This is a genomic window from Niallia sp. XMNu-256, from assembly GCF_036670015.1.
Lineage (GTDB): Bacteria > Bacillota > Bacilli > Bacillales > Cytobacillaceae > Bacillus_BD.
Genome location: NZ_CP137636.1, coordinates 905,859 through 963,529 on the forward strand (window position 1 = coordinate 905,859; position 57,671 = coordinate 963,529).

Annotated in this window: 46 protein-coding genes, 3 riboswitches and 1 other annotated feature (2 of these 50 cut by a window edge); of the genes, 32 read left to right on the forward strand and 14 right to left on the reverse strand. The window is 36.3% G+C overall.

Annotation, left to right across the window (positions count from 1 at the left end):
* Both R4Z10_RS04645 and R4Z10_RS04650 read left to right on the forward strand, forming a co-directional pair.
* Positions 1-450, forward strand: partial view of a nuclease-related domain-containing protein gene (locus tag R4Z10_RS04645; RefSeq protein ID WP_338472039.1) — the 3' portion only. Its footprint begins 249 nt before the window's first position; the window shows 450 of its 699 coding nt (coding positions 250-699); its start codon lies off the left edge, out of view; its stop codon occupies positions 448-450.
* Positions 451-992: 542 nt separating this feature from the next.
* A complete protein-coding gene (locus R4Z10_RS04650) occupies positions 993-1,772 on the forward strand; it encodes a phosphotransferase family protein (RefSeq protein ID WP_338472040.1) in 780 nt (259 codons plus the stop codon).
* 90 nt (positions 1,773-1,862) lie between these two features.
* Here the strand turns inward: R4Z10_RS04650 and R4Z10_RS04655 are convergent, their stop codons facing one another.
* Positions 1,863-2,141: a YtzH-like family protein gene (locus R4Z10_RS04655; RefSeq protein ID WP_338472041.1), complete on the reverse strand. Its 279-nt coding sequence runs from the start codon at positions 2,139-2,141 to the stop codon at positions 1,863-1,865.
* 157 nt (positions 2,142-2,298) lie between these two features.
* On the opposite strand from R4Z10_RS04655, the gene trmB reads away from it, so the two are divergent.
* Together trmB and R4Z10_RS04665 are read left to right on the forward strand one after the other, a co-directional pair.
* Complete coding sequence (gene trmB / locus R4Z10_RS04660) at positions 2,299-2,937, forward strand: tRNA (guanosine(46)-N7)-methyltransferase TrmB (RefSeq protein WP_338472042.1); 639 nt, start codon at positions 2,299-2,301, stop codon at positions 2,935-2,937.
* A 148-nt stretch (positions 2,938-3,085) separates the two neighbouring features.
* Positions 3,086-3,925, forward strand: coding sequence for an MBL fold metallo-hydrolase (locus tag R4Z10_RS04665; protein WP_338472043.1), 840 nt, complete (start codon positions 3,086-3,088; stop codon positions 3,923-3,925).
* A 62-nt stretch (positions 3,926-3,987) separates the two neighbouring features.
* Here the strand turns inward: R4Z10_RS04665 and R4Z10_RS04670 are convergent, their stop codons facing one another.
* Positions 3,988-4,299, reverse strand: coding sequence for a PepSY domain-containing protein (locus tag R4Z10_RS04670; protein WP_338472044.1), 312 nt, complete (start codon positions 4,297-4,299; stop codon positions 3,988-3,990).
* Positions 4,300-4,422: 123 nt separating this feature from the next.
* Here R4Z10_RS04670 and R4Z10_RS04675 point away from each other — a divergent pair, with 123 nt between their 5' ends.
* The 7 genes from R4Z10_RS04675 (at position 4,423) to R4Z10_RS04705 (ending at position 13,102) form a co-directional block, all read left to right on the forward strand.
* Positions 4,423-5,496, forward strand: a complete 1,074-nt coding sequence (locus tag R4Z10_RS04675) for a M42 family metallopeptidase (RefSeq protein WP_338472045.1) — start codon at positions 4,423-4,425, stop codon at positions 5,494-5,496.
* 65 nt (positions 5,497-5,561) lie between these two features.
* Positions 5,562-5,876, forward strand: a complete 315-nt coding sequence (locus R4Z10_RS04680; RefSeq protein WP_338472046.1) for a thioredoxin family protein — start codon at positions 5,562-5,564, stop codon at positions 5,874-5,876.
* 9 nt (positions 5,877-5,885) lie between these two features.
* On the forward strand, positions 5,886-6,680 hold the full coding sequence (locus R4Z10_RS04685) for a DUF1444 domain-containing protein (protein WP_338473162.1): 795 nt from the start codon (positions 5,886-5,888) through the stop codon (positions 6,678-6,680).
* A 351-nt stretch (positions 6,681-7,031) separates the two neighbouring features.
* Positions 7,032-10,220, forward strand: a complete 3,189-nt coding sequence (locus tag R4Z10_RS04690) for a DNA translocase FtsK (protein WP_338472047.1) — start codon at positions 7,032-7,034, stop codon at positions 10,218-10,220.
* 471 nt (positions 10,221-10,691) lie between these two features.
* A complete protein-coding gene (gene murC / locus R4Z10_RS04695) occupies positions 10,692-11,996 on the forward strand; it encodes a UDP-N-acetylmuramate--L-alanine ligase (RefSeq protein WP_338472048.1) in 1,305 nt (434 codons plus the stop codon).
* Between the two features lie 210 nt (positions 11,997-12,206).
* The gene (locus R4Z10_RS04700) at positions 12,207-12,650 is read left to right on the forward strand and encodes a DUF948 domain-containing protein (protein ID WP_338472049.1); all 444 of its coding nucleotides are present in this window, start codon (positions 12,207-12,209) and stop codon (positions 12,648-12,650) included.
* Positions 12,650-13,102: a YtxH domain-containing protein gene (locus R4Z10_RS04705; protein ID WP_338472050.1), complete on the forward strand. Its 453-nt coding sequence runs from the start codon at positions 12,650-12,652 to the stop codon at positions 13,100-13,102. The genes R4Z10_RS04700 and R4Z10_RS04705 overlap by 1 nt, the downstream gene beginning before the upstream one ends.
* A gap of 159 nt (positions 13,103-13,261) precedes the next feature.
* On the opposite strand, the gene R4Z10_RS04710 is transcribed toward R4Z10_RS04705, so the two are convergent.
* Positions 13,262-15,409, reverse strand: a complete 2,148-nt coding sequence (locus tag R4Z10_RS04710; RefSeq protein WP_338472051.1) for a cell division protein FtsA — start codon at positions 15,407-15,409, stop codon at positions 13,262-13,264.
* A gap of 189 nt (positions 15,410-15,598) precedes the next feature.
* On the opposite strand from R4Z10_RS04710, the gene R4Z10_RS04715 reads away from it, so the two are divergent.
* Together R4Z10_RS04715 and ccpA are read left to right on the forward strand one after the other, a co-directional pair.
* The gene (locus R4Z10_RS04715) at positions 15,599-16,675 is read left to right on the forward strand and encodes a bifunctional 3-deoxy-7-phosphoheptulonate synthase/chorismate mutase (protein ID WP_338473163.1); all 1,077 of its coding nucleotides are present in this window, start codon (positions 15,599-15,601) and stop codon (positions 16,673-16,675) included.
* A 256-nt stretch (positions 16,676-16,931) separates the two neighbouring features.
* Positions 16,932-17,936 carry a catabolite control protein A gene (gene ccpA / locus R4Z10_RS04720; protein ID WP_338472052.1) on the forward strand — a complete coding sequence of 335 codons (1,005 nt, stop codon included), beginning with the start codon at positions 16,932-16,934 and terminating at the stop codon, positions 17,934-17,936.
* Between the two features lie 127 nt (positions 17,937-18,063).
* Here ccpA and R4Z10_RS04725 read toward each other — a convergent pair whose 3' ends face one another.
* The 3 genes from R4Z10_RS04725 to R4Z10_RS04735 are packed head-to-tail and all read right to left on the reverse strand — an operon-like array spanning position 18,064 to position 20,559.
* The gene (locus R4Z10_RS04725; RefSeq protein ID WP_338472053.1) at positions 18,064-19,230 is read right to left on the reverse strand and encodes an acetoin utilization protein AcuC; all 1,167 of its coding nucleotides are present in this window, start codon (positions 19,228-19,230) and stop codon (positions 18,064-18,066) included.
* A complete protein-coding gene (locus R4Z10_RS04730; protein WP_338472054.1) occupies positions 19,227-19,877 on the reverse strand; it encodes an acetoin utilization AcuB family protein in 651 nt (216 codons plus the stop codon). The genes R4Z10_RS04725 and R4Z10_RS04730 overlap by 4 nt, the downstream gene beginning before the upstream one ends.
* A gap of 49 nt (positions 19,878-19,926) precedes the next feature.
* Positions 19,927-20,559 carry a GNAT family N-acetyltransferase gene (locus R4Z10_RS04735; RefSeq protein ID WP_338472055.1) on the reverse strand — a complete coding sequence of 211 codons (633 nt, stop codon included), beginning with the start codon at positions 20,557-20,559 and terminating at the stop codon, positions 19,927-19,929.
* 233 nt (positions 20,560-20,792) lie between these two features.
* On the opposite strand from R4Z10_RS04735, the gene acsA reads away from it, so the two are divergent.
* A complete protein-coding gene (acsA, locus tag R4Z10_RS04740; protein ID WP_338472056.1) occupies positions 20,793-22,508 on the forward strand; it encodes an acetate--CoA ligase in 1,716 nt (571 codons plus the stop codon).
* Positions 22,509-22,567: 59 nt separating this feature from the next.
* Here the strand turns inward: acsA and R4Z10_RS04745 are convergent, their stop codons facing one another.
* Positions 22,568-25,498, reverse strand: a complete 2,931-nt coding sequence (locus tag R4Z10_RS04745) for a transglycosylase domain-containing protein (protein ID WP_338472057.1) — start codon at positions 25,496-25,498, stop codon at positions 22,568-22,570.
* A gap of 144 nt (positions 25,499-25,642) precedes the next feature.
* Positions 25,643-25,871: a binding site (T-box leader), on the forward strand.
* Positions 25,872-25,940: 69 nt separating this feature from the next.
* Here R4Z10_RS04745 and tyrS point away from each other — a divergent pair.
* From tyrS to R4Z10_RS04800, 11 genes are all read left to right on the forward strand, one after another.
* Positions 25,941-27,203 (forward strand): tyrosine--tRNA ligase, encoded by a 1,263-nt coding sequence (gene tyrS, locus R4Z10_RS04750; RefSeq protein ID WP_338472058.1) that lies wholly within the window; start codon positions 25,941-25,943, stop codon positions 27,201-27,203.
* Between the two features lie 442 nt (positions 27,204-27,645).
* Positions 27,646-27,745, forward strand: a riboswitch (glycine riboswitch).
* 160 nt (positions 27,746-27,905) lie between these two features.
* On the forward strand, positions 27,906-29,294 hold the full coding sequence (locus tag R4Z10_RS04755; protein WP_338472059.1) for an amino acid permease: 1,389 nt from the start codon (positions 27,906-27,908) through the stop codon (positions 29,292-29,294).
* Positions 29,295-29,387: 93 nt separating this feature from the next.
* Positions 29,388-29,485, forward strand: a riboswitch (glycine riboswitch).
* Positions 29,486-29,593, forward strand: a riboswitch (glycine riboswitch).
* Between the two features lie 175 nt (positions 29,594-29,768).
* Positions 29,769-31,019, forward strand: a complete 1,251-nt coding sequence (gene glyA, locus R4Z10_RS04760) for a serine hydroxymethyltransferase (RefSeq protein ID WP_338472060.1) — start codon at positions 29,769-29,771, stop codon at positions 31,017-31,019.
* Between the two features lie 121 nt (positions 31,020-31,140).
* Positions 31,141-32,256, forward strand: a complete 1,116-nt coding sequence (gcvT, locus tag R4Z10_RS04765) for a glycine cleavage system aminomethyltransferase GcvT (protein ID WP_338472061.1) — start codon at positions 31,141-31,143, stop codon at positions 32,254-32,256.
* 94 nt (positions 32,257-32,350) lie between these two features.
* Positions 32,351-32,734, forward strand: coding sequence for a glycine cleavage system protein GcvH (gene gcvH, locus R4Z10_RS04770; protein WP_338469628.1), 384 nt, complete (start codon positions 32,351-32,353; stop codon positions 32,732-32,734).
* Between the two features lies 1 nt (position 32,735).
* Positions 32,736-34,088 (forward strand): aminomethyl-transferring glycine dehydrogenase subunit GcvPA, encoded by a 1,353-nt coding sequence (gene gcvPA, locus R4Z10_RS04775; RefSeq protein ID WP_338472062.1) that lies wholly within the window; start codon positions 32,736-32,738, stop codon positions 34,086-34,088.
* On the forward strand, positions 34,081-35,574 hold the full coding sequence (gcvPB, locus tag R4Z10_RS04780) for an aminomethyl-transferring glycine dehydrogenase subunit GcvPB (RefSeq protein ID WP_338472063.1): 1,494 nt from the start codon (positions 34,081-34,083) through the stop codon (positions 35,572-35,574). Before gcvPA ends, gcvPB begins: the two co-directional genes overlap by 8 nt.
* Before the next feature lie 107 nt (positions 35,575-35,681).
* Complete coding sequence (lipA, locus tag R4Z10_RS04785; protein WP_338472064.1) at positions 35,682-36,560, forward strand: lipoyl synthase; 879 nt, start codon at positions 35,682-35,684, stop codon at positions 36,558-36,560.
* A gap of 23 nt (positions 36,561-36,583) precedes the next feature.
* Entirely contained in the window at positions 36,584-36,889 is a 306-nt protein-coding gene (locus tag R4Z10_RS04790; protein ID WP_338472065.1) for an iron-sulfur cluster biosynthesis family protein, read from the forward strand.
* 139 nt (positions 36,890-37,028) lie between these two features.
* The gene (gene lpdA / locus R4Z10_RS04795; protein WP_338472066.1) at positions 37,029-38,423 is read left to right on the forward strand and encodes a dihydrolipoyl dehydrogenase; all 1,395 of its coding nucleotides are present in this window, start codon (positions 37,029-37,031) and stop codon (positions 38,421-38,423) included.
* Between the two features lie 237 nt (positions 38,424-38,660).
* Positions 38,661-39,218 carry a 5-formyltetrahydrofolate cyclo-ligase gene (locus tag R4Z10_RS04800; RefSeq protein ID WP_338472067.1) on the forward strand — a complete coding sequence of 186 codons (558 nt, stop codon included), beginning with the start codon at positions 38,661-38,663 and terminating at the stop codon, positions 39,216-39,218.
* A gap of 73 nt (positions 39,219-39,291) precedes the next feature.
* On the opposite strand, the gene R4Z10_RS04805 is transcribed toward R4Z10_RS04800, so the two are convergent.
* The 6 genes from R4Z10_RS04805 to rpsD form a co-directional block, all read right to left on the reverse strand.
* Positions 39,292-40,533 carry an MFS transporter gene (locus tag R4Z10_RS04805; protein ID WP_338472068.1) on the reverse strand — a complete coding sequence of 414 codons (1,242 nt, stop codon included), beginning with the start codon at positions 40,531-40,533 and terminating at the stop codon, positions 39,292-39,294.
* Between the two features lie 108 nt (positions 40,534-40,641).
* Entirely contained in the window at positions 40,642-41,823 is a 1,182-nt protein-coding gene (locus R4Z10_RS04810; RefSeq protein WP_338472069.1) for a M20 family metallopeptidase, read from the reverse strand.
* Between the two features lie 312 nt (positions 41,824-42,135).
* Positions 42,136-43,317, reverse strand: coding sequence for a M20 family metallopeptidase (locus R4Z10_RS04815; protein WP_338472070.1), 1,182 nt, complete (start codon positions 43,315-43,317; stop codon positions 42,136-42,138).
* A gap of 15 nt (positions 43,318-43,332) precedes the next feature.
* Positions 43,333-44,619: an MFS transporter gene (locus R4Z10_RS04820; RefSeq protein WP_338472071.1), complete on the reverse strand. Its 1,287-nt coding sequence runs from the start codon at positions 44,617-44,619 to the stop codon at positions 43,333-43,335.
* A gap of 232 nt (positions 44,620-44,851) precedes the next feature.
* Entirely contained in the window at positions 44,852-46,477 is a 1,626-nt protein-coding gene (locus R4Z10_RS04825; RefSeq protein WP_338472072.1) for a PucR family transcriptional regulator ligand-binding domain-containing protein, read from the reverse strand.
* 286 nt (positions 46,478-46,763) lie between these two features.
* Positions 46,764-47,366, reverse strand: coding sequence for a 30S ribosomal protein S4 (rpsD, locus tag R4Z10_RS04830; RefSeq protein ID WP_338472073.1), 603 nt, complete (start codon positions 47,364-47,366; stop codon positions 46,764-46,766).
* A gap of 390 nt (positions 47,367-47,756) precedes the next feature.
* Here rpsD and R4Z10_RS04835 point away from each other — a divergent pair, with 390 nt between their 5' ends.
* Positions 47,757-49,613 (forward strand): sensor domain-containing diguanylate cyclase, encoded by a 1,857-nt coding sequence (locus tag R4Z10_RS04835; RefSeq protein ID WP_338472074.1) that lies wholly within the window; start codon positions 47,757-47,759, stop codon positions 49,611-49,613.
* A 257-nt stretch (positions 49,614-49,870) separates the two neighbouring features.
* Positions 49,871-50,500, forward strand: a complete 630-nt coding sequence (refZ, locus tag R4Z10_RS04840; RefSeq protein ID WP_338472075.1) for a forespore capture DNA-binding protein RefZ — start codon at positions 49,871-49,873, stop codon at positions 50,498-50,500.
* Here refZ and hisJ read toward each other — a convergent pair.
* Positions 50,497-51,303 (reverse strand): histidinol-phosphatase HisJ, encoded by an 807-nt coding sequence (gene hisJ, locus R4Z10_RS04845; protein ID WP_338472076.1) that lies wholly within the window; start codon positions 51,301-51,303, stop codon positions 50,497-50,499. The two genes, refZ and hisJ, sit on opposite strands and share 4 nt — an antisense overlap.
* Positions 51,304-51,695: 392 nt before the next feature.
* On the opposite strand from hisJ, the gene ezrA reads away from it, so the two are divergent.
* From ezrA to R4Z10_RS04870, 5 genes are all read left to right on the forward strand, one after another.
* On the forward strand, positions 51,696-53,396 hold the full coding sequence (gene ezrA / locus R4Z10_RS04850) for a septation ring formation regulator EzrA (RefSeq protein ID WP_338472077.1): 1,701 nt from the start codon (positions 51,696-51,698) through the stop codon (positions 53,394-53,396).
* Between the two features lie 216 nt (positions 53,397-53,612).
* Positions 53,613-54,752 carry a cysteine desulfurase family protein gene (locus R4Z10_RS04855; protein WP_338472078.1) on the forward strand — a complete coding sequence of 380 codons (1,140 nt, stop codon included), beginning with the start codon at positions 53,613-53,615 and terminating at the stop codon, positions 54,750-54,752.
* A 1-nt stretch (position 54,753) separates the two neighbouring features.
* Positions 54,754-55,959: a tRNA uracil 4-sulfurtransferase ThiI gene (gene thiI / locus R4Z10_RS04860; RefSeq protein ID WP_338472079.1), complete on the forward strand. Its 1,206-nt coding sequence runs from the start codon at positions 54,754-54,756 to the stop codon at positions 55,957-55,959.
* Between the two features lie 122 nt (positions 55,960-56,081).
* Entirely contained in the window at positions 56,082-56,285 is a 204-nt protein-coding gene (locus R4Z10_RS04865; RefSeq protein WP_338472080.1) for an alpha/beta-type small acid-soluble spore protein, read from the forward strand.
* Positions 56,286-56,463: 178 nt separating this feature from the next.
* Positions 56,464-57,671: the 5' portion of an acyl--CoA ligase gene (locus R4Z10_RS04870; RefSeq protein ID WP_338472081.1), read on the forward strand. It continues 376 nt past the right edge of the window; the window shows 1,208 of its 1,584 coding nt (coding positions 1-1,208); the start codon lies at positions 56,464-56,466; the stop codon falls past the right edge of the window.

Below are 57,671 nucleotides of genomic sequence, written 5' to 3' on the forward strand. Positions count from 1 at the left end.
AAAGCAACGATTGAAATGGAGACCATTTTAGTTAGTCCAACCGATATTTGGTGTATCCATTTTGTCGAGAGTGGAGATGGAGCAGTATATATAGGGAATCACGATAAATTCTGGACCATAAGAAACAAACATCAAGAGAAAAAAATAGTTAATCCGATGATTGCCTTAAACCGTATGGGGAAAATCGTAGTAAACATACTTGAAACTTTCGATATTCAAATGCCGATTCACAAAGTTCTCTTATCAAGAAATGGATTTATTGATTATCCAACAGTTCCTTTCGATGTGAAATTAATTGATAAACGCAATCATACAGAGTGGTTACAAAACCTAAGAGGATTGCGTTCCCCTTTAAAGGGTATACAGTTAAAAGGAGCAGAAGCCCTATTACGATATTGCCTAACATCTTCTGTGAAAAGAACTGAATGGGGGATATGGGATAGGAAATAACCTCGTTCAATTTCCACTATAGGTGAGGATTACTGGGTGATAAAAGGGTTGCAAAGAAAATCAGATTTGTATGTTAATTTTTATTAACCCCTTAACAGGAAAAGAAATTCATTGAAATGATCAGATGGAAAATGGAAAGGTGTTGCAAATCAAGATGTATGTTGTGTTGAATCCAACAAAATTTTGATTTAGGAGCCATTTGTACCTGCGTGTTATTTAAAGTTAACGAGCAGAGAAAATTATTTAATAAAAGGATTATCTTGACGGTTCTTCAATGTGAGGATAAAATTTAGAGTAGTATGTGGTTATTTTAGAATAACTTCCTTCAACTAATTCACATTAGTTAAGCGGAGAATGTTTGAAAGTATGAAATAAATTCAGTGGACTTAATTGATTTCAGCTGAATAAAGTTAAAGACCCACGACGGAGAATTTTGTCGAATAAGCTCGACAAAACTCTGGGCGTCAATTCTCCTAGGGGAATTGACTGTAATAGCCAAATTTTTATTTTTGAGTAGGATGAATGATTGCAGGTGAACAGCATTGGAAGACTATTTTGGACATGATTGGGAGATTGTTCCTGCAGGTGGAGCAACGGGTGAAGCCTTTTATGCACAACATAAGGAGAATCGATATTTCCTAAAACGAAATACATCTCCGTTTTTGGCGAGCCTTTCAGCTGAAGGAATTGTTCCGAAGCTTGTTTGGACAAAAAGATTAGAGACCGGTGATGTATTTACTGCTCAACAGTGGTTAAATGGGCGGGAACTTAAACCTGCCGAAATGAATCACGAAAATGTAGCAAAACTACTCAAAAAAATTCATCAATCAAACCATTTACTTAGTATGTTAAAGCGATTGGGTAAAACCCCTTTACAGCCGTTACATATATTGCAAAATCTTATGCAAGAAATAGATGAGGATATTCTATCTATCTTGAATGTACAAGAATCATTGAAGTTCTTAAAAGAAAATATGTATAAGATTCATAATGAAAGAAAAGTTGTCTGTCATTGTGATGTGAATCATAACAATTGGCTGCTTGATGAGACCAATCAATTATATTTAATTGACTGGGATGGGGCCGTTGTTGCCGATCCAGCCATTGATATAGGTTCATTGTTGTATTGGTATATTCCACGGGATGAGTGGGAAAATTGGTTAAATTTATATGGTTTAACATTAGACGATCATTTATTGCTTCGAATGAAATGGTATGTGCTTTCACAAACATTACATTCGATTCAATGGCATAAAGATAAATCAAGATTTTCTGAAATGAACAAGTGGATTGAATTACTAAAGCATTATCTTTCTTTGTAAACGATATGGTTATATTTTATTGCCTTAGTGTACATGTTTATGATCCTATTCGGAGGTCATCATGTACACTAAAGTTTGTAAAGTAAATGATTATGATAATTGATCCATATTGTCAACCCATTGGGATAATTGTTGTTGATGGGACTCAATATGTTGTTCTAAATTAGCAGCATTCACTCCACCTTGGCTATAATAATAAATTTGATCAAGTGTATTTGTATCTTGTTGGTTTATTTGATTGTTTGCCATTAATGACTTCACAAGTCGTTCTAACTGCTCGCATTCAGAAACAGAACCGCAGCAATCGGATTGGTGGTTCGTTAATATATCTTTAATTAAATTAATTTGATCTTGATATTGGAGAGGCATTCTACTAGCATCCTTTCTATTCAAACTAAGACACAAAAGATTAGGGAATTCACATTTAGTTTGTGAGTTCTTTTTTTAATTATTCGTGGCTTATGGAAAAATGTTGTACAATCCAGTATGCTAGGTAAATAAAATAATAAAATATAGAGGTGGCACCATGCGCTTAAGACATAAACCTTGGGCAAAAGAAAAGCTCGAGCAGTATCCACAATATGTAATATCAAATCCAGAGGAGTTAAAAGGAAAATGGGATAACGTTTTTGAACTTAGTCAACCATTACATGTTGAAATTGGCACAGGAAAAGGCCGGTTTATTTCGGAAATGGCAAAGGCTAATCCACAAATTAACTATTTAGGAATTGAGTTGCAGGAAAGTGTCATTGTTTCAGCACTCGATCGTCTGATAGAGGCAGAAGTACCCAATGTTAAATTATTAAATGCCAATGCATTTGACTTACCAAAGTTTTTTGAAAAAGGGGAGATTTCCAGAGTCTACCTGAACTTTTCCGACCCGTGGCCAAAAGTACGACATGAAAAGCGACGTTTAACTTATAAAAGCTTTCTAGAAATATATGAACAGCTTCTTCCTAATCAAGGCGAAATTCATTTCAAAACTGATAATCAAGGATTATTTGAATACTCATTAATGAGTTTTTCGAAATATGGAATGTTGCTGAATTATGTTAGCCTAGATTTGCATAACAGTGACTATGAAGGCAATATTATGACTGAATATGAGGAGAAATTCTCCAAAAAGGGAAATCGAATTTATCGCTGTGAAGTTCAGTTTCAATAATTTTTTTTAACAATAGCTTTTTGTCCCAAAAACTTGCGACAGGCACAATCCTCCACATCTAAGTTAAGGGATAAAAGCGGAAAGCTCTCCGGTTTAGCGGAGTTCATACTCCGCAGGAAAATTTGATTATGAAAAATGGGGGATTGTTTTGGACACTTTAAAGTTAACATCACTAAAGTTAACATGGTTAAATGGCGGGATCAATCATCTTGACGGTGGAGCTATGTTTGGGGTTGTTCCAAAAGCATTATGGGAGAGAAAATATCCTTGTAATGACAAAAATCAAATCCCATTAAGAACGGATCCAATCTTAATTAGGATGGACGGAATCAATTTTTTAGTAGATGCCGGAATCGGAAATGGAAAGTTAACAGAGAAACAAAAGCGAATCTTTGGCGCAATTGAAGAGTCTAAAATAGAAGAGTCCCTTAAAGCACATGGTTTATCAACAAATGATATTGATTATATTTTAATGACACATATGCATTTTGATCATGCCTGTGGATTAACTAAACTAGAGAATGGGAAGCATTTTTCTGTGTTCCCAGAAGCAAAAATAATTGTTAATAAAATTGAATGGAATGAAATGCGCCAGCCTAATATTCGCTCAAAAAGTACCTATTGGAGAGAAAATTGGGAAGCAATTCAAGACCAAGTGGAAGTTTTTAATAAGGAATGGACGTTTGGAAAAATAAAACTTGTTCATACAGGCGGACATAGTGATGGTCATTCAATAATCGTTATAGAAGATGGGAAGGATACCGTTATTCATATGGCGGACATTATGGCAACACATGCCCATCAAAACGTCTTATGGGTCATGGCTTATGATGACTACCCAATGAACTCCATTGAAGCCAAGCAAAAATGGCTTAAATACGGGCTAGATAAGCAGGCATGGTTTACCTTTTATCACGATTGTTTTCATCGTGCGATAAAGTGGGATCATGAAGGTAGAGTAATTGACACCATCGAGAGAAAAGAATAACTTTTGAAGGTGTCAGTCTTCTGCTTTATGAAAATGAAGACTTTGACACCTTTGGAGGAATATCAAAGGACATATGCATCAAGAATCGCACCTGTTCTACTGTCAACAATAAATTCATATTGTACTAAAGTACCATCCACCGTTTTTGAGATTCCACCAATATAGACATCATATTCAATGAATGATCTTTTATATGGTTGTTTTTCCATCTGAATCCATGAACCTTGGATGGGGCCATGCTTTTTAAAGGCTGTTTTTGCAATGTTCAATGCTTTTTCTGGAGAAATTGTTTGGTACTTACTGACGTTCCGACTAACTAAAATTCCGGCAGCCGCCCCTGTACCTGCCCCAATAAGAAAGGTTTTCCAATTCACTAATAATTCCCCCTAATAGATTACTTTCTACATTCTTTGTTATTATAGTATCAAATCACACAAAGATTCTAAAATATTTATTGAGAAACTTGCTGATTTTTTTTATTAAAAGGAGTGAAATTCATGAATGAAAAAACGCTGGAACTTTTCAAAACGTTAACAGAGCTTCCGGGCCCATCTGGGAATGAACATGCAGTTAGAAAATTTATGAAAGAACAACTAAGTCTATATACGGATGAAATTATACAGGATCGATTAGGAAGTATTTTTGGTGTAAAAAGAGGAAATGAACAGGGGCCTACAGTTATGGTTGCGGGACATATGGATGAGGTAGGTTTTATGGTGACCTCTATCACGGATAATGGGATGATTCGCTTTCAAACATTAGGAGGTTGGTGGAGTCAAGTATTGCTTGCTCAAAGAGTTGAAATTATCACGAAAAACGGTTCAATACCAGGGGTAATTGGATCAGTACCGCCACACTTGCTTGATGAAGAAAAACGAAAAAAACCGATGGATATCAAAAATATGATGATTGATATTGGAGCAGATGATAAAGAAGATGCAAAGAGCATGGGAATACAGCCAGGACAACCGATTGTTCCGATTTGCCCTTTCACACCAATGGCAAACAAGAAAAAAATAATGGCCAAAGCATGGGATAACCGCTATGGCTGTGGATTGGCGATCCAATTGCTTGAAGAAGTCCAAAATGAAACATTACCCAATGTTTTATACTCGGGTGCAACCGTACAAGAAGAGGTTGGCTTAAGAGGGGCACAAACAGCAGCCAATCTAATTAAACCCGATATCTTCTACGCTCTAGATGCTAGCCCAGCAAATGATGCAGCTGGAAACAAAGATGAGTTTGGACAGCTTGGCAAAGGTGCCTTATTAAGAATTTTTGACCGGACAATGGTCACTCATAAGGGAATGAGAGAGTTTATTCTTGATACAGCTGAAACTCATGGGATTCCATACCAATACTTCACCTCGCAAGGAGGGACAGATGCGGGTCGTGTTCATTTATCGAATGAAGGTGTACCAAGTGCAGTGATCGGAATTTGTTCTCGTTACATCCATACACCAGCTAGTATTGTGCATGTTGATGATTATACTGCCGCTAAAGAATTGCTCGTTCGCTTAGTAAGAACAACGGATCAGACAACAGTCGACTCGATTTTGCAAAATGGTTGATGAATTAAAACTCGTGACGCATAATAAGAGCAAAGTGATAGAGAAAAGTAGGAGTGAATAGAATAATGAAAAATCTTGAGAGTATGGAACAATTTAAGGAACTCCGTGACAATGGAAAACATATTTTCTTATTTTCCGCTGTTTGGTGTGGGGATTGCCGGGTTATCGAACCCTTCCTGCCTGAGGTTGAAAAGCAATTCAATGAATATACTTTTGTACATATAGATCGGGATGAATTTATAGATTTGTGTGCTGAACTTGATGTATATGGAATTCCGAGTTTTATTGCTTTTGATAATGGACGTGAACTAGGTCGCTTTGTCAGCAGAGACCGTAAAACAAAAGAAGAAATACAACAATTTATTGAAGGTCTGAAATAAATGGAAAAAATGAATAGCATAAAAATGAGTAAAGAGCTGCAGAAGCGGTTGGCCCATCCTGATCGCCAGTTCCAATTTGACCGCAAACAAGACCAGCTTAGAATTGAAAATAAACAAACAGGTAAAGGAATAACTATTTCGTTGCCTGGCATCGTTGCGAAATGGCAAGAGCAAAAGAACAAAGCGATTGATGAGGTTGTCTATTATGTTGAAGAGGGGTTAGGGGCATTAGATTCTGATCCTGAGATTTCTGGAAAAGAGAAAAATATCTACCCTGTAATTAGGTCCACTTCTTTTCCACTAGAATCGAGGGAGAAAATCCCGTTTATTTATGATGATCATACAGCCGAAACACGAATTTATTATGCCATTGATCTTGGCAATACGTATCGTTTGATTGATCAAAAGCTTTTAGAAAAAGAACAATGGGATGAAAAAAGAATCAAAGAAATGGCTTTATTTAATGCCCGTTCTCTTTCAACTGATTTAAAAGAAGATCTTGTAGCAGGCAATACCTTTTATTTTTTAAATAAAAACGACGGGTATGATGCAAGTCGTATTTTGAATGATTCCTTTTTAAAAGAAATGAGTGGTAAAGTAAAAGGAACAATGGCTGTTGCCGTGCCGCATCAAGATGTGTTAATTATTGCGGATATTAAAAATGAAACCGGCTACGATATTTTAGCACAAATGACAATGAGCTTTTTTGCGAGTGGCCGTGTACCTATTACTGCGCTATCCTTTTTATATGAAGATGGGAAATTAGAACCGATTTTTATATTGGGGAAAAACAAAAAGGTTTGATAAAGTAGGAAGTAAAAACTGAAACCGTACCGAAATGGGATACGGTTTCTTTCTGTTTTAACTTCATATCAGCAGATGTCTTCCACTTATATAGTTAAGGAGAGAATGGAATAAGCCCTCCGATTCAGTGGGGCAAAACCCGGCTGAATAAAGTTAAGCTTCCGGCGGATGTCACGGATTTTTTAAGGGTAATTTCTCGGGCGAGCTCGAGAAAAATCCAGACGCAAATTCGGCGGACGAATTTGATAAAGTCAAAATCCGACAATTGTATCATTCTGTTAATTTATCTCGTATTTTTGTGAAATACTGCTAAAATAAAGAATGATAGAAAGATAGAAAGAGTGATCTAGTTTGAATTGGATGAAAAAACTGTTTAGTTTCTTCAAAGAGGAAGATTCTAAATCGATAACAGATAGTATAGAGCCAAATGAACAGCTGCATCCCTTGATTCAAAAACAACGTTTAGAAAATGGCAAAAAGGTTAACGCAAAAGTTGCTTATCAATATCCAAAAGGTCAATTCCGTTTTCCATTAGTACCTGACCGTGACGAAAATAAGAGCAAACCGAAAGCTGTTCCTACTAATAACCATTTAAATAGACGTCAAGAGAGGAAAACAGCAACGCTACCTAGGCAAAGAGAATTAAAAAACAGACGAATAGCAGAAAAGGAAGATCGATATACAAACCAAAGAGAAGAACAAACAACAGAGACTCGGATGTTTTCAAGTGAAATTAAACAAGAACCAACAAGAAAGCATCAAGAACCTGCTAATGATCCAAGACGAAATCGCCCATTTCAACCAACCATAATTCCATCTCCTGTCTATGGGTTTAAGGAGAGACCGATTAAAGCTGAAAATCATTATGAAGAGGTGGAGTTAGAGCTACAGGCTAATCCTGCACAGAACGTGGTTCAGAAAGAAAACAGTCCTGCTTATCAAGGACAGAAACCAGATGAAGAAATTGAGATGATTGAAACTTTACCATTAGCAAAAGATGGTACAAAATTTGAAAAAGAGGGTCGACATTCAACCAGTGAAAGTTCAGGTGCTGTGGATCCAATAATGAATGAATCGGTTGAAGTGGCTATACCTGTAAAGAACGTGATTCAACAAGAAAACAGTCCTGCTTATCAAGGACAGAAACCAGATGAAGAAATTGAGATAATTGAAACTTTACCATTAGCAGAAGATGGTACAAAATTTGAAAAAGAGAGTCGACATTCAACCAGTGAAAGTTCAGATGATGTGGACCCAATAATGAATGAATCGGTTGAAGTGGCTATACCTGTAAAGAACGTGATTCAACAAGAAAACAGTCCTGCTTATCAAGGACAGAAACCAGATGAAGAAATTGAGATAATTGAAACTTTACCATTAGCAGAAGATGGTACAAAATTAAAAAAAGAGAGTCGACATTCAACCAGTGAAAGTTCAGATGATGTGGATCTAATAATGAATGAATCGGTTGAAGTGGCTCTTCCTGTAGAGAAGATGATTCAAAAAGAAAGCAGTCATGCTTATCAAGGACAGGAATCGGGTGAAGGAATTGAATTAATTGGAACTTTACCATTAGCAGAAGAGGGTACAAAATTTGAAAAAGAGAGTCGTCAGTCAACCAGTGAAAGTTCAGATGCTGTGGATCTAATAATGAATGAATCGATTGAAGTGGCTGTAACGGCAGAAGAGGAAAGAGTAGAAGAGAGCCAAGCTAATTGTGAAACAGATCAAACAAAAAATAGTGAGCATCAAAACGAGAGTTCAGACATACATTTGGAATCGGAGCCAGTTGAAGCGACCGAACGTCCGAAAGAAAGGTCGTCGATTCCTTTCAATGTCATCATGTTGAAACAAGATAAACAAAAGCTATCGCAGAAACATCATGCGAAAAACTCAAAAAAAAATAGCGTACAAATCCCTTCATTTACGCAAAAACAAGAAAGTCAAGGTGGAGAAGCGTTACAACCAGAAGGTGAGTTTGTTCTAATATCTGATGAACAAAATACAGTACAACGAGAATTGGAAGTGCCACAGGAACAACAATTGGATTTCAAAGATCCTGAGGAAACAGAACAAGAAGAGACCAGCTATAGAGTAAACATAGAGCGTCTGGACAGCCTTCAAATAGAAGAACCCCAATATTCCTTTCCTTCTATGATGCTATTAAATCCGCCAATTCTAGTTGAAGGGAATAATGATTGGATCGATGAACAATCAGAACTGTTAAATCGTACATTGAAAAACTTTAATGTAGGGGCTAAAGTGGTTAATGTTACACAAGGCCCAGCAGTCACTAGATTTGAAGTGCAGCCGGAACCAGGCGTAAAGGTAAATAAAATTACGAATCTTTCAGATGATATTAAGTTAAGTCTAGCTGCAAGGGATATTCGGATTGAAGCACCGATCCCAGGTAAGCACACTATCGGGATTGAGGTCCCTAATGAGAATAGCAGAGCAGTGAATATTAGTGAAATTATCTCTGAACCTGAATTTTATGAGCAGGAATCGCCATTAACAGCTGTTTTGGGACTTGATATTTCTGGAAAACCGATTGTGACTGATTTAAGAAAGATGCCCCATGGCCTAATTGCCGGGGCTACAGGATCTGGGAAAAGTGTTTGTATTAATACCATTTTGGTTAGCCTTTTATACAAAGCGACACCAGATCAATTAAAGTTGTTATTAATTGACCCAAAAATGGTGGAACTGGCACCGTATAACCATATTCCACACCTAGTCAGTCCGGTAATAACTGATGTGAAGGCGGCAACAGCAGCTTTAAAATGGGCTGTGGAAGAGATGGAGCGACGTTATGAGTTATTTGCTCATACAGGTGTACGGGATATTACTCGTTTTAATGAACTGGCACAGATGCATAAGCAATATTCTGATAAATTGCCGTATATTGTTATTGTCATTGATGAGTTGGCTGATTTGATGATGATGTCTCCAGCAGACGTAGAGGAAGCGATCAGTAGAATTGCTCAAAAAGCTAGGGCTTGTGGAATTCATTTAATCATTGCGACCCAAAGGCCATCCGTAGATGTCATTACAGGACTGATTAAGTCAAATATTCCAACTAGAATTGCTTTTTCTGTTTCCTCTCAAATTGATTCACGTACCATTATTGATATTAGCGGGGCAGAAAAGCTACTTGGAAAAGGGGATATGCTATTTTTGGAAAATGGGGCACCCAAGCCGGTTCGCATTCAGGGTACGTTTGTTTCTGACAGTGAAATCGATCAAGTTGTGTCCCATGTTAGGGACCAAGGAGAGCCAAACTATTTATTCCAACAAGAGGAGTTATTAAAAAAAACACAAGTTGAAGAAGAAGATGAATTGTTTTATGAGGCCTGTGAATTTGTTGTTGAGCACGGTGGAGCATCGACTTCTTTACTGCAAAGAAGATTCAAAATTGGCTATAACCGTGCAGCAAGATTAATTGACATGATGGAGTTTCATGGATATATATCAGAATCAAAAGGCAGTAAACCAAGAGAAGTGTATCTTACGGATACTGATTTAGAAACATTACACTAATCTTTAGGAAAAGGGGGAGTGCCTTGTGAAAAAACAAAGTTCCCTATATTTCCTAATGATGCTATAATATATAAATATGATTTTAGTTAGAGAGAGATACTACATATAATAAGATATGAACGAGTCATTCATGGTAAATGGTAAATGAGCAAATAAAATATCAGTAGAGCTTTTTGTACCGCCAGAAATCCTCCTCGTCTAAAGGTAGGAAATGAAATCTAAAAAGGTTTTCTGATCCAGTGGGAGAAATTCGGCTGAATGAAGCATTAAACCTCCGACGGGATGCCACGGAATTCTTAAGGTATTATATCGGTGTGAGTTCGACAACGGATAGAACGTCCTAGTCAGGCATAAGCCACTAGATTTGGCGTTCTATCGCGTGATAAAATAATCCTGGCGCAAATCACGGAGCGAATTTGATTTAATGATCATATACTGTTTACAGATTGACAACGGTTGGAGGTTCTTTGTATGACAAATTACCATTTCGTAGGGATTAAGGGATCAGGAATGAGTGCCCTTGCGCAAATACTACATGACATGAACGAGAAAGTTCAAGGCTCTGATGTAGAAAAGCGATTTTTTACTCAAATCGCACTAGAGCAATCGGGAATAAAGATCCTTCCTTTTCAAAAAGAAAATATACAGCCTGGAATGACCATTATTGCTGGAAATGCATTTCCAGATACACATGAGGAAATCCAAGAGGCAATGAAGCTCGGTCTTCCGATTGTGCGCTATCACCAGTTTCTAGGTGACTTTTTGAAACAATTCTCGAGTGTAGCAGTTACAGGTGCACATGGAAAAACATCCACGACTGGTTTGCTCGCTCATGTTCTGGGCGGTGCTAAGCCAACTAATTATTTAATTGGCGATGGTACAGGTAAAGGTGTGAAGAGTGCGGAATACTTTGTATTTGAAGCATGCGAATATCGTAGACATTTTCTATCCTATTTTCCAGATTATGCAATCATGACCAATATTGATTTTGATCATCCTGATTACTTTGCCAATATTGATGATGTATGTGCGGCTTTTCAGGAGATGGCGATGCAAGTAAATAAAGGGATATTTGCTTGTGGAGACGACGAATACTTACAAAAAATTCAAGCAAAAGTTCCGGTTCTTTTTTATGGTCTTGGTGATGATAATGATTTCCAAGCCCGTAATATTGTGAAAACGACGGAAGGTACAACTTTTGATGTATTTATTAGAAATACATTTTATGATACTTTTTCAATTGCAAGCTATGGCGATCATAATATATTGAACTCGCTGGCTGTCATTGCTTTGTGTCAATACGAGGGAATTGACACTGACATTGTAAAACAAAGGCTTTTAAATTTCGAAGGTGTTAAAAGACGTTTTTCAGAAAAGAATGTGGGTTCGCAAATTCTTATAGATGACTATGCCCATCACCCAACAGAAATTAAGGCAACGATCGAAGCTGCACGACAAAAGTATCCGGATCGTGAAATTGTCGCTGTGTTTCAGCCACATACTTATTCAAGAACACAAGCGTTTTTGGATCTTTTTGCAGAAAGTCTTAATTTGGCAGATAAAACGTATTTATGTGAAATCTTTGGATCTGCTAGAGAAAATCATGGGAAATTATCCATTAATGATTTACAGGAAAAAATTCCTGATTCTGAAATGATCAATGAAGAAGATATGACACCACTACAAGTACATGAGCAAGGTGTAATTATTTTTATGGGAGCAGGGGACATACAAAAGTTTCAAGTAGCCTATGAAAACTTGTTAACACATTCGTAAGATAAAAGGAGTATTGATGACTTTGATCACCAATACTTCTTTTTTTATACGAAAAAAATTTTAAAAATTTAGCAAGGTTATGAATTGAAAGTGGACTGGAGTATGGTAAGATTTGTTATATAAATAAAGGCCAAATCTATCTAAACAAAATGTTTACTTGTAAGGATTGACGGGTATAGATAGAAAAAGGGGAGTAGAGGGGGTGTTATCTTGGAAATCATTCTATATTTAAGTGTAGCCTTAATTGCGATCGCTTTTTTTATTTTAGTCATTTATTTATCAAAGACTTTAAAGTCATTACGAGGAACTCTTGATAATCTAGCTAGTACTTTGTCTGGTCTTGAAAAACAACTAGATGGGGTAACAAAGGAAACAACAATACTATTACATAAAACGAATGAACTAACTAGCGATATTCAGAATAAGGCAGAAAGTTTGAACAGTGTTGTAGATGCTGTAAAAGATGTTGGGGAATCAGTAAGGAAATTCAATGGTTCTATCCAAAATATGTCTGTTTCAATCAATGAACAGTTTGATGAAAATAAAGACAAACTTGTAAATGTAGTACAATGGGGACAAGTTATACTTGATTTAAAGGAAAAATGGCAGGAAAGAAAGCAGAGAAAGTATATTCCGCAAAGGGAGGAATTGTAATGGCTAATTTTGAACGTAACAGCTTTGAATCCGATAAGAGAGACGATGGAATTCATGCCAAGGATTTTGTCATTGGCGCAGTTACAGGAGCTATTATAGGCTCTCTTGCCGCGCTATTATTTACTCCAAAATCTGGAAGAGAATTTCGTCAGGATCTCAATGATCAAGCTTTTACGTTAAGAGATAAAACGGATCACATACGTAGCCAGGCAGTCCTAAAGGGCAACGAATTATCTTCAACGGTAAAAGACAAAACCTCAACTATTTCAAGAAAGGTCTCTGAACAGTCCGTTGACTTAGTCAAAAAGGTTAAAAATTTAAAGCCAGCAGACGGAGATGTAGAAAATCCAATCGACGAACTATTCCAACAGGATTCACAATCAGAAATTCAGAGAAAACTTGATGAAACGAAAAAAGCATTCGATGAAACAGAGAGTAAATTAGGTCATTGATAAAAAGAGACTAAACTTTAGTCTCTTTTGGTCTTTTTATTGGTGAAATAAGATTTATCTTTTGGCTTTAGTCTTTAGTCCTTTGATAAATCAATTAGGCTCTGCGGACTAGCCATTAGTGGGGATGGAAGAACTCCCCACTGATAGAAGTTTTTTTAATCAGGTAGGCCACTCAATCTTAAGTTCATCACCAGGTTCAATTTTCCCGTAAAACGTTGTTTGTTGATTATTTCGCAGCAGAGTAAAGAGACCTGAAGTCTTTGGCATTTTAATTTGAATATGCTTAAATAAATCCTGAAAAATAAAGGGCTCTAGCTTCTTTTGCTCATAGGTAATAATATCCCCATCGTTAATATAATCAACTTCCGATAAAACTTCATTGTTTCGTTTCAATTCAGTGATATGCTTTGTCAACAGAAGGGGTTTTCCGTTATACGTAACAGGTATACTTTGAGAAAGCATAATCTGCTTAATTTCAGCTAATTTTCTAACTGTTGGCTTTACCTTTTCTTCAATGACGAACTCGTCTAAATGATCATAGCCGCTTGATAATTTAACTTCTATTCCATTTCTAAATAACTTTCCAGAAAATGGTGGAATGAATGTTTCTTTCCCGTTTAAATTAATTCTAAAAGGTCGTAAGATATCAATTTCGTTTTGTAAATTCAGTTCTTTAAATAACTGTTCAATCGTCTCAGAAAATTCACATTGGATATCATCACGATCAGAAAGAATCGTTTCAGGAGACGTCTCTTTTCCATTACAAGTTACTTTTGCATATATGGTGTATGGCTTTCCATTGATTTTTACTGATTTGTTTGGAATTCCATCCAACAAATCTTTAATTCTAACCGTTGGATGAATGCCATCCTTTCCCTTTATTGCATTTAGATGATCCCCATTTTCGATAGAATCTTCCAGGCTGCATGGTAAATTATTTTTTAATATGATAGGTGACTCCCCATGACTTCCTGGAATTGTAATCGTTTGACCATTAAGAGTCACAATTAGAGCCAATCCAGGTTTCCCATATAATTTATTCATTTTGATTCCGCTAGCAAGTAGACAGTCCCCCACGGTTAACTGGTTTATTTGAAATAAGCGAACCGGTTGTTCGTTCACATAGGCGGTTCGATATTGAACAGGTGATTTATGGGCAGAAATTGCAATCCCAATTGGGGTTACTAACTCTGGCCCTTTTTCAATTTCATCTGCTAATGTTAAAGATGAAATTGTGTCAATATCACGAATAGCTACTCGATTTTCCGGAAGATTTAGCATTTGAGCAATTTTTATTGTGATCTCAGGTGTCAAACTTCCTCCTCCGACAAGCATAACCGCTTTAGGAGGTTTTCCATTATTTAATCTAAAAATTTCATCTGTAATTGAATTTGCTAACTTTTCTAGGGCAGGAGTAATCTTATCAATGACTTCTTTTTTAGATACTTCTATTTCAAATCCTAATATATTTGTCATTTTAATATGTTGATTGATTAATAGATCTCTCTTTGCCTTCTCTGCCAATGGAAAGTCTAGTAAGTATTGGTCACTAATTGATTCTGTTATTTCATCCCCTGCAACAGGAACCATTCCATAAGCTATAACCGTCCCAAAGTCAGTTATGGCAATATCAGATGTCCCGGCGCCAATATCAACCAGAGCTACATTCAATCTCCTCATTGATGGTGGAATTAAAACATTAATCGCAGCGATTGGTTCAAGTGTCAAGGCTTCCATCTCTAAATCGGCTCGTTGAAGAGCAGCAATTAATGATTCGACAACGATTCTTGGTAAAAAGGTTGCGATAATTTCGACGGATGCTTTATCTCCTTGCTGATCAATTAAATTCCCGATGGGTTCGCCGTCTAATTTATAATCTAAAACAGAATAACCAACACAATAATAGTTTTGATGTTTTTCATCGTTATTTTGTTTCTCGGCTACTAATCCTTGGGCTTCTTGAACAGCACTTAGCTCTAAATGCAAAATATCCTCTTTTTCAATCATCGGTTTTCCAGCAATGTCGATTGTAACTTGAGCATGTTCGGTTTTTAATGAACGCCCGGCAGCAGCAACATTTACCTTACTTAAATGACCATGTTTTTTTTCTAATTCTGTTTTTATTTTATTAATTATTTTGGAGACGGCTAGAACGTCATGGATTTGTCCATCGAGCATCGCACGTTCAGAATGCTCAACTGTTAAAATATCGATTACATCATATTCGTTTTCGTGGACCTCTAATATGATGCCAACGACTGATCGAGTACCAATATCTAAAGCAAAAAGTTTCTTCCGTTTTTCCAAAGGATACACCTACTTTAAATTGGTTTTATAACTTTAATGCATAAAAGCGTTTAAGCAAAAAAGAAAAAATGCGTGACATTCGGAATTAATTCATATATAATAACCGTAATCATAAAAAATGTATCATATTTTTATAGGTCGATAAAGAAATTCATGATCATCGATGATCGACAAAAAGGGGCGAAAAAATTGGGAAATAATGAATTGGATCAATTAAGACAGAAAGTTGAAGACATTAACTTACAATTACTGGATTTAATTAACGAGAGAGCACGTGCTGTACAAGAAATAGGTCGTGTTAAAGAATCTCAAGGGGTTAATAAATATGACCCAGTACGTGAACGTTATATGCTTGATTTAATTCGCGAAAACAATAATGGTCCCTTTGAAGACTCTGTTATTATCCATCTATTCAAGCAAATATTTAAAGCTGGTTTAACTCTTCAAGAAGATGATCATAAAAAGGCCTTACTTGTTTCTCGTAAGAAAAAGGCTGAAGATACACTTGTTACCGTTAAAGATGAGATTATTGGAAATGGGATCCCAAGCTTTGTTTTTGGTCCATGTTCAGTTGAATCCTATGAGCAAGTTGCAACTGTCGCTGCGTCAGTTAAAGCGAAAGGACTTAAATTGCTACGAGGTGGCGCTTTTAAGCCTAGAACATCTCCATATGATTTTCAAGGACTTGGTGTCGAAGGGCTAGAGATTCTTAAAAGGGTCGCTGATGAATTCGATCTAGCTGTTATTAGTGAGATTGTTACGCCGACTGACATTGAAAAGGCATTAGATTATATAGATGTGATTCAAATTGGTGCTCGTAATATGCAAAACTTTGAATTATTAAAGGCAGTTGGTTCAGTAAATAAGCCTGTTCTGTTAAAACGCGGCCTTTCAGCGACATTAGATGAATTCATTAATGCTGCTGAATATATTATGTCACGTGGGAACGACCAAATTATCCTTTGTGAGCGTGGGATTCGTACGTATGAAAAAGCAACACGAAACACACTGGATATTTCTGCGGTACCAATTCTTAAACAAGAAACACACTTACCTGTAATGGTTGATGTAACCCATTCTACAGGAAGAAGAGATATTTTATTACCATGTGCTAAAGCTGCCCTTGCAATTGGTGCTGATGGTGTAATGGCAGAAGTCCACCCAGATCCTGCTGTTGCTTTATCAGATTCTGCTCAGCAAATGGATTTACAGCAATTTGATGAATTTTGGACAGAAATTCAAAAAGTTGCGTTTGCTAAAGCATAGTATACCGTTGATCATTCTTTTTAAAAAACCTTCCAACTATAGGAAGGTTTTTTCGTGGTCTTTCCATAATAAATATGAAAAATATGTTAAAATTAGTTAATAATATTGCAGCTTTATACAGACTCACGTATATTAAAGGTCATGTATCAATAGTGAATAGTTAAATTTTATTAATAAAAATATGGAATACAATGAAAAAGGGCAATATAAAGATAATCGATGGATCCAATTGATCTATAAATGAGGAGTGGAATGAATGAACAATATTACCATATACGATGTGGCAAGGGAAGCTAATGTCTCGATGGCAACCGTTTCCCGGGTAGTTAATGGAAATCCAAATGTAAAGCCAACAACTAGAAAAAAAGTAAATGAAGTAATTGATCGGTTAGGTTACCGTCCGAATGCGGTGGCAAGAGGTCTTGCAAGTAAAAAGACAACAACCGTTGGAGTCATCATTCCTGATATTTCAAATATGATTTTTGCTGAATTAGCCAGGGGAATTGAAGATATTGCAACGATGTATAATTATAATATTATTTTAAGCAATTCTGATCAAAATATAGATAAAGAATTACGGTTAGTTAATACGATGCTTGGGAAACAAGTAGACGGTCTCGTATTTATGAGCGGTAATATTACAGATAAACATATTTCCGAATTCGAAAGATCACCCGTTCCAGTAGTATTGGCAGGTGCTATGGAAGAAACAGGTAGAATTCCATCGGTCAATATTGACCATGAACAAGCTGTATATGATGCTATTAAGATGTTTATTGAACGCGGTCATAAGAAAATTGCGATGGTAATCGGGCCAATGCATGAACCTGTTAATGTTGAAAAAAAGCTAGTTGGTTACAAACGTGCACTAAGTGAAGCGGGAATTGAATATAATGAGGATCTCATTCAAGAAGGCGACTATACATATGATTCTGGGATTGAAGCTTTTGAGAAATTCTTAGAGTCAGATATAAAACCAACAGCAGTCTTTGTGGCATCTGATGAGATGGCTTTAGGAGTTGTGCATGGGGCAGCAGATAAAGGATTGGTAATTCCAGAAAACTTTGAAGTCATTACTTCCGAAAACACAAAATTATCATTAATGGTTCGACCACAATTAACAACCATCGTTCAGCCATTATATGATATTGGTGCGGTAGCCATGCGTTTATTAACAAAATTAATGAACAAAGAAGAAGTACCAGAACAAAAGGTAATCCTTCCACATCGACTTGAAGAAAGGGCATCTACAAAACAATAATTTATAATACGAAAACAATCTGAAAAAGGTCACCTCTTAGTGACCTTTTTATGTTGGAAAAATCGGATAACCTATCGAATAACATGCTTGTTAGAACAGATACCAATTTTTTATATGGGTTTTATATTTAATTCGCTTTTTTCCTATCTCTAATCGGATACAATGCACGTTCGAGTGTTTGTTCGTTTTTTTCTGTTATTTCAGCACGTCTTGGAATAGGTGAATATAGTTGATCACCATCATCCCATTTTAAAGGGAGTTTGTCCGTAGTGTGTGACTGCCATTTTTCAATCCAGCTCATTGGAAGTTGGGTAAGTTCTGTAAGATTTTCTGTCATCTCAAGCCAAATAAGAGCCCATGCCCTTGGTACCACACTCCATATGTCATAGCCACCCCCACCAACAGCAATCCATCTGCCATCACAATATTGATGGGCAATTTCATGTGCTATTTTAGGAATTTCCTTATACGTATTCATTGTACAAGATAGATGAGTTAAGGGGTCTAAATAATGGGCATCAGCTCCATTTTGAGTTAAAATCACATCTGGTTTGAAAAAGTTAGCGACTTCGTTCATGGCTGTTTTACAGCAGTGCAGCCATGATTCGTCCTCTGTAAAGGCATCTACAGGAACATTAAAGGTAAATCCATATCCTTGTCCTTGTCCTCTTTCTGTAATGTTGCCCGTTCCAGGAAATAAATAACGGCCTGTCTCGTGTATTGATAAGGTACAGACGTTAGGGTCATCATAGAAGGACCATTGGACACCATCTCCATGATGTGCATCAGTGTCAATATACAATACACGTGCACCGTACTTTTCTTGCATATATTTAATGGCTACCGAGCAATCATTATAAATACAAAAACCAGAGGCTTTTCCACTAAACCCATGGTGTAGTCCTCCGCCAAGATGAAGAGCATGACGTGCTTTTCCGCTCATGACATGATCAACAGCAGTTAGAGTACCGCCAACAAGAAGTGAACTAGCCTCATGCATATTAGTAAAAATCGGAGTGTCCTCGGTACCAAGCCCATAATTTTCGCTAAGTTCTTTTGAAATTCCATGATTTCCTGCCAATGTAACAGCTTCTACAAATCCGGGGTCATGGTTAAGCAGTAGTTCTTCTCTTGTTGCAGGACGGGGAGAAACCATTTGATGGTCTCTAATTGCCCCCATCCTTTTAAGAAGATCTAGTGTGAGTTGAATTCTTACCTGATTAAAAGGATGATGTTTATTAAATTTATAGTTTAATAGCTCGGGGGAATAAATAAATACGGAATCGTCCTTCATTTATTCATCCCCGGTAAGTTAGGCCATAATACCTCATAGCCAGCATTTTTTAAGTCATTAATGATATCAGTCGGGTTAATGGTCTGGACTCTGATGACAAATACTTTAAATCTTTCATCGCTTTTATCAGGGTATAAAAGAACACTTAAAATTTTCGCTTTGCGAGCATGGAAAAACTTTGAAACTTCGTAGAGTACGCCTGCTTGATTCGGTACTTTCACTTCTATTTGCGACCCAGGTTGGTGGGCACCAGTTAGCTCAACTAATGAATGTAACAAATCCGAAGTGGTGATCAAGCCAACCAGTTGATGATCTCGTACAATGGGTAAGCAGCCTATTTTATGTTCATAAAAGATGGCCCCGATCTCCTCAACAAAATCGAGCGGATGACCTGTAATTAGGTTAGTCTTCATAATTTTCTTTATCGGTAAATGAAGGACATCCTTTTCCTTTTCTATATCTATTAAAATAGAAGGTAAAGCATCTCGAACATCTCGATCAGATACGAGACCAATTAAACGGTCCTTATTATCTAAAATAGGAATATGTCTAATTTTATGTAGATGCATGAGCTTATGAGCCTCTGAAATCGTTTGTTCTTCGTTTAGTGTAATCAAATTTGTTGTCATGATTTCCTCTACAATCATCTATACATCTCCTTCCTTATTTGCTTGGCTAGGCGCTTTCCCTTGACTATTAATAAAAAAATCGATTTTTGAAGCGGATTGCATCAAACTTTTCAATTGCTTCTGGTTGCACTCGGCTGCCGATTCTTACCATTAAACAGTTAGCAGGATGTGAGCAAATTTCAGGGTCATCTGTTGCATACCAATGTAACCCACCAGCATTCATCATTTTTTCTAATACTTTTCGATAGTCCCATACATTTAAACCCGTCCCTTTTAGGTCCCAATGCCAGTAATATTCAGTAGTTATAATGATATAGTCTTCCATGGCATCATCCAACATCGACAGTAATAAAATATTCCTTCCTACACCCGCTGCACGGTACAGGGGAATTACCTCGATTGCACCTAATTCAATCAAATTTTCTATATTCCCTTCCGACCAGCGTTCAAGAGGATCTGGATAAAGGTATGTTGCATAACCGACAATGGTTTCTTTATCCCTGGCAATAATGATCCTCCCTTCTAGCAAATCGGCAATTTCGATTAAAGCCTTATGTTGCTTCTCGGGAGGTCGGAAGGAGGTTAAATCCTTATGTAATGACAAATCCCTTAACGTTTCACTTGAAACGGGACCTTCAATAATTAAATTTCCATAGGAGGTTAAAAATTCTTGTTGATAATAGGTCTTAATATGTTCCATCTTGGCACCTACTTCAGTCAGCCATAAGCTGAGTTGTTGATTTCAGTAATACTGAGCATCTACTTTATTATACATAAAAAGATAAATTATTGTTCAATCTAGCATATTATAATTTTATTTTTCTAAAAAATTGTAATTTTTACAAATATACTATTGAATATTCAAAAAAATAAGAATATACTTGTTACTAAATAAAATAATAGTTTATTTGACAACAAAGGAGGACTCTACGAATGAAAGTGGAAGCAATACCAGCAATTACTGGAGATTATAACTTAGAAAATTATGAAGATACATACAATGTATTTGATTGGAAAGAAACAGAGATGAATTTTTCCTGGCATGAAACTGGTAAGTTGAATATAGCCTATGAGGCGATTGATAGGCATGCCGACTCTTATAGAAAAAATAAAGTGGCATTATATTATGATGAGGGAAATCGGAAAGAAAAGTATACATTTAAGGAAATGAAAGAGCTTTCAAATAAAGCAGGAAATTTATTTAAGGAATATGGGGTAGAAAAAGGGGATCGGGTATTTATCTTTATGCCTAGATCACCTGAACTTTATTTCTCGGTACTAGGTACCATCAAATTAGGAGCGATTGTTGGTCCGTTATTTGAAGCTTTTATGGAGGGAGCCGTTCGGGACCGATTGCAAGATAGTGAAGCGAAAATACTGGTTACTACAAAGGAGCTATTACAAAGAGTACCAAAAGAAGACTTGCCTTCATTAAAAAATATCTTTGTTATTGGTGAAAACATAGAAGAAAATGAATATATCGTTGATTTTAATAAAAGATTTCAAGCAGCCAGTTCAAAACTAGACATTGAATGGGTAGATCGTAATGATGGACTCATTCTTCATTACACGTCTGGATCAACTGGAAGCCCAAAAGGTGTATTACATGTTCATAATGTGATGATTCAACAATATCAAACGGCAAAATGGGTGCTTGATTTAAAAGATGATGATGTATTTTGGTGTACAGCAGACCCTGGTTGGGTAACAGGAACGTCTTATGGAATATTTGGGCCTTGGTTAACAGGAACATCAAACTTAATTGTTGGTGGTCGCTTTAATCCTGAAACGTGGTATAAAATGCTTGAAGATTATGGGGTCTCGGTTTGGTATAGTGCACCAACCGCTTTCCGCATGTTAATGGGTGCCGGTGATGAGGTTGTTAAAAAGTTTGATTTATCAAATCTACGTCATATCGTAAGTGTGGGAGAACCTCTAAATCCAGAAGTGGTCCGCTGGGGGAAGAAAGTTTTTGATTTACGTATTCATGATACTTGGTGGATGACTGAGACAGGTGCTCAATTGATTTGTAACTATCCTTGTATGCAAATTAAACCTGGTTCAATGGGCAAACCAATTCCAGGGGTAGTTGCGGCAATTGTCGATGATCAAGGAAACGAGCTTCCGCCTAATCGGATGGGAAATTTAGCGATCAAAAAGGGTTGGCCATCCATGATGTATAAGATATGGAATAACCCCCAAAAATATGAGTCTTATTTTCTACCGAATGATTGGTATGTATCAGGAGATTCGGCTTATATGGATGAAGATGGATACTTCTGGTTCCAGGGCAGAATTGATGATGTCATTATGACATCGGGCGAACGAGTAGGACCATTTGAAGTAGAAAGCAAGCTGGTTGAGCATCCTGCAGTAGCAGAGGCAGGGGTAATTGGAAAGCCAGACCCTGTACGTGGAGAAATTATTAAAGCATTTATTGCCTTACGTAGTGGCTATGAAGTTACTGATGAGTTAATTGATGATATTCGACAATTTGTGAAAAAAGGGCTTGCCGCACATGCTGCACCAAGAGAAATTGAATTCCGTGATAAATTACCAAAAACGAGAAGTGGTAAGATTATGCGCCGTGTTCTTAAAGCTTGGGAACTTAATTTACCGACTGGTGATCTTTCAACGATGGAAGACTAATCCTATTTAATATACCAAAAAGCACCTTCAAAAAAATTGAAGGTGCTTTTTGGTTAAAATTATTGTGATTGATCTACAAGTGGTTCCGTCTCTCCTTCAGTTTGCGGCTGTGCAGGATTAGGTGGTTCCGTCTCTCCTTCGGTTTGCGGCTGTGCAGGATTTGTTGGTTCCGTCTCTCCTTCGGTTTGCGGCTGTGCAGGATTTGGTGGCTCTGGCAGTGCAGCCGATTCGCTAGGAGTAGGCTGGGACGGTGTAGTTGGTTGTCCAAGTGCGATTACATTAGATGAAGCTGATTCTTGCCCTGCTATATCAACAGCTGTAATGTAATAGGAACCAGGGTCTCCTTGATATGAAAGGGACTGTCCTGCTTTAATAGTGGCAATTTTAGCGCCGTTTTTATAAACACGATAACCGATAATATCAGGTTCTGGATGATTTCCCCAACTTAGGCTGTTACCTGAGGCTGTAATACTCATTGCCGATGGAGATTTACCATTTTCCTTTAAGGTCCTCGTTGCCGAGAGGGTGCTATCTAATGATTGGTTATTGATCGTTAACTTACTTGGATCGGTAGATATTCCAAAGAACTTTTGAATCGTATCGGTATCTAAGACAAAATCTGTTTCAACAAACTCTTCAGGGGTAGAAGCTAACGCTGTATATTTTGTATTTCCAATCGTAACAAATCGACCTTTTTCTAAATTAATATCCCCTTGTTTTGGTACAAATTTCTCATTAAATAAATCTGTACGAACAAGTCCGGCATCTGCACAATCTTTTGAAGGTAATAAGCCCGTGATTCCACAGAATGAACGTGAGACAATTCCATTTGGTCTCGGTAAGGGTTCACTTGGATCAACAAGTTCTGGTGCGATTTCCTGGGTTTTGTTTATTAATTGAGCCCACAAATAAAGATTACGATTATGGTAAGCCATTCCTCGATAGGTTTTATCTAGTGGTTTTGGCGTATCGTAACCCATCCATACGCCAAAAGAAACATTTGGATTTACTCCAACAAACCATACATCTTTATAATCTTGGGTTGTCCCTGTTTTTCCGGCCCAGTCTGAACTAAATTTTAGACTTCTATTAAGATAGGTTGCTGTTCCTGAGCTAATCGTATCTCTCAAAATATCATAAGTTAAATAAGCCGTTTGTGGACTAAATACATTAACAGGTTTTACTTCATGCTGATAAATAATATTGCCTTCTTTATCTGTAATCTTTTCGATCATATAGGCATCAATAAATTGACCATTATTGGCAAAAGTTCCAAATGCATTTGTGTTTTCTTCAACTGTTACTCCATTTGTTAAACCACCAAGAGCGGTAGAGCGATTGATGAAGTCAGCCTCTGTTAGAGAGCTAAAACCCATTTTTTCCAAGTATTGGGCAGGTCTCGCATTTAAAATGTCTACATAGGCCTTTACAGTTGAAATATTATATGAATTTGATAAGGCAGCTCTTGCAGTAACTAGTCCGTTATAGCGACCATTGACATTCCTAGGCCATACTTTATTTGGGGTAGATGGATTAAGATATAACGGCACATCAGGTATAATGCTTCCAGGTGAAAGAGTACCTAATTCAAAAGCAGGTGCATAAACTAGCAAAGGCTTCATCGTAGAACCATTTGGACGTATGGCGTTTGTTGCACGATTCGTTTGTTCACGATTAAAATCACGTCCACCTACAAAGCTGATAATTTTACCTGATTTATTTTCGATTAAAATGGATGCTGTTTCAACGGGTTCTGCTACTGTAATAGGTTCTTTTGTCTCAGGATCGATTGCTTTTTTTGTTCTGTCGCTACCGAAATACTCAAATTGTGCAACAACATCTTGCATGGCATCATAAATATCTTTATTAATCGTACTGTGTATCCGGTATCCGTTTTGCCGAATATCACGGTCAGCTAGTGTAAGGTATCTTTGTTTTAAGGCATCATTTTTTTGTAAATCTTCTTCACTGTATCCATCTTTTTTAGCTAAAATAACAGACAATATATTTGTTGCGCGATCTTCAATTTCAAATGTTACCCATGGATACTCATCAATAGGATTTTCGTGTATCGTAATAAAGTCTTTTGTAATATCATAGGCAATTGCATGGTCATACTGTGCTTTTGAGATTTTTCCATCTTCCAACATTCTGTTTAAAACAATCTTCATTCTTGTAATTCCGGGTTCAAGGTTATTCTTGATTTCCCCCTTGTTTGTGTAAGGTGTATAACCAAAAGGACTTTGTGGGAGTCCGGCAATAAAAGCTGCTTGAGGTAAAGTTAATTCGCTCGCTTTAACGCCAAATATTCCCTTTGCCGCTGATTGTACTCCTGCAATATTCCTACCTGAAGAATTACGTCCAAACGTCGAAACGTTTAAGTATGCTTCAAGGATCTCCTCTTTGGAGAAGAACCTTTCAAGTCGTAGGGCAAGCAATATTTCTTTGGCTTTTCTTTCAAAGGAAACTTCATTTGTAAGGATCTGGTTTTTGATTAATTGTTGTGTAAGTGTACTTCCTCCAGTTTGTACAGATGAATTGGTAACCTCTTGTAAGAGAGCTCGTAGGATCGCTTTTGGAACAATTCCTTCATGTTCATAGAAATATTGATCTTCTGTAGCTATGACAGCGTCAATTAGATGAGGGGAGATATCCTTTAACTTTACTTCTTCCCGTTCAATATCGCTATAGAGCTTTCCTAAATAGACGTTGTTAGCAAAATATAATTCAGATGTTTCTTCGTAATTATAAATGTCTTTCTTCATATCTTTGTACGAACGAATGGGTTCATCTTTTACTAAAGAAGCAAAATAGCCTGCACCGACTCCACCTGCAAACGCGGTACCAAGTACAAGAACAATGATAAAAATAAGCCCAAGATTCCATAATATTTGATAAACAATACTTGCTTTTTTCTTAAATTCCTTTTCCTTATATGGATACAATAATTTCTGTATGTAATTTTTCCACTTTAATTGATCAAATTTCATTCAATAAATCCCCTCCAAAATCATCATCCATTATATCATAAACAAAGGAACGAAATCGAAAAGGTTGTAGAATTTTGTTGGAATTTGCTAACAATATTTGACAATGATTTAGAATTGTGTTAAAAAAGTATAAAAGTAAATGAATAAAAAGCTATGAAGGGAGTCTAGTAGTGCCTCTATCCCTGCTAAAGAGAGCTGGCGGTCGCTGTGAGCCAGTGCATATAGACGTTATGAATTACCTCCCAGAGCTTTCACTGTGAATGAATGTTTGATTTCTATTAGCGGTGACCGGATAAACCGTTATCTTATTTGAGTGGAAGAAATTTTTTTCTTCAATTTGGGTGGTACCGCGCATATTTACTGCGTCCCTGCATAATTGCAGGGACGTTTTTTATTTTTTTTGAAGCAAGGAGCTTACGTTATCATTTTAGGAGGAGTTAATATGGAGTTACTGGAAGAGTTAAAATGGAGAGGGATTATTTACCAGCAGACAGATGAAGAAGGCATTAAGGAAACATTAGAAAAGGAAAAGATTTCATTATATTGTGGTGTAGACCCAACAGCGGATAGCATGCATATTGGTCACTTATTACCATTCTTGACATTGAGACGATTCCAGAAGCAAGGTCACCGCCCGATTGTGCTTGTCGGGGGAGCAACAGGTATGATTGGTGATCCAAGTGGTAAAAGTGAAGAACGGAAGCTGCAAACAACCGAAACGATCCAACACAATGTAGAATGTATTCAAAAGCAATTAAGTCACATTTTTGATTTTGACGGTGAGCAAGGCGCCAAAATGGTGAATAACTATGATTGGGTTGGCTCAATGGATATAGTTACTTTCCTACGCGACTACGGTAAACATGTTGGTGTAAATTATATGCTAGCTAAAGATACGGTGGCCAATCGTTTAGAAACGGGAATTTCATTTACTGAATTCACTTATACAATTTTACAGGCGATGGACTTCTTGCATCTATACCAAAACTACGATTGTAAAATGCAAATCGGTGGAAGCGATCAGTGGGGAAATATTACAACTGGATTAGAATTAATTCGTAAAATGGCATCAGAAGGCTCTAAAGCGTTTGGGCTAACCATTCCACTTGTAACAAAGGCTGATGGAACAAAGTTTGGAAAAACAGAAAGTGGGGCAGTATGGCTAGATCCTGAAAAAACATCGCCATATGAATTTTACCAGTTCTGGATTAATACAGCTGATGCAGACGTTCTTAAATACTTGAAATTCTTTACATTTTTATCCAAAGAGGAGATAGAAGAATTAGAGGAATCAGTAAAAACAGAACCGCATTTACGAAAAGCACAGAAAGCATTAGCAGAAGAAATGACAAGACTTATTCACGGACAGGAGTCTCTTGACCAAGCAATTAAGATTACAGAAGCACTGTTCAAGGGTGAAATCCAAAACTTAACAGCTGCAGAAGTTAAACAAGGATTTAAAGATGTACCATCATACGAACACAAAACAGGAGAAGATATCATAATTATAGATTTACTCATTGCAGCTGGAATTGTTTCTTCAAAAAGGCAAGCCCGTGAGGATGTTACGAATGGAGCGATTTCAATTAACGGTCAACGTGTTACTGAAACCGATTATATTGTTTCTGAAAAAGATCGAATTGAGAGCCAATTTACCGTTGTTCGCCGCGGTAAAAAGAAATACTTTTTAATTAAATATGTATAAAATTATACAAAAAACCCCTAATTGTGATGATCACTTTTAGGGGTTTTTGATATAAGTATTTATAAAAATAACGTAACTATCAAAAAACCACCAAAAAACGATTCTTCCGAAGTGTAAAAATCTTCAAATAAAATGTTACATAGAATTGAATTTGGGGTAATAATATTTTGACTATTTGTGCAATCGATAGCTTTAATAGTTTGTTAGAGACGAAAAGTCTATACAACGTATCAAATATAAGAAAGCGTGCAAGAAAGCCACGAGAGAGAATAGAGCATTTGAACAAACAATATGAGGCGGTTCTGATTGGGTGGATAAGTTTTCTAGAGAAAAGAAAGTATGTGAAATCGCTTGCATATTTTTAAACAATAAAATTATTCAGAATATTTGTTGACAAATCGACTATTTTGAAATAATATAATAATTAAATAAATCTAGGCGGATGATTATTGTAGGAGAGACTAGACATTTAGTTTAGCACCGAAGGAGCAAATCCTTGTAATAAGGAAAAATCTCTCAGGTAAAAGGACTGCAATAGGACGCATCTCTGGAGAGAGCCAATTAATTGGCCACCAAAGGGGTTATACTCTCAGGTAAAAGGACAGAGAAAAGTAGGATAAGCCTATTTTTCTCTGTCCTTTTTTGGATAAAGAGATATGCTTATTCAAAAGTATATTAATAAAGGAATTAGGGGGGAGAAACATGCAGGAACAGCAACTGCAAAGGGGTTTGAAAAACAGACATGTCCAATTGATTGCGATTGGAGGAGCGATCGGAACTGGTCTATTCTTAGGTGCAGGGAAGTCGATTCATTTAACAGGACCATCGATTTTATTTGCTTACTTGATTACAGGTGTATTTCTATTTTTTATCATGCGTGCATTAGGAGAATTACTATTAAGTAATTTAGGTTATCATTCTTTTGTCGACTTTGTGAGAGATTATCTAGGAGAAATGCCAGCATTTATAACGGGGTGGACATACTGGTTTTGCTGGATTTCACTTGCAATGGCTGATTTAACAGCAGTAGGTATGTATTTCCAGTATTGGTTTCCAGAAGTACCGCAATGGGTACCAGGATTAATGTGTTTAGCAATCTTAGTAGTTATGAATCTAGCAACCGTTAAACTTTTCGGTGAAATGGAATTTTGGTTTGCATTAATTAAAATTATTGCAATCTTAGCATTGATTGTAACCGGTATCTTTTTAATTATAACTGGCTTTACTACGAATTCGGGTCCTGCAACCCTTACAAATCTATGGAGTCATGGCGGGATGTTTCCGAATGGGATGAACGGCTTTATACTCTCATTCCAAATGGTTGTTTTCGCCTTTGTTGGCATTGAGCTAGTAGGACTTACAGCGGGTGAAACAGAAAATCCTAAGAAAGTAATTCCACAAGCGATCAATAACATTCCAATTCGGATTCTTATTTTCTACGTTGGAGCATTGATTGTCATTATGAGTGTGTATCCATGGAATGAGATCGTGCCAACTGCAAGTCCATTCGTACAGGTCTTTTCAGCTATGGGTGTTGTTGCTGCAGCTAGTATTATAAACTTTGTCGTTCTAACATCTGCCGCATCAGCGGGGAATAGTGCAATGTTCAGTACAAGCCGGATGGTCTATTCACTTGCAAAAGAGAAAAATGCACCTGTAAAAATGGCAAAACTGAATAAACGCCAAGTTCCAGCAAACGCCTTATTATTTTCAACTGCAGTTGTATTAATTTCAACTATTTTAAACTATATCATGCCTGAAGGAGTATTTACACTCATTACAAGTATTTCTACTATATGTTTCATATTCATCTGGGCGATTACAGTCATTTGTCATATGAAATATCGCAAAACAAGACCAGATTTGGCAAAAGAAAATACATTTAAAATGCCGTTATATCCAGTTATGAATTATTTAATTCTTGCGTTTCTAGCGTTTGTAGTTGTAGTTCTTGGATTTGCAGAGGATACTCGTATCGCCTTGTTTGTAACTCCTGTTTGGTTTATCATGTTAATTGCAATCTACATGTTCCGTAAGAAGAATATTAATCAAGCAGAAATCTTAAATGATGAACAGATTGCGGGAAATTAATTAACTTTATTAGGAGAAATGTAAACGCTTAAAAAATAGTTGACTTTCCAATTATTTATGTTTATTCTAATATTACAAAATTAAATATTGCGGATGAATGTTGTGGGAGAGTGCAATAAACTTAGCCACCGAAGGAGCAAGTTTCAAAAAGACCCTTGAAACAAATCTCTCAGGTAGACGGAACTACAACGTGACGCAACTCTGGAGAGCGCGTATGCGAATACGCCACCAAAGGGGAATACTCTATATATTCAGAATTTTAGAGTTAATCTCTCAGGTAAAAGGACAGAGAAGGGTAACAGTGCTACGACTGCCCTTTTCTGCCCTTTTTTTGTGCGCAAAAAAAGGGCATGGACCGAAAGTTGATCGTGTTCACAGAAAAGTAGTTCAGTAGCAATGTAGAATCATAGTTTTCAACATGAGTAGTGCTGTAACACCAAAAAATCTGAACTAAATTTCTAGGGGGAATATTGAATGAGTTTACAACAAAACGATTCAACTATTTTTGGGGCTATTGAAAATGAGAGAAGCCGTCAACTTCAAACGTTGGAGTTAATTGCATCTGAAAACTTCGTAAGTGAAAATGTTTTAGAGGCAATGGGAAGTGTAATGACAAACAAATATGCAGAAGGATATCCTGCAAAGCGTTATTATGGTGGTTGTGAGTTTGTTGATGTGGCAGAAGAAGCAGCTATTGAGCGTTTAACAAAATTATTTGGTGCTAAATATGCCAATGTTCAGCCACACTCAGGTGCAAATGCAAACCTTGCAGTATTCTTCGCATTATTACAACCTGGAGATAAGGTAATGGGGATGAACCTTTCTCATGGTGGACACTTAACACATGGAAGCCCTGTGAACTTTTCAGGAAAATGGTTTGACATTGTATCCTATGGTGTAACAGAAGACACTCATCTTATTGATTATGATGAGCTAGAAGAAATTGCGAAAAAAGAGCAACCGAAAATGATCATTGCTGGAGGAAGTGCTTATTCAAGAACGATTGATTTTGCACGCTTTAGAGAAATCGCTGATAAAGTAGGAGCAAAATTCATGGTGGATATGGCTCATATCGCAGGTCTTGTTGCAGCTGGACTTCACCCATCACCAGTTCCATATGCTGATGTTGTAACAAGTACAACTCATAAAACATTAAGAGGTCCTCGTGGCGGAATTATTTTAACAAATGATGAAGCTATCATTAAAGCTATCAATAAAGCAGTATTCCCTGGGCTTCAAGGTGGACCATTAATGCATATCATCGCAGCGAAAGCAGTTGCATTTAAGGAAGCATTAGAACCAAGCTTTAAGGAGTATTCACAACAAGTAATTGACAACGCAAAAGTACTTGGAGAAACTTTAGTAAAAGAAGGCGCTTCACTTGTTTCTGGCGGAACGGATAACCACCTTGTTCTTTTAGATACACGTCCATGGGATCTAACTGGAAAAGAAGCTGAGATCCTACTTGAAGAAGCGGGAATTACGGTTAATAAAAACACAATTCCTTATGACCCACAAAGTCCATTTGTAACAAGTGGTGTTCGTATGGGAACGGCTGCATTAACTACACGTGGAATGAAACAAGAAGAAATGGTAAAAATCGGTGAAGTTATTGCTGCTGTATTAAAGAGTAAGGGTGACAAGGAAGTTATCGAAAAAGCAAGAGAGACTACAAAAGCTATTTGTGATACATTTCCAATCTTTGCACAACCCGTTCATGCTTAAGAGTAGGGATTAAGCAATAAATTTCATAGTAGTTTTGATATTTGATACGATAAGGTCCTATAAGGTAGGACCTTATCATTCACATATTATTTGGTTGAAAATTTGAAGTGGAGGTTTAGTCATGAGTGCAGAAACAGGATTAAAGCGTACGCCGCTTTTTGAAACCTATAAGAAACATGGAGCAAAAGTGATTGATTTTGGTGGATGGGAACTACCAGTTCAGTTCTCTAGCATTTTAGAAGAACATGAGGCTGTTCGTAATGCAGCTGGTCTTTTTGATGTTTCCCATATGGGAGAGTTTATAATTGAAGGAAAAGACGCTGAAAGCTTCATTAATAGTATTGGTACAAATGACATAACAACGATAAACATCAACCAAGCACAATACACAGTTCTGTGCACCCCTGAAGGCGGTACAATTGATGATTTAATCGTTTATAAATTAGCTGATGAAAAGTACCTGCTTGTACCTAATGCAGCTAATATTGATAAAGATTACGAGTGGATCAATCAACACCTTAAAGGTGACGTATCGTTTCAAAATATTTCAAGTGAAGTGGGACAGCTTGCCCTTCAAGGTCCAAAAGCGGAAAGTATCTTGCAAAAGTTAACAGACATTGATCTTACACAAATTGCATTCTACCAATTTGCTCAAAATATAACTGTTGCTGGAATTACTGATATACTAGTATCCCGTACTGGTTACACAGGTGAAGATGGTTTCGAACTATATCTAGCAGCTGATAAAGTTGCTGAACTATGGGATAAGCTTTTAGAAGCTGGTAATGAAGATGGATTAAAACCATGTGGACTAGGAGCTCGTGATACACTTCGTCTTGAAGCAAAACTTGCTCTATACGGTCAAGAACTTTCAAAAGACATTACTCCACTTGAAGCTGGAATTGGTTTTGCTGTTAAAGTAAACAAGGAAAGCGATTTTATTGGAAAAGAAGCTCTTGCAAAACAAAAAGAAGAAGGCGTGAAACGTCGTATTGCTGGAATTGAAATAACAGGAAGAGGAATACCTCGTAATGGTTATAAAGTATTCTCAGCTTCAGGAGATGAGGAAATCGGTGTTATTACATCTGGTACTCAATCACCAACATTAAAGAAAAGCATTGGACTTGCTTTATTATCGGTTGACCATGCCAAAGTGGGAACTGAAATCAAAGTCGAAGTTCGTAATAAATTAGTAGACGCTGTTGTCGTAAAAACACCATTCTATAAAAGAGGTTAATTTTTGTAAGGAGCATGTCTGATAAACAAAGTACATAGTGCTCCTTTACAAATTTAAAATTATAAATTACTAACTAGTGAAAGGAAGATATTTAATGTCAAATTTACTATATAGCAAGGATCATGAGTGGGTACAACAATTAGAAGGAAATCGCGTAAGAATCGGAATCTCTGATTATGCACAAAATTCATTAGGGGATATCGTGTTCGTTGAAAACCCAGAAGAAGGCGACGATGTAACAGCAAATGAAGCAATGGGTTCTATTGAGTCAGTAAAAGCTGTTTCTGATTTAGTTTCACCTGTTTCAGGTTCTGTTGTTCTTGTTAATGAGGAATTAGAAGATGCTCCACAAACAGTTAACGAACAACCTCTTGAAGCTGGTTGGTTAGTCGAAGTTGAATTGTCAAATACAGAAGAATTGAAATCACTAATGAGTGAGGAAGAATACTTAGCGTTCGTTAACGAAGGAGAAGAATAAGATGACCAATACTTTTAGATACCTTCCTGATACAGAACAAGATAAAAAGGAAATGCTCGAATTCTTAGGTATGTCTTCTATTGAAGAGTTGTTTGAAGACATCCCATCCGAGCTTCGCTTAAAAGGTGAATTAAACATTCCTGAAGCAGATCCAGAACCTATTTTAATGAAGAAAATGAATAGACTGGCTGCACGTAATGTGAATGCAGATCAATATCCGATGTTTTTGGGAGCAGGTACGTACGATCACTACATCCCAAGTGTAGTCGATCATATGATTTCACGTTCTGAATTTTATACAGCCTATACACCATACCAGCCAGAAATCAGCCAAGGGGAATTACAAGCAATGTTTGAATTCCAAACTATGGTTGCTGAATTAACTGGAATGGATTTAGCGAACTCATCTATGTATGACGGTTTCACATCTCTAGCAGAAGCTGCTTCTCTAGCGGTTGCGTCAGCAAGACGTTCTAAAGTATTGATCTCAAAGGCAGTTCATCCGCAATCACGCTCGATTTTAAAAACGGTTGCTAAAGGACAAAACTACGGAGTAGAAGAAGTAAGTCTTTCTGCAGATGTAACGGATTTAGATCAATTAAAATCACAAATCGACAAAGATACAGCAGCTGTCCTTGTTCAATATCCAAACTTCTTTGGTTCTATTGAAGATTTAGCTGAAATTAAGAAAATTGCTGATGAAAATGGTGCTCTTTTAATTGTTAGTTCAAACCCGCTAGCATTAGGACTTTTACAATCTCCAGGGAAATTAGGTGCTGACATTGTGGTCGGTGATATGCAACCACTTGGCATCCCTATGAACTTTGGAGGCCCACATTGCGGATATTTCGCAGTAAAGAAAAAATACATGCGTAAAATCCCTGGACGTATCGTTGGTCAAACTCATGATGATAATGGCAAACGTGGATTTGTATTAACACTACAAGCACGTGAACAGCACATCCGTCGTGATAAAGCTACATCTAATATTTGTTCAAACCAAGCATTGAATGCCCTTGCTTCTTCTATTGCTATGTCAGCTCTTGGAAAGAATGGAATTCGTGAAATGGCACAGCAAAACATTGAGAAGGCAGACTATATGGCGAAAACTCTTCAAAACAAAGGCTTTACTGTTTTGAACCAATCACCATTCTTCAATGAGTTTGTTGTAGAACTTCCACGTCCTGTTAAGGAAGTTAATGAAAAGCTTCTTGCAAAAGGATTCATTGGTGGTTTTGACTTAGGTAATGACTATGGTCAAGAGAAACAAATGCTACTTGCAGTAACTGAACAACGTACAAAAGAAGAAATTGACCAATTTGTAGAAGCATTGGAGGCGGTTGTAAATGCTTGAGTATAACGATCTAATTTTTGAAATCAGTCGATCAGGTCGCGTTGGATACAGCCTTCCGAAAAGTGATGTTGACAGTGTAAACTTAGAAGATAAGTTCCCTAAACACTTGATTCGTGATGAAGAAGCTGAACTTCCGGAAGTAGCTGAGCTAGACCTTGTTCGTCACTATACAGCACTTTCTAATAAAAACCATGGAATCGATAACGGTTTTTACCCACTCGGTTCTTGTACGATGAAATACAATCCTAAAATTAATGAAGATGTGGCTCGTTTAGCTGGTTTTAGCCGCATTCACCCAGATCAGCCAACTGAAACGGTTCAAGGTGCACTTGAGCTTATGTACAACTTACAAGAAGAGCTAGCTGTGATTACAGGTATGGATGCAGTAACTCTACAACCTTCTGCAGGTGCACAAGGGGAATGGACTGGCTTAATGATGGTTAGAGCCTATCATGAGCAAAAAGGTGAAAACCGTACAAAAGTACTAGTTCCGGACTCTGCACACGGTACGAACCCAGCAAGTGCGACTGTAGCAGGCTATGAAACCGTTACGATTCCATCTAATGAAAATGGATTAGTTGACTTAGACGAGTTGAAGAAACATGTAAACAGTGATGTAGCTGCTTTAATGTTGACAAATCCTAATACACTTGGATTGTTTGAAAAAGAAATTAAAGAAATCGCTGAAGTAGTTCATGAAGCAGGCGGATTACTTTACTATGATGGAGCAAACTCCAATGCGATTTTAGGGAAAACAACACCAGGTGACATGGGCTTTGATGTTGTGCATTTAAACCTTCATAAAACATTCACAGGCCCACACGGCGGTGGTGGTCCAGGTTCAGGTCCAGTAGGAGTTAAGAAGGTTTTACTTCCTTACTTACCAATACCACGTGTTGAAAAAGATGGCGATAAATTTGTACTAAATTCAGATTATCCATTATCGATTGGCCGAGTAAAAGGGTATTTTGGAAACTTTGGAATTAATGTTCGTGCTTATACTTATATTCGCACATTAGGAAATGTTGGTTTACGTGAAGTTTCTGAAGGTGCGGTTCTTCATGCGAACTACTTACGTAAGCGACTTGAGCCATACTTTGATTCACCATATCAAGGACAACTTTGTAAACACGAATTTGTCTTGTCTGGTTCAAGACAAAAGAAACTTGGCGTTCGTACGCTTGATATGGCAAAACGTCTGCTTGACTTTGGTTACCATCCACCAACAATCTACTTCCCATTAAACGTGGAAGAGTGTTTAATGATTGAGCCGACTGAAACCGAGTCAAAAGAAACAATGGATGCTTTTGCGGATGCAATGATTCAAATTGCAAAAGAAGTTGAAGAAAATCCAGAAGTTGTTCTAGAAGCCCCACATACAACGGTAATTGGCCGTTTAGATGAAGTGTTGGCTGCAAGAAATCCTGTATTACGCTATACAAAAGAAAAAGCTGCGGATAAGGCAAGAGAGACCGTTAAGGCTTAAATAACATAGCCACCAAGAATGAAGGGTGTATGCTCATTCATTCTTGGTGTTATATTTAAATAATGTCTACTAACTAGGCAAATTCTGGTATAGGAGAGTATGACAACATGACCCAGGTGAAAGAACGCAAACCGGAATGGCTTAAAATAAAGTTAAATACGAACGAAGATTATAAAGGCATAAAAAAGATGATGCGGGAAGAAAGGCTTCATACCGTTTGTGAGGAAGCTAAATGTCCTAATATTCATGAATGCTGGGCAGAACGAAAAACAGCTACTTTCATGATTTTAGGAGGCATGTGTACCCGAGCCTGCCGTTTTTGTGCGGTCCAAACCGGTCTACCAACAGAATTAGATTGGGAAGAGCCAGAGCGCGTAGCAGAATCAGTTGAAAAAATGGGCTTAAAGCATGTTGTAATTACAGCTGTGGCTCGCGATGATTTAAAAGACGGAGGAGCAGCTGTATTTGCAGAGACTGTAAGAGCAGTAAGGCGTCGCAATCCATTTTGTAGCATTGAAGTCCTACCCTCTGATATGGGCGGGGTTTATGACAACTTAAAAACATTAATGGATGCAAATCCGAATATTTTAAATCATAATATAGAAACAGTCAAACGTTTATCTCCGTCTGTTCGAGCACGGGCGACTTATGAACGTTCACTTGAATTTTTAAGACGTGCAAAAGAAATCAATCCAAATACTCCAACGAAATCGAGTATTATGGTTGGTCTTGGAGAAACTAAAGAAGAACTAATTGAAGCTATGGATGACCTTCGAGCTAACAATGTGAATATTCTCACACTTGGTCAGTACTTACAGCCTTCGAAAAAGCATTTGCCAGTTCAAAAATATTGGAGTCCAGATGAATTCAATGAATTAAAGGAAATTGCAATGTCTAAAGGATTTAGTCACTGTGAATCAGGTCCACTTGTACGCTCGTCTTATCATGCAGACGAACAAGTCTCAGCGGCAAAAGCAAATATGTAGTACAAACGAAAGGGGAGAGTTCAGTGATTATTACATTAACAGAGGCAGCGTTGAATAAGCTGAAGGAAATGGTATTAACGGAAGAACATTCTCCGAGAATTGATGCCAATGTAGCAGGTGGATGTGGTGTGTCTGTTGCATTTAAACTCATTTTTGATGAACCACGTGTAGGTGATACCATCATTGAATATGAGGATATTAAAATTGCAATCGATCGGTTTTCAAAACGTTATTTAGACGAAGAAACGCAAATTGATTATAACGATGAACAAGGCTTTCTTGTAGGAGAAAGTTTTGCTTCAAGTGCATGTTCGATTGAAATCAACTAGAGAATAAACGATACTTTACGCATTAAAAATTTTATAAAAAATATAGACAGTAGAGAAAAATAAACTAGTTTATTAATAATTTTCCTGTCTTTTTATAAGTATTGTATCGGTTTAGCATATATAAAGGGAGAGAGATTAAATGGTACAAGAGTATGATGTAGTATTTATTGGTGGAGGTCCTGGCGGATATGTTGCAGCTATTCGTGCCTCTCAATTAGGATTAAAAACAGCAGTTGTTGAAAAGGCGAAATTAGGTGGAACTTGTCTTCATGCTGGTTGTATTCCTAGTAAAGCATTGCTAAGAAGTGCAGAAATTTATACAAATACTAAAAAAGCAGAAGAATTCGGAGTCATTGCTCCTGAAGTTAGTCTTGATTTTACAAAAGTACAAGCTCGTAAAGAAGAGACACAGAATCGATTATTTAACGGAATCGGACATTTAATGAAAAAAGGCAACATCGATGTTTATGATGGATTCGGAAGCTTAAAAGCTAATTCTGTGTCTGTAAAATTAAATAATGATGAAGAAGTTCTATTAAACACAAAAAATGTGATTATTGCGACTGGCTCTCGTCCGAGAACGTTACCAGGTCTTGAAATAGATGGACAATATGTTATGACTTCTGATGAAGCATTACAAATGGAGTCATTGCCAGAGTCTATCATTATTGTTGGTGGCGGAGTTATCGGTATTGAATGGGCATCTCTGCTTAACGATTTCGGTACAAAAGTAACGGTTATTGAATTTGCAGACCGAATTCTTCCAACTGAAGATAAAGATGTTTCAAAAGAAGTTCAACGTTTATTGAAGAAAAAAGGAATAAAAATCGTAACAAATGCAAAAGTTCTGCCTGAAACATTAGAAAAAGGTGATGGTGTTTCCGTTAAGGCTGAGCAAAAAGGAAAAGAGGTTTCTTACTCTGCTGATAAAGTATTAGTTTCTGTAGGAAGACAGCCGCTTGTTGAAGGAATTGGTATTGAAGATACTGCAATTGAATTAAATCGTGGTTTCATCCAAACAAATGAGTTCTATCAAACAAATGAGCCTAATATCTATGCGATTGGTGACGTTATTGGCGGATTACAACTTGCACACGTTGCTTCTCATGAAGGAATTATCGCTGTTGAACATATTGCAGGTAAAAATCCTTCACCACTTGATCCTGCTCTTGTTTCTAAATGTGTATATTCTAGCCCGGAAGTAGCTAGTGTAGGCTTAACAGAAGATCAAGCAAAAGAAAAAGGCTACGCTGTAAAAACTGGTAAATTCCCATTCCGTGCGATTGGTAAAGCACTTGTACTAGGGGATTCAGACGGCTTTGTCAAATTTGTAGTTGAAGAAGGAACAAATAAACTGTTAGGTGCACATATGGTTGGACCACATGTAACAGATATGATTACTGAAGCTGCTCTTGCTCAAGTATTAAATGCAACATCTATGGATATTGCAAATACAATTCATCCACACCCTGCTCTATCTGAAGCAATTGGAGAGGCTGCACTTGCAGTAGAGGGTATCGAGCTTCACGCATAATCGTAAGTTTTTTATACAAATATATAGAAACAATTATGATTAATATAGGGAGTCTGTTCTTTTATTCAGGAGTTTGTCTACTATCTAACTCCAAAGTAAAAATAGGATAGACTCCTATTTTTTGTACATTTATTAACTTAAGGATGGTCGTTATAGACTTTAATAGAAATAAGTGTAAACGGGTGTTAATTTAGGGTAAAACACGTTAATAGGATAAATTAAATTTGAGGTGATAAAATGGATAAAGCACAACTCCGAAATGATATGATTGCTTCATTAAAGGCATTATCTTCACAGGAAAAAATAGAAATAGAGAAGCGGTTAACAGATCATTTATTAAATTCTAGTATATGGGCTGAGGCTAATACTATTGGAGTAACAATGTCCCAAGGGTTTGAGTGGGACACTAGGAAAATCATTGAAACTGGCTGGGAACAGGGAAAAACGATTGCCGCACCTAAATGTTACCCATCAGATAAAAGTATGATTTTTTACCAAATTAATCATTATGATCAATTAGAAAAGGTTTACTATGACCTTTTAGAACCTAAACCAGAGGAAACGGTTGAAATTCCAAAGACACATCTAGATTTAATCATTGTTCCTGGCGTACTATATGAACAGAAGGGATACAGAATAGGTTTTGGGGGAGGGTATTATGATCGGTTTTTAGCAGACTTTCCAAATAAGACTGTCTCTTTAGTATCTACACTACAATTAAAAGAGTCACTACCTACAGATCCATATGATATTCCGGTTCAACATATTATTACTGAAAATGGACATTATAAATGATAAGTGAGAACAATATAATGCACTAAAAATGATAACCTCCATTAGGAGATTATCATTTTTTTTAGGATATTTATTAACTATCTTTTGTCTTAATTGTTAGAACTATTAACCCCGCGAGAACCATTACTACTGACAAACTAATAAACACAATTGAGAAAGATCCACCAAATAGAGTAATCAGAGCTCCAAATGTCACTGGAGCAATAAAGCCTCCAAGTGTAGAACCCGTATTGATGACCCCAATAGATGATCCAATTACTTTTTCAGGCAAAATCTTATGTGGCCAAGAAAACACTCCAACAAAGAAAATCGTTATACAAAATGTAAGCAAATATAATAATGCAATTGAGAGTGCCAATGAATTGGTAACCACCAACCCAGCAAATGCTAATGATGAAACGATTGCACTGCTTAAAAATAAAGCTTTCTCTTTATCAGCAAAAAATCTTGTTAATAGTATTCCTGCTAATAATGAAGCGATTGTTCCTCCAACTGCATTTATTGCTAGGATCGTTCCTACTGTACTAATTGATAATGTGAATTTTTCTTTTAAGAAAGAAGGAAGCCACGACATATTTCCGTAAAAAGCCATATTGACCAATATCATAACAACAGATAAGGTTAGTACATTTCGATTGAAAATGACTGATTTAAAACTTGTCTGTTTGGATGTCATTTTCTTTTTTTCTATGGTTGTATCACTTGGAACAAAGAAAATGACCAGTAATAATGAAATGAGAAATAATGTGCCTACTACATAGTAAGCGTAGTTCCAGCTCCAATCAATTAATCTTGCTCCAATTAGAAAAGCTAAGAATCCTCCAATACCACTTGTAGATAATATTAGGGACTGGATAAATGTTCTTCTGTATTTTGAAAAATTTTCGGCAATACTTTTTGAAGTACTAGGTGGATAACCAGCGTGACCAACACCTGCGAAGAAACGAATTAAGATAAATAAAATTAGGCTTCCGGCAAAACCAAATGCAAATGTAAACACAGAAATTAGGGATAGAGATAGAATTAATACCTTTTTATAACCAATTTTATCTGCTAGCCATCCTCCTGGAATTTGCATTAAGGAATAACCTAAGAAAAATATACTCATGATTAAACCTGTCTGACTGGTTGTGAAATTATATTGCTCTGCAATAGGGATAATTGCAGTTGAAATCATATTTTTGTCCATGTATAGCAACGAATAACCAAACATTAAAGCTGTAACTAGCCAAATTTCACTTCTATTATTAACCTCTTGTTCAGCGTTCTTCCCTACCATTTGTTGATCGTGTAATTCTCTTTTAGAAATTGCCATTAATTTTCCCCTTAATAAGTATTCAATAGTATTATTAAATCATATGTGCAGTATAACCCTCGCTTTAAGGTTCTTTGAGTAAAAAACAAGAGAGGGTCCTTTTGTTACTTATTCAAAATAACTACAAACGACTTGGGCAACTGATTTTGCAGCCACTAAAAGTGCATCTTCATCAATATCAAATTTTGGATGATGATTAAAATAAGGATTTTCTACTCCTTTTGGACAACATCCTATATAAAAGAAACATCCAGGAATTTTTTCAAGATAGTATGCAAAGTCTTCTGAAGCAGAGATCATCGGATTTTCAAAGATTTCCTTTATATCTGGATCGTTCATTTTTTCTAGAGACGCTTTAACAAAGGCTGTTTTTTCTGGATCATTATATAAAGGAGGGTAATCTGCTGTATAGGTCAAATCACAGCTAACTCCAAACATTTCTTCAATACCTTTTACAATGCGATGGACCTCTTTTTCAATTATTTGCTGCGTTTCAACAGACATATAGCGAATATCACCTTCAAGTTCAATACTGTCTTTGATTACATTAAAGGTGCCTTTTCCGTCGAAAGAGCCAATCGTGATCACCCCAGCATCAAATGGGTTTAATCGACGACTAATAATTGTTTGGACAGCTGTAACAAAATGTGAGCCAGCAACAATTGAGTCATTTGCCGAATGAGGAGAAGAGCCGTGACCGCCAACACCTTGAATTTTCAGGTTGAAATAGGACCTTCCAGCCATCGCATAGCCACTGCGGATCCCGATAGAGCCTAAAGGTATATTTGGCATTAAGTGGATTCCGAATATAGCATCTAGGTCTTCTAAAACACCAGATTCGACAATACTTTTTGCTCCGCCTGGCGGTACTTCCTCTGCATGTTGATGGATTATTTTAATAGTGCCCGTAATCTCAGACTTTAATTTTATCAAACAGTCAGCAAGAACTAAAAGATAGGCTGTATGGCCATCATGCCCGCATGCATGCATAATTCCTTCGTTTTTAGATTTAAATGGCACATCCGTTTCTTCTACGATTGGTAGAGCATCAAAATCTGCTCGAAGGCCGATAGTTTTCCCAGGTTTTCCACCTTTGATTGTCACTATAATCCCATAACCATTTCCAACATTTCTTTGGATTTCTACATCTTTACCATGATAAAAATCAGCAATATATTGAGCTGTTTTTTCTTCTTGAAACGAAACTTCGGGATTTGCATGTAAATAACGGCGAATTTCGATGATTTCCTCTTTCCGGGACTCTAACATTTCCATTAATTGTTTTTTCATAATGAAATCCTCCTTTTTGATTCAACTAATTGGTATGTATTAACATAAAGCTTTTTGATTAACAGTGAATAGCAAATTGGTAATCGCTTACAATACAATTGATCTTGCTATTCAAAATCAAGGTAACTGATGGATGGAAGGATAACTATATTGTATATTTTTTGATAACACTACGTAATGCTAAAATTTTTAATTTTTAATCCTTAGAATGAAATTTTTTTCATGAAATAATATTTTAGGATATAAAAAAGCAGGTTTAGAATAAGTTTTTCTAAACCTGCTTTATTTGACTGACTACAAAATTATTGTTCCTTATTCAGAGTAACTGCAGACAACTTGAGCAACTGATTTTGCTGCAACTAATAGAGCATCTTCATCAATGTCAAATTTTGGGTGATGATTAAAATAAGCCTTCTCAACGCCTTTAGGCTTACACCCAATGTAGAAGAAACAACCAGGGATCTTTTCAAGATAATAGGCAAAGTCTTCTGATCCTGAGAGCATAGGACCTTCTATGATTTCCTTAATATCTGGATCGTTCGTATTTTCAAGAGTAGACTTCACAAATAAGGTTATCTCAGGGTCATTATATAATGGCGGATAATCTGCAGTATATGTTAATTCACAATTAACCCCGAATTCTTCTTCAATCCCTTTTACAATACGGCGAACCTCTTTTTCGATCAATTGTTGTGTTTCAACTGTCATATAGCGTACATCACCTTCAAGTTCGACACTATCTTTAATAACATTGAATGTGCCTTTTCCATCAAAAGATCCAATGGTGATGACCCCAACATCAAATGGATTTAATCGACGGCTAATAATGGTTTGGACTGCTGTGACAAAATATGCTCCAGCAACAATGGAATCATTTGCGCTGTGAGGGGAAGAGCCATGCCCGCCAACACCTTGAATTTTAAGTTTGAAATAGGTTCTTCCTGCCATTGCATATCCGCTTCGATATCCTATTGTTCCTGCTGAATCAAAAGGGAATAAATGGATGCCAAAAATTGCATCTAAGTCGTCTAAGAGACCTGATTCCATAATACTTTTTGCCCCGCCTGGAGGTGTCTCTTCTGCATGCTGATGAATAATTTTGATGGTACCTGCAACTTCTGACTTTAGTTGAATGAGACAGTCAGCTAGAACTAAAAGGTAAGCGGTATGTCCATCATGTCCACATGCATGCATAACTCCTTCATTTTTGGATTTAAATGGCACATCGGTTTCTTCGAAAATTGGTAAAGCATCAAAATCTGCTCGAAGGCCGATTGTTTTTCCAGGCTTTTCGCCTTTAATCGTGACTACCATCCCATAACCATTTCCTACATTTGTTTGGATTTCAACATCTTTTCCATGGTAAAAATCAGCAATATATTGAGCTGTTTTTTCTTCTTGGAATGATAACTCTGGATTTTCGTGTAAATAGCGACGAATTTCAATGATTTCTTCTTTACGAGATTCTAACATTTCTATTAATTTACTTTTCATCAGACTCATCCTTTTCTAGTTTACTCGTTCAGTATACAATTTTGCAGATTCTTTAACTTCACTAGAATATTTCTTTCTTGAAATAGTATATGATAATGAAATACAAGCCATGGACAGTAATGCGATAACCGTTAATCCGATCCATGCCCATGTATAAGAACCCATTAGATCATATACTGCTCCAGTGAGCACTCCACCTAAAGCCATACCTACTTGAAATGCACTGTTTGTGATTCCCATCATTACTCCAGCGTTGTTAGTACCAAAAATATGGCTGGCATAAAGTGGAATAGATACACTCGCAACTGCATTTCCTAGTGCAAAGAAAATCGCCATTATGATTAAAATTGGTTTATTTTGTCCAAATAATAATAGGATAAAGGCAACGGATATAGCTAAATATCCAAGGGTTCCAGATTTAATAACGCCTAATTTATCACTAAGCCAGCCCAAAATTAATTTACCAAAGATCCCTAATAAAGAATATATGGAAACAATTGTTGCGGCATAAGCCATTCCATGCATATCACTGACATATGGGTTTATTTGCTGAAGAGAGCCCGTTGTAATTAAACCTAGAGTAAAGATTCCTATCATATAAATGTAGAAAAAAGGTTTTTTCTTAGCTTCGGCTGGTGTAATGTCTATTTCAGTTTCAGCCTTTGTATTTAAACTCTGATCTTCTACTTCATCTGCTCCATATGGTTTTAGACCAGCCTCTTCAGGTGTTTTCTTCATGATGAGTAATGCAATAGGCAGGCCGATAATTAGAATAACAAGTCCCATGATAAAATAGGTTTGTCTCCAGCCAAAGTTTGTAATGAGATTTGCGATGATAGGGCTCATTATAAAACCGCCTAAACCAATACCAGAGATTGCAATACTCATGGCTAATCCTCTACTCTTTTTAAACCAATTAACGATAATAATCTGTGTTGTTAAGTTTCCACAGAAAGCGAAGGATACACCTAAAAATGCTGCGGAAATATACAAGTGAAAGATCGATTGTGCGATCCCATAAGACATATAGGAAAGAGAGAAAACGATAATACCGATAGATAAAATCATTTTTACATTGTATTTTTGAACCATCTTCCCGACAATGGGTGATAAAATAATTCCACATACAGCAATAATCGTAGTTGTTAATGTAAAAGCACTACGAGGAATATTGAACTCTTCTGTAATTGGAATCATATAAAGACTAACTAATGCGCTTGTAAATGGAACAGTTATTGTTATTAATAAAAGACCGGCTAATACGATCCACCAACCATAAAATAAACCTTTTCTCTTTGGCATACTTACTCCTCCCAAAAATTTAAAAGTGGTAATCGCTAACATCCTTGAATTACCCTTGATTTACCCTTGCTTTGTAGAATGTAAACAAGGTTATAAATATTCAGCTGAACTATAGTTTTATTGTATAGGAATGATAGCGCTTACGTAATGTTAAAAAATTTCATTTTTGCTTGATAAAATGAAATTTTTTTCACAAACAATGAGAGAGGCTGTTTGTATGCATCTTTAGCTATTAGTTAAGCAGATTGAGTAATATTTCTAATTTTAGTCGATCTAGAGGTTCCTCTAGTTCAATATGAATTCGATCTTTTATATGTTCAATTCTCTTTCTTACCGTATTAATATGAAGATAAAGCTTTTTTGCTGTATGACTATAATTCATGTTGCAATCGAGATAGACTTTCAAGGTATCGATTAATTCCTTATTTTCATCGTGATCGAATAACTTCTTTAAATCCTTAAGCATCATTTCAACTTCATCTTTTTGGATATCTATCCATGCAAATGCTCCTAAATCTGAGTAGACTAGGTAATTTTTATTTGGAAATATCAGTTTGCCATTCGTTATTGTCTTTTCACATCTTGTATAATTTCTTTTTAATTCAAATATTGTATCGCTTTTATCAGATATTCCAAACAAAAGATTTATATTATCTACTTTTCTTTCTAGTTTATTGTATAGTTCTCTAAAATACTTTCTAACAAGCTTTAAATTTTTTTCGTGCGAAAGGGTTTCATCTTTCGGAATGAGAAAAATAAAGCTATTTTCATCAAGGATCGCCATTCTGATATCAGTGTAACTAGTATTTGTGTAGACTGTATTTTTTACGATATCCTTATAACTTGATAGTTGTATATCGTTGTTCGTTTGCGTCATTAATATCAAATAATACTTTAAATTTATATCTAGCTTTAAATCTGTTGCACGTTTAGCGATTATTTCGTGATTGGATAGGTTTCCTAATAAGTAATCAGCAATAAACTTTTCAAAGCCTGCATCACCAATGTTCTGAGCAATGAGTAATTGTTCATATAAGGATTGAAGCAATACAAAGCCAATCCGTAGAGCAAATTGATCGAAATAGTCTATCAGATCTGTAGCTTCAACTACTACGAAGTATGCTTCTATTTTATCGCCGACTGTAATTGGAACCGTAATCCAACTATAGGGCCGAACATATTTATCATCAAAGAATCGATAACGAACCATGTTTAGATTATTGCAAAGAATTTCTTTAGTATAATCGAAGGAAGGTTCCCAAAAGTCTTCTATCTCTAGTTGGTCAGCCAGCTTCAAAAAGGCTGGAGAACTATAGTAGGCTTTTTCATTTGATAAGTCATAGAGCATGGCAGGGAAATTCATTTCTTTCTCAATTTGAGATAATATTTTATCGATCTTTCTAACCTGATAGGAGAGGTTAGAATAGTTGTTTGGATTCGTGTTCCTGATATTGAACTGTCTAATGCTTTGATTCATAACAAGAACATTCAGTTGATTCATGATTCCCATCCATGAATACTCTAACGGGATATTTATTAAAGGGATATTATACTGATCAAAAGCTGCGATCACATGCTCTGGTATATGATCAATGAACCTTCCTAATTTTATCCCAAAAGCTGATATTTTGTTCAAGTCGCCTGATTCTATAATATTTTCGAATAATCCTGGATTTTTATAAAATACATAGCCTGATGTGATTACTAACTCTCGGCCATAACTCCATCTTTCGAAACTGTCAGGGGCATCCATTACGGCAATACCTTGTATTTGATTGTCAAGTCCTTTATGTCCAGCTATTAATTTAAAATCTTTGAAAGGTTCAGATTTAAGCATATCTCTCACGTAGATACCCATGATTTCTCAACTACTTTCTATATAAAATGTCGAATGTTATCATTATAGCAAAATGAAAATAAAGATTATAGGCTAATAGAGAAGTAAAGTATGATTGGAACAAATTGGATTTTCTTCAAATGTTGAATAGTGAAAGAATGGGGACATAAAGAAAAAATCCATACTTTTTAAGCAAAGTAAATAGATGGATATATAGTAAAAGAATAATAATAAATAAAAAACCCTTGAAACGTTGTTTTAACAACATTTCAAGGGTTTTATTAGCATTAAAATAATTAAGCTAATATTAACGAGAGTAGAACTCAACGATAAATGCTTCGTTAATTTCCGCTGGAAGTTCAGAGCGTTCTGGTAAACGAGTGAATGTTCCTTCTAGCTTGTCTGCATCAAAAGTTAAGTAATCAGGAACAAAGTTGTTCACTTCGATTGCTTCTTTGATGATATCAAGGTTACGTGATTTTTCGCGTACACCGATTGTTTGACCAGGTTGCAGGCGGTAAGATGGAATATCTACACGCTTGCCATCTACTAAAATGTGACCATGGTTAACAAGTTGACGAGCTTGACGACGAGTACGCGCTAAGCCTAAACGGTAAACAAGATTATCTAAACGTGAGTCTAAAAGAATCATGAAGGTTTCACCATGAATACCACCCATTTTACCCGCTTTAACGAATAAGTTATGGAATTGTTTTTCATTTAAACCGTACATATGGCGAAGCTTTTGCTTTTCTTGTAATTGTAAACCATATTCAGATAATTTTTTACGTTGGTTTGGACCATGTTGTCCAGGAGCGTAAGGGCGCTTTTCTAATTCTTTACCAGTGCCGCTTAAAGAAACTCCTAAACGACGAGACAGTTTCCAACTTGGACCTGTATAACGAGCCATGAATGACTCCTCCTCTTTGTTTTTATTTTTGGTAAAATAAAAACAGATGTGACGTCTTTCTTGGGCATTTTGTTTTTTATGTACATTCGCCCTGCAGCAGAGGGTTACTCATACACCGTCATCAACGAGGAACAAAATGTAGCCAAAAAAGGATTCACATAAGCTGCGATATTTTACACAAAGAATATTATAAGATTAAAAGGATATAGTTGTCAAGTATATCCTTTTGAATTAATAAAAAAAGGTGTGTAAAATGGGAAAGTACGACAATAAAGTGAATTTTATTCCTACATTAGCTAAGAGGTAACATTAAGAATTCGGAATATAGTATAATGAAGTAAAAAAGACCTACATTTATTAAATAGTGATCGAAAATTAGGTGAGGATTCCATGGAAACGGTTGAGGAGCGGCTTATTTTAAATATAAAATCTCAATTATATAATATTATTACAAAGAATTCATGTCCACTTCAATATGAACCTACTATACTTGAAATGCTAAAAGTCATTCAAGAAATATTAAATTTTCACGAGGCAGGTCTTTGTATATTTAACGACTATAAACAAGAACTGATAATTGAAGTTACTACAAATCCTGAGTTTAAGTTGGATGGAAGTGAACTAGATCGTATTAACTACCAAAGTCCATCTAAATTTTCATTGAATGCGAATCGTTATGGCTGGATTATCCCAATTAAACAAAAAGAGTCCTTTCAACGTTTTCTCATCCTTGTTGGACATGATAAAAATACTTATCATTTATCATTATCTTTCCTTGTAACATTAAGTCAGGAATGTCTTTGCTTTTTAGAAAAACTTAACTTTCTAATCAATTTAATCTCTGAGCAAAAGAGATACAAGCAGTTATTTAGGGTCACTGAAAAGGTTCATTCAACGATGAATATGGAATCAGTATTAACTGAAATCATCGGGTCTTTACGGGAAATTTATCCTGATTTTACCTACGATTTGCTTTTGTCCCAGGATTATAAAGAGCATGATGGGCTCCCAATTAAAGAGTTCGATTATGATAGTAAAAACAATGCACTTATGGAAGCTTATGTTACAGGAACTTTGCAATTTGAGAATTCTTCTGAAGAAGAGAAATCCATTTTGTATGCTCCATTAAAAGGAAAACAGGGAGTTTATGGGGTATTGCAAATAAATACCACGAATTCTCTTGTATTTCCCAAAAACGAGGTAGAATTTATCTCCCTCCTTGCTAAAACTGCAGGTGTGGCGATGGAAAATGCCCAACTTTATGAGCAATCCAAACGATTAGTTGCTGATTTGCAACTAATTAATGAAACGAGCCAGCGGCTAAATTCTAGTCTAAGACTAAAAGATACGATGCAATATATGTCAGAGCAAATTATTTTATCGTTAGGCGCTGAGGAAGTAGGGTTTATAGGGATTAACCCTAAAAACAAGGACATAAAGGTTCACGGGGGAAGCACAGAATTCTTTTTTACTGACTGGTCTAGGCCGTATATTGACTTTGCCAAAAACCGGGTGATAAAAGATCTTGATTCGATTTTTATAGGTGAATTCAAATTGCCTTTAACAGAAGGAAATTCATCTGTACCGGTTTATAAGTCAATCATGGTCGTACCTATGTTACAAGCAAACTTATTAAATGGTTTTGTTATAGTATTACACCAGGACACCTATGCATTCTCTTTTGAAACCTTTAAATTACTAAAGTCATTAATTCATCATTCCACCTTGGCCTTTACAAATACAATTTTAAGAGAAGAACTTGAAAAGATGGTCATTACAGACTATTTAACTCGATTGTATTCTCGTAATTATTTGGATGAAAAAATTAAAGAATCCATGAATCTTGATGCAGAAGGAACGTTTATCATGATTGACATTGATAACTTTAAAGTAATTAATGATACTTATGGTCATCAAATTGGTGATGAAGTGATTATCCAAGTGGCAGAGATTATTCGAGCAAATATTCGTTCTACTGATATTGGAGCTAGATGGGGTGGAGAAGAACTTGCAGTTTATTTACCTAGAGTTCCATTAGAAATTGGCGTCCACATTGCTGATAGACTAGTAAAAAAAGTGAGAGAATTGTCAAATCCGAAGATTACTGTATCATGTGGGGTGTCCCATTGGCAGAGCGAAGATAACGATACGTATACTTCGTTATTTAAAAGAGCTGACCAAGCTTTATATACGGCAAAAGAAACTGGGAAAAATAAAGTAGTGACACAATTAAAGCTCCTCTCATAAGGAGCTTTTTGCTATTTCTCAGCTTAACGGCTCCATAAGGCCTCTACCTCAAGATTTTGAGTAAAATAAAAGAAGATAGGTGGGGGATGAAAGAACCCCCCATCTGATGAAAGTTTCGCCTTATCGAAATAGATAGAAAATTTGAGTTTTTTGTCGAGCTAATATTAAAGGATACAGCGATAATAAGTCGAATCTTTTATGTATTGCAGCGAAATATGGATGAATTGGGAATAAAAACTGAAAGGGTGGTGGTGAAGTTGAAAAAAAATTCGAAAGAAGCCATTGTACAGGCAGCGATTTCTTTGTTTAATACAAATGGATTCCACGGGACTTCAATACGTGATATAGCAAAAAAAGCAGAAGTGAATGCTGCCAATATTTCCTATTATTTTCAAAGCAAAGAAGGTCTATTAGAATATTGCTTTATGGCTTATTATGAAAATTATTTAATCGAATTAGAAAAAGGAATGGCTAATCTTGATGATGGAGCTTTTCCGTGCTTGAAAAAGGTCATTGAAAATTTAGTGAATTTTCATTATCAAAACAGCCATTTAACCCGTTTTATTTTACGTGAACTTTCAGTGGATAGCCAAATTGTCCGAGAAATGATGTCAACCTATTCTGTAAAAGAGAGGTATTGTTTCACACAAATCCTCGAAATCGGTATGTTACAAAAAGAATTTAATAAAATAAACATTAATTATTTTATATTACAATTAAAAAGTTTGCTATCAATGCCATTCCTTAACAGTCAATATATTTCAGAAGTCCTCCATATTTTCCCACATGAGAAATACTTTGCTGAAAAATATTTGAAAGAAATCTATCAATGGGTTGAGAGTGTCTTAAGACCAGACACACTGCAATCCAAGACCTATATTAGTTAAAAATGTATAAAATCTTGCATTTCTTTGTAGCCTTGTCCAAGTTCTTTTGCTTGATGTGCATCAGAGCCATATACGAGCGGGACCTGCATTTCAACTGCCTTCTGTATCACCCAGTTAGGAGGATAAGGTTCCCGGCAAAGGGGTTTTGCAGTACCGGCTCCATTATAGTCTAGTGCATAGCCATGTTGTTTAATTAACTTTAGTATCTCTATTATGGCTGAATTTTCATTACCTTGATAAGGGAACCTTTTTTGAAACTTGTGTACGAGCGTAATATGACCGATTCGTTTAGGTTTAAAGACGCCTAAATCACTAGTAATTGACATACGAACTGTATCATAATATTTTTCATATATCTTCTCAACGGAGCCGTATTCGTGTATCATCTGTTCAAAATACTGTGGACTGTAATCAAGGCAATCATATTTGTCACCATTTTTAAGAAAATGTACAGACAATATTGCATCGTCAAGCTTTGAACCTATGTTGTTTAAAGCTTTTTTTATTTCCTGTTCATAACCTTCGATATAATCAACCTCGAGACCGCAATTGATTTTGATTTTACCTTTATACTTTTCTTTTAGTGCTCTTATTTCCTCGAAGTATAAATCTAATTGATTTGCACTCATAGCACTATCCTGTGTTGGGGTTGTATCAATAAATCCATCTGGAAGGGGAGCGTGTTCAGTAAATGAGACCTCCTCGAAATCGAGTGAAATTGCCATTTCGATATATTTTTCAAAAGGATCTTTCGTCCCGTGTGGACAGTAATAAGTATGGATATGACCGTCTTTTTTACCCATTTGAGTCACTCCTCAAGAAATATTTTTTAACAATTGTTAATTTTTGTGTTTTAATAGAGTTATGCTTTTTATAGAATATAAGTGGCATTTTGACTAAGTTTAGGGAAAAACATCATGTCAATCAGAAAAAAATTGATTTTAATAGTCAAAAAATGTCGTTTACATGTTATCATAAAAACATTGAAAAGAATATGTACGTGGCTTAAAATATGGAATTTCTTACCTCGACATTAATGCATCTGCTTTAGTACACAATTTAATCATATACACAGTTGTTTGTGAGGTATTTAACTTCATATAAAAGCCCAAATTTATTAATGAAATATTTATCCATAAAAATTTACAACTTATCATATATAACTGGTTCGGAGAAGAACAGGGGGCACAGCAAATTGGAATACGTTATTGGTGGAATTGCAGTATTAATTTGTATATTCCTAGCGGGATTTTTTATGAAGAAAAAATATTATAAGGAAACGGATCGTTTAGAAGCTTGGAAGATGGATATTACGAACCGCCCTGTCCTTAATGAAATGCAAAAGGTAAAACGACTTAACATGAATGGCGAAACGGAAGAACGATTTGAGCGGTGGAGAGGAACTTGGGATGAAATTGTCACCACAGAATTACCGCGTATTGAAGAATTATTGTTTGATATCGAAGAGAGTATTGATAAATATCGTTTCAAACAGGTGAAACAAATTCAAGCAGAGGTTAATACGAAACTTTCTACAATTGAAGATACCATTAAAACGCTTCTAAATGAGTTAGGGGAACTTGTAGGAAGTGAGGAAAAAAACCGGGCTGAGATTGATGGCTTAAAAGAGACTTATCGAGAGTGCAAAAAGAGGTTGTTGGCTCATCGTTACTTATACGGAAAAATGGAAAAACCGCTTGAAGAGAAATTAGAAAATATTTCCAAACTCTTTCAAGGGTTTGATGAGAATACAAATCATGGAAATTACTTAGCGGCTCGAGAAATTGTAATACACATCCATGAATTATTAACGAAAACAAAACGGGAAATGGACTCTATTCCTAATTTACTAAATGAGTGTCAATCCATTATTCCAGCTATGTTAGTTGAACTCAACGAAGGATATCGTGAAATGCTAGCTCAAGGGTATGTATTAGATCATATTTTAATTGAAGAGGAGAAAGATAGAATTTCTCAAGAACTGCAACTCGTTATGACTCAATTTGAAGAGATGGATATGGATGAAGTCCAAGTTAGTGTTGAACAGTGGAAACAATCAATCGAACAATTGTACGATTTGTTGGAAAAGGAAGTATTAGCTAAGCATGAGATGAAAAAGCATGATCGTGAAATATTAGAGAAGCTTCAAATGGCTAAAAACGTAAATCGTGAATTAAACGATGAATTTATTCAAGTTCAATTAAGTTATCATTTAAATGATTCCTATATGGATATCATTGAAAAATTGGCGAAACGATTGGATCAGCTTTTTACCCGATTTGATTTAATTGAGAATAAAATGAATGATAATGTAGCTGCATATTCTTATTTGCAACTTGAGTTAACAAGTGTGAGAGACTCTTTAGATGCTATTGTTGCTGAACAAGCAGAATTTGCTGAGAAAATGCAAACTTTACGTAAAGACGAGATTGAAGCTCGAGAAAAGGTTGCTTTATTACGGAAGCAAATTGCTGAAACCATTCGTCTTATCTCAAATAGTAACATTCCGGGAGTTCCTCAAGATTTCCAATATATGATGGAGGAAGCTCAAGATAGTATTAAGCAAGTGATCGGTAAATTAAATGAAACCCCACTTAATATTCCAGATGTGAAAGAATTCTTAGAGGTAGCGATTTTAACGGTTGAGAATTTAACAAATAAAACAAATAACCTATTTGAAACAGTTGCGATTACAGAAAAAGTTATTCAGTATGGAAATCGTTATCGAAGCAGACATACATCTGTTAATCAGGGGTTAAAAGAGGCCGAAAAATCCTTCCGATCTTTTCAATATCAGGAAGCATTGGAACAGGCAGTTGCGGCAATTGAACAGATTGAACCAGATGTCTTAAAGAAAATTGAAAATCAACTGGATGAGGAGCTAGTCGAAGTATAAGGTAGACAAAAAGGTTTGCTAAGGGCAAGCCTTTTGTCTTTCTTAATTTTTCAAATAGCTTACAGTATGCTAATATTTAACTTCAACTAGGATTCATCTCTCACTTTTATAAGTAAGGGATGAATATTGATAGTTCGCTGATTCAGTGGGGAAAATCCGGACGCAAATTTTGGCGGCATATTTGATTATATATATAAATAATGAGGAGGGGGTTAGGTGATTTACCTAGACAACAGTGCAACAACAAGGCCATTTCCAGAAGTTTTACAATCTTTTGTTAAAGTTTCATCCGATTATTTTGGTAATCCATCTTCCCTTCATAATTTTGGTGGAAAAGCCGAGCAATTATTAAGACAGGCAAGAATTCAAGTATCCCAACTACTTTCTGTAAAACCACAGGAAATTATATTTACATCAGGTGGAACGGAAGGGAATAATTTAGCTATAAAAGGTGTCGCACTTGCAAATAAACATAAAGGTCGTCACCTTATTACAACAAATATTGAACATGCATCTGTTCGAGAAGTATTCCATTCATTAAAAGGTGAGGGTTTCAAGGTTACAATAATAGAGGCTGACCGTAATGGAATCGTAGATCCTAAACACATTGAAAATGCCATGCAAGATGATACCATTCTTGTTTCTGTTATGCATGTAAATAATGAAGTAGGAACAATACAACCAATCGAAGAAATTGGTCATATCGTAAAGAAGTATCCAACCGCATCATTTCATGTTGATTATGTCCAAGGGGTTGGGAAGGTTCCGCTCCATTTTGAGAAATGTGGGATTGACTTATGCACGATGTCAGGCCATAAGTTTCATGGATTAAAAGGAACGGGGTTGCTATTCATAAAAGATGCGGTTAAAATAAATCCGTTATTTCATGGGGGAAACCAAGAAGGAAAACGGAGAAGTGGTACGGAAAATGTGGCAGGGGCTGTGAGCATTGCTAAAGCATTACGGATGATACTAGAAAAGTACGATACAGAAAAAGAACATCTACAAAGCTTGGCAAATGAAATTAAGCAAGGATTAGAATTAATTAATGGTGTTATAATTAATACACCCGAGGGATCAGCACCACATATTATTAATTTCTCAGTCCCACAGATTAAATCTGAGGTACTTGTGCATGCACTTGAGGAAAAGGAAGTCTATGTATCGACAACCTCTGCATGCTCATCCAAACATAAAACTTTAAGCAATACATTGATTGCTATGGGGGTACCAAAAGATCGGGCAACCAGTGCAATTAGAATAAGTTTAGATTATTGGAATACAATGGCAGAAGTAAAGAGTGCTTTATCCGCAATTAAGGAGACGATTGACGTACTTAGAAAGGTTATGAAATAAAATGAATTACGATCGAATATTAGTCCGCTATGGTGAACTTTCCACAAAGGGCAGAAACCGCAGTAAATTTGTTGAAAAATTAAGCAATAGTATAAAAGGGGCCTTACATGATTTCCCGAATGTATCGATCAAAGGAAACCGTGATCGTACATATGTAGTCCTAAACGGTGAGGACGGCAAACAAATTTGTGAACGTCTAAAGGGTGTATTTGGTATTCAATCCTTTAGTCCAGTAATTAAAACTAGTAAAGACTTGGATGAAATGAAAAACGCAGTTCTAGAACTGTTCAAGGATGTCTATCATGTGGGCCAAACATTTAAAATTACGACAAGGCGTGCGGATAAAACATATTATATGGATACAGGTGAATTAAACCACACTTTTGGGGGTCATATTCTTCAAAATGTACCGAACTTAAAGGTTGATGTTAAACAACCTGATATTAATATGGTTGTTGAAATTAGGTCAGAAGCGGCGTATATTTCCTGTCAAACTTTTCAAGGAGCGGGTGGCTTGCCGGCAGGATCAAGTGGAAAGGCAATGCTCATGCTTTCTGGTGGAATTGATAGTCCTGTTGCTGGTTACTTATCTTTAAAAAGGGGATTAGAAGTCGAGGGTGTCCATTTCTTTAGTCCACCTTTTACAAGTGAACGAGCAAAACAAAAGGTAATGGATTTAGCTGAGAAGTTATCGAATTTTAATGGTCATTTTATGTTACATATTGTACCATTTACTGAAATTCAACAGATCATCCAAAAGCAAATTCCAGAAAACTACACGATGACAACGACTAGAAGGCTTATGTTACGAATCACTGATGAGATTCGAAAAAAACAAGAAGCATTAGCAATTGTGACAGGAGAAAGTCTAGGACAAGTGGCAAGCCAAACGATTGAAAGTATGTATGCGATTAATGAAGTGACAAATACACCGATATTACGACCACTAGTCATGATGGATAAATCCGACATTGTTCATATCGCGCAGGAAATCGACACTCACGATATATCGATTAGACCATTTGAGGATTGCTGCACGGTATTTGTTCCACCTTCCCCAAAAACAAAGCCGAGAAGAGAAAAAGTCAATCATTATGAAAGTTATTTTGATTTTGAACCGTATATTCAAAAGGCTGTTGAAAATATCGAATCGATCTTAATTAAACCACAAAGCAATAAGATGGATGTTTTTGATGAGCTTTTTTAATTAATTATTGATTTTAATGTACTTGCTTTCCACTTTAATCTATGCATATATTTACCAATTGAGTTGTTGAATGAAGTCATGTGATTCTACACATTATATACTCACAAGGAGGTGAAGATCACATGCCAAACAACAACTCAAACAACCTTTTAGTACCTGGAGTTGAACAAGCTCTTGAGCAAATGAAATATGAAATTGCTTCTGAGTTTGGTGTAAACCTTGGTGCAGAAACTACATCTCGTGCTAACGGTTCTGTAGGTGGAGAAATCACAAAGCGTTTAGTTCAAATGGCTGAACAACAATTAAACGGCGGTATGACTCGATAAACAACAAATAAATAAAAATGGCTACAAGGAGCGGGATTCATTCTCGCTCCTTTTCACTTGTGGTCATTCATTCTCCTGTATTCCCTTTTAAGTGCTTGGTCTTATCAACAAGTTAAATGTATACTAAAATCTGATTAAATTGTGTTATTATGAAATACAGATGTTTGGAGGCGAAAGAATGAAAAGAGAAGATTTAATAGCTCCATTGCAATATAATCTTGTAATGGAAATTGAAAAATATGCAAAGGACGACAAGAAAATTGCAGTTAAATGGGAAGACCATGAGGGTCAGACTCAAGAAATTACATATCGCTCCTTAATGTTAACTGCTAATAAAATTGGAAATGTTTTTCTAGAAAAAGGTTTAAAAAAAGGCGATGTTGTACTGATCATCATCCCTCGATTAATAGAAGCATACGAAGTATACTTAGCAGCGTTAAAATTAGGAATTGTCGTTATTCCAAGTTCAGAAATGCTAAGAGAAAAAGACTTGCAATATCGTATTGTTCATGGGGATGTCAAAGCTGTGATCAGCTATTATCCGTACACAAGTGAATTAGCCAATATTGAGCAAATGAATGATAAGCTAAAGTTTGTAGTGGGAGAAAATGTGGAAGGATGGATTCGTCTAGAAGATTCTATAACTCACACCTCAGAAGAACTCGAAATCGCTGATACGAATCGTGAGGATATGGCGTTTCTCTCTTATACCTCTGGGACTACGGGGAACCCAAAGGCGGTTGTTCATACCCATGCATGGGCTTATGCGCATTTACGCACTGCAGCAACCCACTGGCTTTGTATTAATGAAGGAGACACAGTTTGGGCAACAGCAGGTCCAGGTTGGATGAAATGGATTTGGAGCCCATTTTTGGCTGTTTTAGGCTCAGGTGCGACAGGAATTTCTTATCACGGAAAATTCGAACCGGAAAAGTACTTACAGCTCCTTGGAAAATATGGAGTCAATGTTTTATGCTGTACACCAACGGAATATCGCTTAATGGCAAAAGTAGATCATCTTGAATCCTATGATTTATCTCATATTCATAGTGCTGTTTCAGCTGGTGAGCCATTAAATCGAGAGGTTATTGATATCTTCAATAAGCATTTTGGTTTAAAGGTACGAGATGGGTATGGGCAAACAGAAAATACCTTATTAGTTGGAATCACAAAGGAAATGGAACTAAAACCAGGATCCATGGGGAAACCAACACCAGGAAATTCAGTTGAAATTATTAATGATGAGGGGCAAATTTGTGGAGTCGGAGAAGTTGGAGACATTGCGGTCCACAAAGATACGCCTGCCCTATTCAAAGAATACTATAAAGAACCGGAACGAACAGCTCAACAATATCGCGGTGAATATTATGTTACAGGTGACCGCGC

Excerpts from the sequence above, each read along its gene's own strand:
- R4Z10_RS04655 (WP_338472041.1), bottom strand. The coding sequence starts at position 2,141 with ATGCCTCTCCAATATCAAGATCAAATTAATTTAATTAAAGATATATTA.
- R4Z10_RS04685 (WP_338473162.1), top strand. The coding sequence starts at position 5,886 with ATGAATAGCATAAAAATGAGTAAAGAGCTGCAGAAGCGGTTGGCCCAT.
- R4Z10_RS04835 (WP_338472074.1), top strand. The coding sequence starts at position 47,757 with ATGGAAACGGTTGAGGAGCGGCTTATTTTAAATATAAAATCTCAATTA.
- ccpA (WP_338472052.1), top strand. The coding sequence starts at position 16,932 with ATGAACAATATTACCATATACGATGTGGCAAGGGAAGCTAATGTCTCG.
- R4Z10_RS04805 (WP_338472068.1), bottom strand. The coding sequence starts at position 40,533 with ATGGCAATTTCTAAAAGAGAATTACACGATCAACAAATGGTAGGGAAG.
- lpdA (WP_338472066.1), top strand. The coding sequence starts at position 37,029 with ATGGTACAAGAGTATGATGTAGTATTTATTGGTGGAGGTCCTGGCGGA.
- glyA (WP_338472060.1), top strand. The coding sequence starts at position 29,769 with ATGAGTTTACAACAAAACGATTCAACTATTTTTGGGGCTATTGAAAAT.
- R4Z10_RS04800 (WP_338472067.1), top strand. The coding sequence starts at position 38,661 with ATGGATAAAGCACAACTCCGAAATGATATGATTGCTTCATTAAAGGCA.
- trmB (WP_338472042.1), top strand. The coding sequence starts at position 2,299 with ATGCGCTTAAGACATAAACCTTGGGCAAAAGAAAAGCTCGAGCAGTAT.
- thiI (WP_338472079.1), top strand. The coding sequence starts at position 54,754 with ATGAATTACGATCGAATATTAGTCCGCTATGGTGAACTTTCCACAAAG.
- murC (WP_338472048.1), top strand. The coding sequence starts at position 10,692 with ATGACAAATTACCATTTCGTAGGGATTAAGGGATCAGGAATGAGTGCC.
- R4Z10_RS04810 (WP_338472069.1), bottom strand. The coding sequence starts at position 41,823 with ATGAAAAAACAATTAATGGAAATGTTAGAGTCCCGGAAAGAGGAAATC.
- R4Z10_RS04825 (WP_338472072.1), bottom strand. The coding sequence starts at position 46,477 with ATGGGTATCTACGTGAGAGATATGCTTAAATCTGAACCTTTCAAAGAT.
- hisJ (WP_338472076.1), bottom strand. The coding sequence starts at position 51,303 with ATGGGTAAAAAAGACGGTCATATCCATACTTATTACTGTCCACACGGG.
- R4Z10_RS04865 (WP_338472080.1), top strand. The coding sequence starts at position 56,082 with ATGCCAAACAACAACTCAAACAACCTTTTAGTACCTGGAGTTGAACAA.
- R4Z10_RS04675 (WP_338472045.1), top strand. The coding sequence starts at position 4,423 with ATGAATGAAAAAACGCTGGAACTTTTCAAAACGTTAACAGAGCTTCCG.
- lipA (WP_338472064.1), top strand. The coding sequence starts at position 35,682 with ATGACCCAGGTGAAAGAACGCAAACCGGAATGGCTTAAAATAAAGTTA.
- R4Z10_RS04705 (WP_338472050.1), top strand. The coding sequence starts at position 12,650 with ATGGCTAATTTTGAACGTAACAGCTTTGAATCCGATAAGAGAGACGAT.
- R4Z10_RS04755 (WP_338472059.1), top strand. The coding sequence starts at position 27,906 with ATGCAGGAACAGCAACTGCAAAGGGGTTTGAAAAACAGACATGTCCAA.
- gcvH (WP_338469628.1), top strand. The coding sequence starts at position 32,351 with ATGTCAAATTTACTATATAGCAAGGATCATGAGTGGGTACAACAATTA.
- R4Z10_RS04820 (WP_338472071.1), bottom strand. The coding sequence starts at position 44,619 with ATGCCAAAGAGAAAAGGTTTATTTTATGGTTGGTGGATCGTATTAGCC.
- gcvT (WP_338472061.1), top strand. The coding sequence starts at position 31,141 with ATGAGTGCAGAAACAGGATTAAAGCGTACGCCGCTTTTTGAAACCTAT.
- R4Z10_RS04815 (WP_338472070.1), bottom strand. The coding sequence starts at position 43,317 with ATGAAAAGTAAATTAATAGAAATGTTAGAATCTCGTAAAGAAGAAATC.
- R4Z10_RS04680 (WP_338472046.1), top strand. The coding sequence starts at position 5,562 with ATGAAAAATCTTGAGAGTATGGAACAATTTAAGGAACTCCGTGACAAT.
- R4Z10_RS04735 (WP_338472055.1), bottom strand. The coding sequence starts at position 20,559 with ATGGAACATATTAAGACCTATTATCAACAAGAATTTTTAACCTCCTAT.
- gcvPB (WP_338472063.1), top strand. The coding sequence starts at position 34,081 with ATGCTTGAGTATAACGATCTAATTTTTGAAATCAGTCGATCAGGTCGC.
- rpsD (WP_338472073.1), bottom strand. The coding sequence starts at position 47,366 with ATGGCTCGTTATACAGGTCCAAGTTGGAAACTGTCTCGTCGTTTAGGA.
- R4Z10_RS04745 (WP_338472057.1), bottom strand. The coding sequence starts at position 25,498 with ATGAAATTTGATCAATTAAAGTGGAAAAATTACATACAGAAATTATTG.
- acsA (WP_338472056.1), top strand. The coding sequence starts at position 20,793 with ATGAAAGTGGAAGCAATACCAGCAATTACTGGAGATTATAACTTAGAA.
- tyrS (WP_338472058.1), top strand. The coding sequence starts at position 25,941 with ATGGAGTTACTGGAAGAGTTAAAATGGAGAGGGATTATTTACCAGCAG.
- R4Z10_RS04730 (WP_338472054.1), bottom strand. The coding sequence starts at position 19,877 with ATGATTGTAGAGGAAATCATGACAACAAATTTGATTACACTAAACGAA.
- R4Z10_RS04725 (WP_338472053.1), bottom strand. The coding sequence starts at position 19,230 with ATGAAGGACGATTCCGTATTTATTTATTCCCCCGAGCTATTAAACTAT.
- gcvPA (WP_338472062.1), top strand. The coding sequence starts at position 32,736 with ATGACCAATACTTTTAGATACCTTCCTGATACAGAACAAGATAAAAAG.